Origin of the sequence: Halobacteriovorax sp. RZ-2, from assembly GCF_043196685.1 — a bacterium.
Classification (GTDB): domain Bacteria; phylum Bdellovibrionota; class Bacteriovoracia; order Bacteriovoracales; family Bacteriovoracaceae; genus Halobacteriovorax_A.
The window spans coordinates 1-57,671 of sequence record NZ_JBEBMR010000002.1 but is presented as its reverse complement, the minus strand read 5'-3'; the positions used below and the strand labels follow the sequence as shown (position 1 = coordinate 57,671).

The window sequence follows — 57,671 nt, the reverse complement described above, 5'->3', positions numbered from 1 at the left end:
TAGAGCTCGACATCTTAGCGCCTATTTCAGAGGGGGTTCAAAATGACCTACTTAAAGATCCATTTGCCAGTGTCAATCAGGATATTCTCGATATCGCCTCGTATAACGATGCTGATAAGTGGATAGAGCATATATTCAAGAATCAGACTCAAACTAAGAACTACGTTAAAAATAAACTTATTGATTCATTAACTTTTTTCTCCCTCGTGAGAAATCGCCTTAGGCCAGAAGAAGTTAAAGAACAGCTCGCATTTTATTTTAGAAATCTAGATGGTAATACGATCAAAAATGATCTTTATTACTTATGTGCAGAAGCTTCTGTTATCTCGGATGATATCTTTAGTTTTACAAAGAAGCATATTGAAGGCCTAAAAGGAACAGATCTCATCGATAACCTTGACCTTATTTTTTCAAAGAAGCCTTATGATGATGTTATCGATTATTATAAGTCCCTAATGGATGAAACACGTGCCTACTGTAAGAGTCTAGATCAAAAGAATATTTGGAATGATGAATTTGATATCGAATACGAAGGTTTTCATCAGTGGTATATCGATAAGACCAGAGCAGCAAAAACTTTTGAAACATTTCCAGAAAAGCACTACGAGAGTGATGCTCTCTCACAAGATTTTATAACGTATGAGAATGGAGACATTATTTGTCGCTCAATAAGTCATTGCTTAAGAAAATCTATTATCAATATTATTGAAACTTCTCGTGCAAGCTACTATGGTGATCTCTTCTGGAAGGCGAAGTTTTCACAAGCTTCAGCAGACTTATTTAATCCATACGCAGATCGTGTCTCTTGCAAGGTATATGATCCTTATTTTAAGACAAAGCAAGTCATGACTCAATTTGTGTCAGATATTGGCCAGGGACTGATGAGTTTCTTCACACCAGGTGTTCTATATACAAGAGTGAGCCTAACACCTGGCTACGTCACTTCTTTTAATAAGATGATTAAAGATGGCCAAATTGAATTTAATAAAGACTATGAAAAATCAAAAGTTAACGTTGAACTAATTACTGAATTTGGGCCATTAATTGGAGTTCCTTGTGCCCTCTCAATTACAGGTAGTACTAAGAGTCCAACGAATTTATATCATTTCAGAGGCATCTCTGTTGGTGCTTGCTTTGATCGTAGCGGTGGTGACGTCATTGCCAATAGTGGCTCAGATGTGTCTTCACAAGACCCAACACGTAGAGCGGCATGTGCTGCTTGTCGAATCAACTTTGAAGGTATTTCAAATACACTTACTTATTTTAATTCAAAACTTGGACCTTTCTTCTATGTAGCAAGAGCTTTATATAGCTTATACAAGGGCCTAACTGATTTTGATAATATCCCTAGAAGATGGGAGCTAGACTTAGAAAAACTTAAAACTACATATCAACGCTTTGGTGAGATTCCTAAGAGGTGCCGTTCGACTCTTTTAAATGGAAACCACTGTTTAAGTAATCAAGATGAGAAACTAGCTGTAGAGGCAGTTCTTGAGAAAAACTTAACAATATTCGCCTCAAAGAGAGTTGTTAATGGTTACAAATTTAAAGTCAGAGAATGTAAAAATGATTTAACTGTTAGGGTGGAGCAAAATTTTGCGAGGTTATTTTCATCATGCGAGCAATAATACTATTATTTTTCTTACCAGTTATTAGTGCTTATGCATTAAGTGTTAATATTATTTGGACACAAGATTTTACAAAAGAGCTACACCTAGAGTGTTCTAATATTGGTTGTCTTGATGGCCAAAGCTCAGACGTTATTGAAGAAGCTATTTGTGATGAATGTTTTTCTGACTCAGTTAATTCTACATTTATATTCAATAATATAACAACCTATCTTCATCCAAATGAATTGATAACTCTTGATGAGTTTATCACTTACCTTTACACAGCAGATTTTATCTCAATCAACTACAACTCTCCCTATGATCTTGTCTCAAGTCGCTCCATGGAAATTAAGAAATTACTTTATAAAGATTTGTGCCCGAATAAGCACGATGCAATTATTTTTTTTAGAAGAGGATATGCTGATACATTTTCCTCTCCAGAGCTTATTTACTGCGGAGAGGAAATATATACTGCACAATTATTTTAGATCGTACCAGTTAACACCAAATGCAGGATCGACTTTTAGTGGAACTTTTAATTCGACGACGTTTTCCATGCCTTCTTTGACAAGAGTCTTCATTTCATCAAGCTCTGACTCAAGAACATCAAAGATAAGCTCATCGTGTACCTGAAGAATCATTTTAGACTTTAGTCCACGCTTCTTCATTTCTGCATCGATATTAATCATTGCACACTTGATGATATCAGCCGCAGTCCCTTGAATTGGCGAGTTAATTGCCATTCGCTCAGCATTTGCTTTGACTGTGCGATTATTAGAATGAATATCTGGAAGGAACCTCTTTCTTCCATACATTGTAATTGAATAACCTGTTTTCTCAGCATCTTCCTTAAGTCCATCTAAGAAGCCTTTGATCTTTGAAAATCTCTCAAAGTATTTTTCAATATAGGCCTTAGCATCTTTTCTTGAAATTTTAAGGGCCGAAGCTAAACCGAATGAAGACTGTCCATACATAAGACCAAAGTTTACGGCCTTTGCCTTTGAACGCTCATCACTTGTAACTTCCTCAAGAGCAATGCCATTAATTTCACTTGCCGTTTGTGCGTGAATATCCTTGTCCTCATTGAATGCCTTAATCATTGTTGGATCTTCACTGTAGTGAGCAAGGATTCTAAGTTCTACTTGGGAATAATCGGCAGCTAAAAGTAAGTTACCAGGTGTTGCTATAAATGCCTTTCTCACAAGTCGTCCTGTTTCAGAACGAATTGGAATATTCTGTAGGTTCGGATTCACACTTGAAAGTCGACCAGTTTGAGCAACGTGCTGATTAAAGCTTGTATGAACCTTTCCTGTTTTAGGATTTACGATTTCAGGAAGGGCCTTCACGTATGTCGAAAGAATCTTTCCTAATTCACGATACTGAAGAATTAAACCTGGGACCTCATTAATATTTTTTGAATCAAGCTCTTCTAGTACAGAAGAATCCGTTGAGTAACCTGTTTTCGTTTTCTTAACAACAGGGAATGATAACTCATTAAATAAGAACTCCCCTACTTGTTTTGGAGAATTCAAATTAATAGTGTCATTCATTGAATATGAATCAACTTTCTTTTGAATTTTATCTAAAGACTCTTGCAGATCTTTTGCCATTTCATAAAGGTATTCTTTATTTAAGTGCACACCTTCGAACTCCATTTCAGCTAAGATTGGAATAAGCTTATTGTCGATATCTTCATAAACACTAACGAGTTCTTTTTCCTTAAGCTCTTCTTTTAAATGATTTGCAAGCCTAAAGACTGCAATTGATCTTAGGCCCGAATAAGATGCCTTATCTTCACTCGTTTCAAGAGAGGTAATAAAAGGAGTCTTCTTATCAAGAGTCGTTACCTTTACATTTACATTAGATGCGATAACTTCAAGATTATGTCTCGTACTTGGGCTTACATTATAGTGGGCCAAAGTAACATCAAAATTCTTGGCCTTAAACTCTAGTCCACGTCGAAGTAAGTGAGAGTAGTCACGTTTTGAGTGTTCACTATATACTTCTCTCGACTCAATACCCCAGATTAACTCTAGTAATTCTTTTTCATTAGAATCATTAACTTCGACAAAGTAAGAATTATTATCATCAAATGAAATACTTAATCCTACAAGATTACGAGCATGAATATCTTCACTATCAAACTCTGTTTGAACTGCAAGTGCCATTTGATCTTTAATAATCGTCTTAAATTCCTCAAGAGTCGTAACCTTATGTTCAAATGGAGATGCCAGCTCTTCACCTTCCCCTTCCTCACCATTAGCAATAGAAAGTTGGTATTTAAGATCTTCCATTCTCTTAATCATTGAATTCATACCAAGGTCTTTTAGAAAAGTTAGAAGTTCCTCTGAAGGATAGAACTTAATCTCAGAATCTTCTGCCTTACATTCTAAATCAATATCTGTAACAATTTTAATTAGTTCTTTTGAGAGCTTTGCATCCTCAACATGTTCAGTGAAAGCAGTTGTTAATTTCTTACCTTTAAATGTATCTGAAACTTCAAAACACTTCTCAAGAGTTCCATGCTCTGCAAGTAACTTTGCAGCTCCCTTTGCACCAATACCACGCATTCCAGGAATATTATCCGACGTGTCCCCCACCATTGATAAGTAATCAACGATTTGATCTGGGCGTACCCCCATCTTTTCAAAGACACCTTTTTCGTCGTAAGTAACATCCTTCATCGTATCGAGCATCTTAATATTGTCACCAACAAATTGCATAAGGTCCTTATCACCTGAGGCAATTAGGATTTCATCAAAGTCATTTTTCCATTGAACAACAGTTGAGCCAATAATATCGTCGGCCTCATATGTTTCATTTGCAACATTGAGAAGACCCATCTTGTCGATAAGTTCTTTAATGAGTGCAAACTGAGGGACAAGTTCTTCAGGTGGCTCAGAACGATTGGCCTTATACTGATCATAAAGTTCATTTCTAAAAGATCCGCCCGAAGTATCGCGAGCAAGAAGCATATGAGTTGGCCTATAATTGGCCATGATTTTCAATAGCATTGAAAGCACACCATAAGTGGCGTTAACAGGTGTTCCGTCTGGCGCATTCATTGAACGAATTGCAAAAAATGCACGGAATATAAAGTTACTGACGTCGACGACGATTAATCTTTTCTTTGACATATAATCTCCAATTTATGCTATAAATCTAGCCAATTATGTTGAATCTGTTAATGATTAATGTGGAGAATCGATTATGGACAATGCACAAAAGATCGAAATTTATACTAGAGTAAAGCGAGATATCTTTGCTATTTGTGAAGGCGAAAGTAGCACAATTGCAAAAATGGCCACAATCTCTTGTGTTTTGAAACAGGCATTTCCCCATTATTACTGGTGCGGGTTCTACATGGTTGACCCAAATAAAGAACAAGAGCTTGTCGTTGGCCCATACCAAGGAACTCTTGGCTGTCTTCGCATCCCTTTTGGTAAGGGGGTTTGCGGAACTGCTGCTCAACTTCTTGAAACACAAATCGTTGAAGATGTTCATGCAATTGCCAACCACATCACTTGTGACCCAAAGAGTCAGTCAGAGATTGTTATTCCGGTTTTTGAAAATAAAAAATTAATTGCAGTTCTTGATGTTGATAGCGATTCACTTGCAAGCTTCAATGAAATTGATAAATCTAATTTAGAAGAGATTATCAATACTGTTTTTGCCTAGGCCTGAGTCCCCTGGTCTTCAAACCAATTTGTTTTACGCTTCTTAATTGCAAGCATTGTATCATCATTTGCCATAACAGTAGTGTCGGCCATAACATCACCTAAGCGATGCCCCGAATCAAGCTTATAGAGAAGATATAACTCTATCCCCACAATTGGAATTCCTACAATGACGGCCATAAACCAACCTGCTACAGGAATGATGGCAAATACTAATGGAATAATAAAAGGGAGATTTCTAATAAAGCTTTGCTTAAGTGAACAAGGTGTTCCATCAACTAAAGAAATTACTCTAAAGCCGATAAACTTCTTACCAACAGACTGTCCATTTTGAATTGAGTCAGCAAAAGTTAGATAGACGATAGAAAGAAGAATACCAATTGGATATAAGAATAGAGACAAGACTACGACAATAAAAAGGTCAATTGCCTTAGCGAGTATGCGTGAATAACGTGCAACCTTAATGGCCGACTTTAAAAGGTACTTTCTATCCATATAACTATCTTATCCTATGAATTTTATTAGAAAACAAGGCATTTTTTGCACCTAGTCCAAACAATAGATATTAACTAAAGAAATGCTTAACTTCTCTATCAGTCAATAGACTTTGATTAATAGCCAAAAATAGGATTTTAATATATAACTTTAGACTGAGACTAAATAGAGCACATACGCTCTGGAGGATAATTATATGAGTACTGTTGGTAAAACTGACGTAACAAATTTTGAATCTGATGTACTAAAAAGCGCGAAGCCAGTTCTAGTAGACTTCTGGGCAGAGTGGTGTGGACCTTGTAAAACACTTGGACCAGTACTTGACGAAGTAGCATCAGAAATTGGTGAAACTGCAACAATCTTAAAAGTGAACGTTGATGACAACGGAGAACTTGCTCAACAATACGGAATTAGAGGGATCCCAACAATGATCTTCTTTAAAGACGGTCAAGCAACGAAGACTCTAGTTGGTGTTCAAACAAAAGAAGAAATTAAGAAGTCTTTAGAAGAACTTATGTAATAAAAGCCTCTACGATAGAGGCTTTTCTTTTTTGAGAAGGAATTTATGTCTAATTTTATTTCCCACGCATTTAATCACGCACAAGAAACTCTAACAAAATTTATCGCTAACGAAGAAAACTTCGCCACTATGGAGAAAGCGATTAATGAAATGGTTACGGCCATAAAAGGTGGAGGACGTGTTATTAGTTGTGGAAATGGTGGTTCAATGTGCGATGCTATGCACTTCGCAGAAGAACTAACAGGACGTTTTCGTAAAGATCGCCCAGCAATGCCAGCTATTGCTATCGCCGACTCTTCTCATATCACATGTGTGGCCAACGACTATGGTTTTGAATATATCTTTTCAAAATATGTTGAGGCCCATGGACACAAAGGAGATGTCCTTCTTGCCATCTCAACTTCAGGTAATTCACCAAATTGTCTTGAGGCCGTAAAATCAGCTCATGAAAAAGGGATGAAAGTTGTCGGTCTTCTTGGAAAAGGCGGTGGAAAAATGAAGGATCTTGTGGACTTCCCTATCGTTATTGAAGCAGATCTTTCTGATCGTATTCAAGAAATGCATATTAAAATTATTCACACTTTTATAGAGGGAATTGAGCGCCAAGTTTTCCCTCAAAATTACTAAAGAATTACGAGAAAGAATCGGCAGTTTATTCCAAGTCTTTAAAATCAAGTGCTTGACGCGAATATGAGTTAAAATATTCTTAAGTTAGTACATAATTTTAAGGAGCTATAAATGGAAGGCACAGCTGTATCATCGGTAAACACGATCGCTGCTTTTTTTCAAAACGGTGGAATCTTCATGTGGATCATTCTCTTTATCTGGGCAGTAGGTCTAGCTATTGGATTAGAAAGATTCTTTAAACTAAGCTTTAAATTTGATGTTGATGGGGCTTCATTTATGAATGAACTTCGTCGCTATATTATGGCAAATGATGTTGAGGGTGCCTCACGTGTATGTTCAGGATCAAGCGCTGCCCTACCAAAGGTATTAAGAAGTGGACTTGAAAGAGCTTCTGCTAAACCAGAGCAAATTCAAAATGCAATCGATGCAACAGCTTTAGAAGTCATTCCAAAAGTAGAGCTAAGACTTAACTACCTACAGCTAATTGCAAATATCTCAACACTATTTGGACTACTGGGAACGATCCAAGGTCTAATCGCTTCATTTGCGGCCGTTGCTGCTGCAGACCCTACGCAAAAAGCAGAGCTTCTTGCAAAAGGTATTTCACAAGCGATGAACACAACATTCCTAGGTCTACTAGTTGCTATCACAATCATGATCATTCACGCTTTCCTAAGTTCAAAGTCAGAGAAGATCATCAATGAGATCGATGAGTATTCAGTTAAATTAATGGACATCTTAAATACAGAAGAAAGTAAGTAATTATGTATAGAAAGCCGAGTCGAAAATATAAGAATAAGAAAGTTGAGAGACTGAATCTAATTCCAATTTTAGATTCGGTCTTCATCTTTATCTTCTTTCTTTTAATGTCTGCAAACTTTGTGAGAATTTATGAGATTGGTTCTGATGTTCCTATCATTTCAAACTCAACTCCACCAAAGAAGCAAAAAGAAAGATTAGACCTAACTCTAAAGATTAACACGAGTAATATCACTCTTCACTCCGGGCCAAATGAGAGACGTATTTTCACGGCCGGTAAAACAGCTGATGGTGAGTACGATCTATTCAAACTAAGAGAAAAGTTAATTGATCTTAAGAAGAGATATGTGGATGAAAAGGAAGTTATTTTCATCCCTAATGCAAATATCTCTTACGAAGAATTAATTAAGATTATGGATGCTGTTCGCGATATCAAGAAAACAGACCCAGAAGTTTGGACAAAGAGAGATGGACAGGACGTAAAAGTTCTTGAGCTATTTAACAATATTATTTTTGGCGATACGCAGTCGTAGAAATAAAGAATCAGGTTTATTATGAGAAATCGTTCAATTAGAAATAGAGGAATTAGAAGAAAGAAGGAACCATTTGATATTGATATCACTTCCCTTCTCGACATTCTTGTTATTCTTCTTGTATTCCTAATTCGAAGCTATGATACAACAGGTGTAATTCTTAATATTCCAAAAGATATTACAATCCCACACTCTGCTTCAAAGTCTATCAATGAGCAAGGTGTTGTTGTTCAGGTTTCGACAAAGATCGTTTGGGTTGATGATAAAGAAGTCCTTAATACTGAGACTTTCAAAGGACAACTCTACTCTCAAGGTGGGAAGCTTATTGTTCCACTTTATAACGAGCTCGTTGCTAAGAAGAAAGAAATTGATGACCTTACAAAAATGACACCTAATGCGAAAAAGTTCTCGGGTATTGTGAATCTCGTCATTGATAAGTCGTTGAAGTATAACTATGTTAAGAAGCTTATGCACACTGCTGCTGAGGCAGGGTTTCAACAGTATAAATTCGTTGTTCTTGGACAAGAGTAACATCGTGCGATCAAAGGTTGCCCGACGGCAAGCTTTGGCGCACAGATGAATGTGATACGAGAAAGCTAGCCGCAGGCGCGGCTTTCGGTTATATTAGCTCTAAAAGAATCTCGTTAATGTAACGCCAAACTCATCATCCCCATCAAGGACGTACAGTCCGCGATTATCAGCTTTTGCATCATCTCCGATAGTCACTCCACGGAAATTTAACTTCATCTTCCAAGCATTGTTTAGGCGACGCTCATAACTTAAGTAGTATAGAGTCTCCCCCGCTCTTTCAAGGTCAATATAAAGACCTAGCATAAACTCATTAGAGTACGCGTCGTTTAGAGCTAGGCGATGACCAATAAAAAGATCATTTTGAAAGATTTGAGCTTGGCTTCTCTTATCCTTACCAACACCTAGAACACGCTGGTATTCAGTATAGAACCCTGAACTCCAATTATTATCGTAATTATAAGTATACTCATGGCCAATAGAAGCTAGTTGATAATTAAAGATCTCTCTTTGACCACCAGTATAATCAATAATTGATACCGAATCATTTACGTTAAAGTCTGAATAAAGGTATTCAAATTTAAATGTTTGCTCACCCCAAAAATAAGTAGCAGCGGTACCATAATCAGCAACATCAAGATAATACGCATTGATATTTCCTGCTAAAAGATCCGGTACTGATGCAGCTGCAAAGATAGGTCTAGTACGATCGATATGATCCATTGCAAAGACAGTTAAGTCTAGATCACCAAACTGATGAGCATAGTAAACTGCGAATTGATCAAATTGATTATCTTCGTCTGAGTCCGTTATCTTATTACCTTTAACAACATTTTGTTTTTGAGGACTAAGGCCATCAAAGATTCTCATTTTAGAATCAGGATAGAAACCTTCTTTAAAATATGGCATATAGATAAACTTCATCGTCCCAATACTTGTGTAGTGACTTAGAACAACAGAAGTTTCACCAAGTTTTTCAAATCTCTCAATATTACCGTCGTTGATACGAGAATTGATAACATCCACAACGTGATATGCTTCAAGACGTGACCACATAAACATATGCTGACCAACTGATGCCTGCCAATTCCCAAAACTACGGCCAATATTAAACTCATTGAAGTCAACATAGCTATTGTCTTGGTACTTCTCATCAGCACGGCCGATAAGAGAAAGATTATACTCCCATCCGCTCCAGTCACCTCTATCTTCTAGAGCAACTTTAACAAAGGCCAGTTCATTTGGTTGATCCTCTCCTAAAAGAGTTTGAGCATCATCAACATAACCTCTAAAGTTTAATGAAACCTCTCCTCTACCATCAGCTAGAGAGCTAAGACTTGATAGAGTAAGTGCACCTGTGATTAATCCGTATATTAGTGTTTTCAATTTACTTTAACTTCCTCTTAGTAAGATCATTCTCATTAACGGCCTTACCAATAACTCTATTCTTCCACTTAAAAATCGACTGCTTCTTATTGTTAAGATTTAGCATAAGAATTTTATTAGCACGCCACATCTTTCTCTTACCAACAGTGTAAGATTTGAAGTCATCCATTGTAGAAGTTTTTATATGTTCATTTCTTTTGTTGTAATACTCTGACTTAACTGGTGCTAAGTACTTTTGAGAAACATAAAGAACTACCTTAGAGTAAGAACTCTTTGCCTTTGCAACTCTTTCAAGTACCCAAACTTTTTGTCCTGCAACCTTGTCATCTTTTAGATATTTATAATTGTATTTTTCAATTGTTTGACCACCGATATCCTCAAACGAGAATTCAGAACCCATGAATGAGCTCCCCTTTGAGCGTGAATTGATTTTCTTAACTCTCTTTAAAGACGGAAGATAAAGCCATTGGTCATCATCTTTTTCATTTTTCCATGTCCAAGTAAGTAGCTTAGTTCCCTTAACATCTAATGGTTTTTTAAACTCCATTAAGCTCTTATCAACACCATCAAATTCCCCTGATGCCCCTAGCATTTCGCGGATAATTTCAACACCACTTGAATCAACTAGGACAAGCTCCATCGTTGACGTGTCACCAATATAACCCTTATTCGCTTGATCCATTTTCCTAGCAATCTCTAGGCCTTTATCATTAGCAAATACAGAAAGTGTTAATAACATTAATAAAAGTTTAACTATCTTCATTAGAAACCTCGTGTTTTTTCGGTATGTTTTCCCATCAGATAGTAGCATTCACAACACAATGATTGAACATTTACTCGTGATAATGACAATGGATTCATTAAATTATTGAAAATATGCCCCTTATTTTACAACAAGGGGCGTTAGTGTTTTTTGATGAATTTAGTAAGCGCTTGAATTTAAGTTAAGTGGTACGTGAACACCAACTTCGGCCCCACCTTTTGGTCGTGGGAATTGAATCGTTTTTAAGTGATTTACAACACAATTTTTAACACTTGGCGGAACACCGCGATCAGCTTTGGCAACACTTGCTTTTGTCACGTTCCCTGAGGCACCGATAACAAACTCCATTCCAAGAACTCCTGAGATACCTTTTTGTTGTACATCAAGTTCTTTTTGGTAGCAGTATCTAAACTGTGGAACGTTTTCCATAAGAATTCTCATGATATCATTTCGATCCATAGAACCTAAAATTACCTCACGATATGGTACACCTGCAATATAAACTTGTTTCTTCTGAACAAGTCCATCTGTTCCAAACGATGATGAAAGTTTTCCACTCGTCTTACTACTTAGTGATCCAACCTCTGCCTTAACATCTGCTTTTTGAACTTGTGCAGAATCTCCAGTTGATAATGCAGAGTTATCATCTGCAAAACTTTCACTTGCACCAGAGCCAGCTTTAAAAGAATTTAGAGCACCACCTTTGGCCATAAGAGAGTTCATTGAAGATGTAAAAGATGTTGATTTGTAGACATCAACTTTCCCGCGACTTTTTCTATTTGTCGCCAATTTCTTCACTGTTGTTTTCTTATTTGTTGTACGTGCAGGCTTAGATGCTTTCTTTTTCTTTTGCCTAACAACTTGTTTATCATTTGGCTTCCCTTGTCTTGCCTTCCCTTTTTTAGGAGTGGACGTAGACTTTTGTCTTGGATCACCCTTGCTCTTTGTCACCTTCTTTGGCTTCTCAACATTAGAGACGGCCTGCTTAATTGGTGCTTTCTTTTCAACTTTCTTTTTAACTTCATTTTTAACAACATTCTTCTTCTTAGTGACACGAAGCTGTTTTGGTCGATAAAGAATTTTTGCGATTCTTTCAGGAACCTTCTCTTTTTCGATTTCTTTATCAACTTTAAAATTTAGCATTCCAGCTGCAAAAACGATAAAGAAAAGAAGACAGAAAATAAGATATTTTCTTAATTCTTTATCACGTCTAAAGATCGGAGCCGTTTTAACGATTGGAGGAGCTTCAGTTCCTCTAATGAAAACCTTTAAGTTATCCTTTTCAAAAATATGGATATCATCACGACGAAGTGAGCTTTTAGCGTTTTTATTATTTAAGAATGTACGATGTTCAAATCCAGGAATAGTTCCAACTGCAACATCATTCTTTCTAATATCTAGAAGTTCAACTTTATCCTTCTTGCCTAGGTATGGGAATTCGATATCATTCCCACGAGCATTTGAACCAACTAAAAAAAACTTCCCATCTTTGTGAGGGATATAATCTAGTGAAACGATTTTCCCATTAAATAGAATAATGACTTCAGCTGCTTCCTTATCAATACTATATTTAAAGATAGGATAAATCTCATCTGGTTCTTCAAATATATACTCAGAGAATTTCACATTATCATCAATACTTAGAGGATAATTTACTTGATACTCTTCATCTTTTTTTATTCTCTCATCATTAAACTTAGGTTGCTTTGGTAAGTTCTTCACAACCTCTTGTGGGTGAATTAGTTGTTGTGGTGGGAGTTGAGCAGTCGAATCAAAAGTGAATGAGTAATTACCAATTGTAATAGACTCCCCACCCTTAAGTTCAGTTGTAACAATTTCTTCACCATTAACTAATACTGGTTTTGAAGAAGACATACTATAGATTGATACCTTGTCAGCAAATTCAATTAGACAATGAATATCATCAATCCCAGCACCTCTCATACGCACATCACAAGAGTCACTTGCTCCTAAAATAATACGATTCTTCTGAGGTAGACGAATATCTTTTTTACCTTTTAAATAAAACGATCTTCCTTGATCCACTTCTACTCCCTAGCGTATACGATCCAAACCTTTCATCATTTCGAGATGAAAATTTGGTTTTGAAGGTAATTTATTTTTAAATTGACGAAGGTAGCGACTCGACACAGTGATCTCGCCTGGCGCTCCAAGTTCTCCATCAACACTAATCTCTTCAAGATTAAATTGTTCAAACTTCTTATATTTATAAACTACTTTTTCCTTAACAGACTTTTGTCCATAAGCATGAGTAGCAAATAGTAATAAAATGGCAGACATTAATACTTTCATCATTACATCTTCCTAACTTGTTGATAGAAGGCCTTATCCTTAGCATTCATATCAGTACTATCTAAATCACTTTGTATTGTAATTGCATGTGCACTCTTTAATTGCTTCAAAGAGTAGTAAAGAGCAATTTTAAGACTTGGAATATCAATATAATCCGAATTCATTTCCTTAAGAATTGTATAAGCATACTTTGGTTTAGCATCAAATAAATATGAATATACTAACGAGTTAATAACATCACGATCATTCTTATTCACTGAGTATAGACGCTTAAGTAGTGAGATCGACTTTGAATACAGTCCATATCTAATGTAGATATTGGCAAGATTAAACATTGCCGTCTTATTATTCTTTTTTAGAATAAGAACTTGCTTAAAGGCTGCAATGGCCTTGGCATCCTTATCTTCATCTACATAGACGACACCAATATTATTAATTGCTGGAATATACTTATCATCTAAAGCAACCGCTTTATTAAAGTACACTTTTGCAAGTCTCTTATTGCCAGACTTATAAGAACAGATACCTTGTTGATTCCAATAAGATGGATTGGCCTTGTACTTCTCGTACATTTGATCAAGTTGAGCTAGTCCTTCTTTCGTATTTCCCATATAACAAAGACCAACTAGTCCCGTTTTCTTAGAATCGATTTTTTCTAGTTTATCTAACTTAACCTTGTCCAGAGACTCATCTTCTAGAACATCATCAACTAGGTCATTAATTAAATGATAATCAGCTTCTGCATTATAGCGAATTTGACTCTTTGGTTTAAAATCAGCATTTGTTAGGTTTTCGATCTGCTCACCATCTTCTAGTTGCTGAGTTGTCCCCTTCTTCGAAGAAGCACAAGAAACCATTAGTAGCATTGAAAGAATAGCTAAATACTTCATTAACGATTCCCCCTCTTATCCATTAAGACAGGCCCTGTCATCGTTGGAAGACCCAGACCTTGTCGCGACAACGTCCCAAAATTTTGTGTTAGAACGTCGTTCTTATTAATTAGGTTATCTAATTCTCTTTTTAACTGACGTGACTTAGTTGCGAGATTTGCTGAAACATTGGCCATACTTGCCTTAAAAGACTTCACATATTCAGCAGACTTACCTGTAGGTGAAAAAGTACCAACATCAGATGAGAATTGATCAAAAGAGTTAATTAAAAGAGAGTAACTCTTAACCATTGCCTCACCAGATCCCATTGCTACGATTCCTGCGACCTTTCCTTGAATACGATCTAAGCGATTAAACTTTAACTTCATCGTGTTATTAAACTTACTCTCTGGAAAACTAAGTGAGATAGAATTAAAGTTATTAACTTCATTTTCTAGCTTATCAACTTCCATCAGTGCGACTTCATCAATTGTTTCAATTGCTAGACTCTTCTTCTTTTTCACTTTACGGTAGATATAGCTAAGCTCTCCTGCATAACGTGAGTTATTCTTCTGTGATCTCGAAAGCTTCGAAAGTTTCCCTACATACTCCGACTTCTTATATAGACTCTTTGTATAAGCACTTAAACGTTGGCGATATATCGTATCGGCCTTACTAAGTAATTTAAAATCAATATAGTAATCAAAGATTTGCTCATATGATGCTAACAAAGTTGAATTCTTGAATCGACACTTAGATTGTTCATCAACAAAGCTAACAGCAGCACTATCTTTTCGAGTAGCAAGTCCCATGACGATGTAGTTCTTAAGCAGGCCTTCTTTATTCTTATCTCTAATCGAACATGTTTTCGATAATAATTTCTGAGTTAGGCCCATACCAGCATCAACTCTTTGTCTTAAAAACAATTCACTAATAATACTATTAAATGATTCGTAGAACTTCGTAATTTCAGAAACAAGCATTTCATCAATTGCACGATCTAACCATTTAGACATAAGATCCACATTACCTGATTCATAGAATAAAACCGCAATATTATAAGCAGCATTTCTTTTGGCCTCGGCAGTACTTTCTTTATCTTTATAGATAAACAAGTAACCTTTTAATGCCGTTACCTTATCACCCTTTTGGTTAGCCTTTTGAATATCTGAGAATTGGGCAACAAGAATAATTTTATTTAAATGAGTAATAAAGCCTCTTCTAAGAGGGATCCCTGTTGACTTTAATTCACCAACAAAGCCCATAAGCTCTGATTTATTCTTTTGAGACTTATGTAGGTCAACAATTCGGCCAATCATTGCCTCATTCTTTGAAATTGCTCTTGGATTTTCCTTGGCATAAACAAAGAATAAGTTCTGCGCCTTCTTCGCGTCTTTTTGTTCATCGACATAATAAGAGAATAGTTTTTCAACGGCCTTATTCTTTTTTACCTTTGAGTCTTCATGCTTAATATATATTGAAAAAACTTTTTCAAAGTACTTTGATCTAATTGATGCAGATGTTTTCTTATCATTTAGTACGACAATCATACCTGCCAGAGAACGTTTAAAGTATACATTATCCGTCTTATCCGAAGAAATAACCTTGTCATACATAAAGAGTGCTTGCTTATACTCAGCTGCTGCATAGTAAGACTCACCTGCGTAGAAGAGTGCTCTCTCACTTAAGCTAGGGTCAACTTCCTGAGAAATGAAGTAGAGTTCTGCTGCAATACGCCCTTTAAACCTCATAACTTTTGGACGTTTTTTATTGTGTGACATCCCTAATTCTTTTTGAAGATGAGCTGCCCTCTTTGTTACATAAAAAAGTGCTTCTTTTCTTTGTTCGGGATTCAGTTTTGTTTTAGTAATTGTTCGAGCGAAAACAAGAAAGTTCTTGTTATTATTATACTTATCGTAAATTTGTAGAAGTTGAACTAAAGACTTCGCCTTATATTCTTCATTCTTTCCATTAAAGGCAGACTTAAACATGCCAGCGGCTTGTGAGTACTTTTGTTTATCAAGAAGAAACATTCCCATATCATAGAAGTTTTTCTCAGGTGTGCCTTTCTCATTCTGATAAAACTGAAGAGCTCTTTTTGTGTCGCCTTTATCAGCATAGAAATAACCTACATCACGTCCGGCCATATCTTTCTTATCAATATACTTTGGACTCTTAGATAGGCTGTGAACTTCTTTCATCTGCTTAATCGCAGTATTCTTCTTTCCTACTCTAAAGTTTGACCAAGCTAGGTTGTATAAGTACTTTGTATACCATTTATCATCTTTAATTTTATAGATGACAGTATCGTAGTATCTCTTAGACTTATTAAAGTCCCCTTCTCGATAGTAGATATCACCTAGTGCAAGACGTGATTTTACACCAATTAGGTCATTCTTTGGCGCCGACTTAACGGACTTAACAAATAATGACTTTGCACGATCCATTTGAACATTCTCAAGTTCATTATAGGCAAGGATATAGTAGATATGTGAGCGGGCCTTTGCATTTGGTCTCTTTTTTAAGATTGCAAGACCAATTTGTTGCGCGCGATTATAGTATGAGCTAGATTCAGCAAAGAACTTCTTGCGATCAATACGCTTCTTATCCTTAATGTCTAAATTAAAGAAGTTTTCATTCTCTTGTTCACGAATGATACGCCCTTTTTCTAAGTTTAGCTCGGCCATACGTAAATCGAGCATTGTATCATTTTTTGAATATCGTTTCATACGTACAAGCTCTTTAAGCTCCATATCGATTACTGAAACAATACGATCTCTTTTGGTATTAAGTTTGATACCAAAAGAATTAAAACTTATAAGAGTTGCAAATAATAAAACCTTAATCATTTCTGACACTCCGATCGAAGAGCAAATACATAATCACCTAATTCATCGGCCCAAAACTCACCATTGAATGACCAAAAGTATTGTTTTGAGTTTCTCTTAAGGTACTTAATGTCACCCCTTGCACCCGTATCTGTAATTCCACTATATAAACGCGCTTTTCTTGCATTTAAAGCTTCGAGTCTTAAGTAACTCAAACCAACAAATGACTTTTCTAACTGAGCAGAAGTTAACTTAAAAACCTTCTTTACATATGACCCGATAAGCTTCTGCTGTAAAAACAGTGAATCTTTTAGGTTGATTGCAAGAATCTTTCTCAGTCTTCTATTTCTAACTTTTTTAATTGATTTAATTTCTCTAAGCCCATCTTTATAACTCTTATAAAGCTGGATGAATGCTGGATCTTTTCTTACGTTCTCAAGAAGTTTATTCGTTAATGAATCGTAATACTTCTTTCCATCAACATAACTATTGATAAATTTGAAGTACCACTCAAGTGAGTTTTTCCTAGCAAGCATCCTATCAATAACTTGCTTAGACTTATCAAATTCTTTGTAGTGATCATCAATGATATTGGACATATCATCATAAAGACATAATTTATAATAACTAAGCGCTTTTAAAACATTAATCTCAGGATTTACAACATAACTAAGAACAGGAGCTTTGTATGTTACAAGCTTACCAAGAGTCCTGTTATAGTCTCCCTTGTAATAACTATTCCAAGCCTCTTCAATTAGTAATTCAGGCCATATATATGATCTTTTATCAATATCAATAAAGGCAAGTTCTGAAGCTTCTAGATTTCTTTGCTCATACTTTACTCGAGCAATACCGGCCAAGCAGTAGTCTTGATTAATTTGTAGTTGCCTTGCGCGAACTTCATCATTACTACTTGTTGATTGATCAATACAATTTTCAAATGCACCGACTGCTGCTTTAAAACTTCTTAGCATCGTAAACGCTACACCTTCAAGGTGTAAGGCAAATGGTTTAACCGGGTGTGCCGATGGGATTGTTCCATTTAATGTTTGTAATGCTTCTTTATACTTTCTTCTCTTAAGTTGTTTTTTTGCAAGTAAGTACTTTAGTGTTGGAGAATCAATATTCTTAAGATAGCTCTCCGGTAACAGGATAAACTGTCTATCCCCTACCTTTGATACAACTTGCTCAAAAAGATATTCGAAATTCTTATTCGTTCTTCCTTTGTATGTGACCAAGTACTCTTTCACATAAGGTACTGCTGTGTGATACATCTCTTTATCAATTAATTGCTTAATGATATTTGGATAACGAGTAATACGATTCTTTGATTTCGTTAAATCAGTCCATATTGACTCAAGAGCGTAAGCCTGACCCAATATTAGAAATGTTATAAGCGCTTTCTTAAACACAATAGCTTCCTTTATAAGTCAAACTGAACAGCGAAAGTAAGATCAATATTTGAATATAATTGATCACTCTCTGAACCAGATTCCCTCGCAGGTGCTGCTTGATATAGGATTCCGTTTATATCTGCTCTAATACTCCAAGATTGATTAATATAGAACTTAGTTGAAACATCCCACATTAGTCCTGTGTGAGACTCGTCAATCGTTAGACCAGGGTTTGGAGATCCGGCCCTAACCTCTGGACCGTTATTTGTTTCGTTAAGTTTTGCGAAACCTAGACCAAAGATCCAATCGACATATAAAATAGTGTTGAATGTATTAATTTTAGAATAGAAAGGTGCCCAAGTTGCCATAACACCAATATAGTCATTTACAATTCTTCTAAATGGAATGGAACCACTTCCTCCACCGTTACTATTTCTAACTGAAGCGGCCGTATCATTTTCTTCACCTGAATTTGAAGAATAGATAAATTCGGCACCAAGTTCTTCACTAAAAAAATAACCAGCTCTTAACTGCATTGATGTTGAGTCAACGAATGCACCAGAAAGGGTCTTACCAAAGCCCCCACTCACAAAGAAGCGTTGCTGTTTTTTGAATTTACGATTTTGAAGTACGTAAATTTCTTTATCTTTATCTAGCCATGAAAAATTGTAGAGATCACTTTCTGCTGCGAAAGTTTTAATCGTCATAAAAGTTAAAAATAATACAAAGATCATCCTAATCATTTTAGCGTCCTGCCTTTCAAATAGTTGGATTTACAGAGATTATTTTAACATAAGATGTTAACTACAATTTAAGTCGCTTATTGGTGGCATAAATTTCCATACGTGCATGATGAACAGTGTGGAATCCTTTTTCCGACTAAGTCAGTAAGGTTTCGCCATGTCGCAAATAAGTCAACTTCAAGGCCGGCCACTGAAACTTCTTCCTCGATCACACGTTTTTGATCGAGAGCGAGAACCTTTAACTTAATTTTTTCAGTAACTTGCTCACCAACTAATACCAGACCAAGCGCATATGTCTTTAACTGGAAGAAGTATGATCGTAACTTATCATCATCAATTAAACCTGACTTAAAGTCCCAAATTTCTATTACCTGACCATTTTGATAAAGGAGTCCATCAATAATTCCAGTGATCATCTGGCCAAAGAAAGAAAATTTAATTTGGTGTTCACTTAAAATTTTATCGTGGGATGATTTTTTAATCTCATCACCTACCCAACCGACAATTTCAACCTCATCAGTATTATTAAATTTTAAATCACGCCCTTTAATTAAATTTTCAACAAGAAAGTGAAGTCGATTTCCACGATCAACATCTGAAATACCTTGAATATGTGGTAGCTCAATTTCTTTTTCTTTTGCAAACTCTTTGAGATCATCCTCTAATTTTAAAACCTGATTTAAGTAGAATTTTCTAGAGCAAAGAGCTAGTTCTGATAATTTCGTAACTGAAAGCTCAGAAATTAGACCGATATCCACTTTGTTTTCAATATTCTTAACTCCTAAAGGATCCATAAAGTAAATTGGTGGTCGCGTTGCTTCAGCAACTTTATACTCTAACTCAAAGCTATCAAGAGAAACTGCCTTCATTTGATAATTTCTAAGTGGGACAATCCAACTATTATCCGAATGCTTAACATCATCACCATTAATACTAATATCGAAATATTCAATATTTTCGACGGCCCTTGTACAGGCAACGTAGAAGAGTCTTTTCGATTCAGAGAACTCTTTTTGCTTCTTTATTAACTTCTCTAAAATCAGATTAGGTGATGAATTCAACTTTTTACTATTGATATCAGCACTCCAAGACAATGCTCCAGGTAGTGCACCAAACTTTGATTTATCCACAACAGTACGTCCATTTGTGTGAATACCACCTAAGATGATCGTATCGAACTCTAATCCCTTAGAAGCGTGAGTCGTCATAATTCTCACTTTCGGTTGAGAAAGATAAGAAAAGCTCGCACTGTAAGAGTCCTTTTCTAAAGATTTAAGAATTTTATATATTTGATCAATATCACCCTTGGCTCCTCCAATAATTCCATTTATTTTTTCGGAATTATTCTTGTAAGCAGAACTTGATAGACCTAGATCAAATACAAATGACCAAAATGCATATTCAATATTACTATTGAGATAAGTATCTTTCATCTTTATTAAATTTGGTACATCTACACTTTGGTATGATTCATAGTAGTGGCTACAAACACCTTCAATAATAAAATTATAGTATCGAGCTATTGCCTGAAGCCTCTTTTCGTCAGCACCTTCTTTAACACCTTCAATTAAGAAATTCACAAAGGCCTTAAAAATAATAACAAGAGGGTCTTCACCATATGGAATTTTAACTTGGGCCACGAATGGGATTGAAGCCGACATAAGATTAGAGATCAGCTGTTTTGAGGGTGCAAGAGTACGATACAAAATACATATCTCTTCACTAGGGTTTTCACTCTGCTTTCGTTTAATTAGCTCACAAATTGCTGCAGCTTCAATATTGTCATATACAGTGGAAGACTTCTTTTCTAATTCAAGCTCTAAATTTACCTTGTGACCTTTTACAGTTCCAAGCCCTGCTTCTTTTACATCTGGAAAGTTTTGATAATCCACTTTTACACTATACTGATCATGACCTTGATACTTTTCCCCTAGGCAAAAAATCGTTTCAAAGAACTGGTTATTAAAATTTACAACAGCTTCTTCAGATCGATAGTTATTAGACATATAAAGATTTTGAGGAATAACTTTTTCCGTTTGATTAAAAACAGCAATTTCCCCACCTCTAAATCCATAGATGGCCTGTTTTCTATCTCCAACACACATTAAGCGATTAAAATTTTCACCAATAACATGTTTAATAATTTGATACTGGCCTGGAGAGGTATCCTGATACTCGTCGACAATAATATAATCAAAGTTTTCTTGGCATAGCCTACGTGACTCTTCGCTCTCTTCTAATGACTTAAGTGTTAAGTATTCAATATCCGAAAAATCAAAACCAGGATAATTATAATAATGCTCTTCAATATAATTAAATAACTCTTTATATAGAGTTAGCCACTCACGATATATTTCTTTATTTTCAAAGAAAGCATCGTAGTTTTCAGATTCCTTATCATAGAACTTCAATAGAGAGTTACATTGATCAATAAGCTCTCCAACCTCTAAAGGTATTCCCTTCGATTTTCGAGGTTTGTTAGACTTATAGATTTCACAAAAACGTTTTATATTTTCCCAGCTATAATTTTTAGACAAGAAAAAAGATTCAGACGCACTAAGGTGTTTCCACCAAGCTTTCTTGCTATGCTCATCAGAGTATGTATCGCTTGAATAGTGATTATTGAAGACTTCGTTACAACCAAGTAAACCTAATATATTATCGAAATACTCACTTTCATTGAACGAGACATCATTTACATCGATACTAGACCATTCATACCTTAGCTCAGGACTAGCGAAAACAAATTGCATCGAACTGATTAGGGCATCGATATTCTTTAAGAAAATCTCAATCTTTTGTTCTTTCAAATTACGAGCGAACCACTGTTTGGTTAGCTCTTCAATTTTCACATTGATTTTGAAACGATCAACAATATCAAGGTTTGCAGGTGCACCAAAAATATAACCACGTTTAATTAACTTTAGACAAAAACTGTGAATAGTTGAAATCCCAAGTGACTCAAGTGCTTCATCAATTATTTTCTTCTTTGTGATATCATCTACATTTGAAAAACGATCAAACATACGAGACTGTAACTCTCCGGCCGCTTCTTTTGTAAACGTCATCACCACTATTTTAGAAAGGTATGACTTAAGTTGTCCTAAAATATCAGTATTGCCTGCTTCAAAAAGAGCATCATATTTCTTCTCAATTAAATAAGCTAAGTGTTCAATAATAACTCTAGTCTTTCCCGATCCTGCTCCAGCATTAAGAAGTACACCACCATTATGCATGACTGCTTTTTCTTGTTCTGAATTTAATTGAATGGCCATTACTTATCTCCACCTTTTGCACAAATTGGATTTGCAACACAGAAGGTACATATACTAGAGTTTTGAGGAGTTGCCGGCCATGACTCCGCCCCTCTCATTGAAACCATTGTTTCACTCATAAACTCGTTGAACTCTTCTTTCTTATAATTCTCTATTCTATTTGTTCTTGAATGAAACTCATTAAAAAACTTTTCTTCACCTACAAATATTGAATCCTTTAAATTTTCCAGACAGAGGTAACCTCCACCTTTCAAATGGTGTTCCACTCCCCATGCTTCAAAATAGGCAAGAAGCTGAATCTTTCTGAATTCATTAATATCTGTTTTTGATGGAACCGCTCCACCTGATGTCTTGAAGTCATAAATATAATAATCACTTCCATCTTTAATCACTAAGTCGATGGACCCCTTATAGCTTTCGTTTACTTTTGAGATATCTCTTTCAAAGAAGAACTCTACATTTGTCTCATTTTTAATTTCTAGTAGTTTATAAATAATTCCACTGCAGTAAGATTCAACAGAGAGCTTTAAGCTTTCAATATCAATTTTTTCAGGAAGTAGTGACTTCTCATCAATAAATCGTTTAAAGGTATTAGAAATTAACTCCTTAAGTATTCCTCGATCATAATGACTGTGTAGTTCTAGATATGACTCGATAACACTGTGATTAATTGTCCCAATGTAGCGACGATCAATAAAAGCTGACGAAGAGACATCGAGATCAACACGTTGTGCGTACTTTAGATGCCACTTTTTTGGACAATCAATATATGTCTGAATAAAAGATGGTGATAGTTTTTCAGGGATAGTAGCTTTTTTGCCATAGATCGTTTCAAAACTCTTTCTTTCACTTCCGTCCATATGTTCCGGGTTTAATGCAACACCCTCAAATAAGTTTTCCGCTATCGAGCTCCCATGAGTTAAGCCTTCTTCTAATATTAGATTTCCACCACTATTGATAAATCGTCTAAGCTGATTTCTTAAAATTACAATATCAAGGTTCTTACTTTGTAGTGGGCCAAACGCACTAAAAATAACAAGAACGTCATTTGAAAATCTTTGAGAAGAACTTAAGGCACCTAAGTCATCTTTAGAAATATAAAGGTATTGTTGCTCAGCATTCTCAAAAGTTAATAAATTGTCCCTTGTTCCGATTGTACCGGTATCAGTCATTGAAATATTAACGACAGATGTTCTTGGAAGATTTAAGCCTAGAACTTCTTTTAAAAGCTTCAAGTCAGCGTTATAAATATTTTCATTCACTGTCGCCTTCTCGCTAAAGCTAATCACTTCTTTCTTGAAAGCTAGAATCGTTTTAAAGAGCATAAAGCCCTTTTCATTCATATGAGAAAGAGCAAGCTTATCTAGGAAAGTAATTAGTTCCTCTGCCCTTAGATGACCTTTGTTTAGATTAAGCTGTTCTTGAACTTTTGAAGTAAGTTGATCAACACTAGTAAAGAATAGTGCAAAGTCAGTTTTAAACCTTTTTTGCGCAAGAAGAATTGAGTTCACTTGAGTTAAGTCTAAACCATTAGAAAAACTTAAAATTTGTTTTTCACCTGAGATTAAATCACTTAAATATTCAGCACTTCTTCCGGAAGGGATTGAAATATAATCACAAGATATCCCCTCTAACTCTTCTACCTCTTTTGTTTGTTCAAGCTCAATCCAATTTGGCCAAAAGATTTTATTATCACATTGGTTAAAAACAGATTTTTCAAATGGGACAAAAACATTGGCCACTTTCCCCATCCCTTTTAACATATCAATCTGATTTGCATTAAGGTGGTCAAAACCAATAAATATATAACCCACATCCTCTTGCGGCCTAAAGCTTTCACTCACTAATTGATAAGACTTTTGTTCATCAACAATATGAAATGTTTCAAGGTATGTATGAAATCTCATTAAACCTGAAATACAATCTTTTTCAAGTGTGGCCAACTGGCTCAACTCTTCGATAAGAGCGCCACTTAAGTCAAATGAGCGAACTTCGGTGAATAGCTCAAAACAAAAGTGAAACTTCTCATAATCATCATTGACGGCAGATTTCCAAAATGTCCAAAGATCAACCATGAGTTCAGACTTTGAGAGTTTAGTTTGTTCATCAGTTAAACTAATATGATCCGATAGAAACTTAGCAACTGTGATGGTTTCACTATTCTTTGCATGTCCTTTACGAATAAGATAATCGCGATACAAGTCTGAACGCTGTGGCGAAGGACAAATAATTTGCCAGTTAGCAATATTTTCATTTTCTACAAATAACTCATCAAAATGATTTTTATATAAATAGAGGTTTAACACGTAACATTACCCTTTTTAAATGACACTTTAAGCAAAAAACGATATATACAAAAGCGCCTACAAGGAGAATTTTACTGTGATTAAAGAAAGCCGTCTATTCAACTTCATTAATAAAGAGAAAACCTTCGCAATTTCTTTTCTAGAAGGTCAAAAAGTTATCCATGATCTAGCACTTATTCACAGTGTCAACAATCAGGGTTTTGGATTCTTTAGAGATTGTACTCTTTCAATTCTTCCTATAATTAATTTTTTAAAGCCTCAAGAAAATATGGGAATCTTCATTGATTCAGAGAATCCTTACTTTCGCTTTAAACTAGAGATGAATCAGGCCGGTTTTTTTAGAACGCTAATTCTTCCAGAAGATCTTCCGGCCGTGCCAGAAAAAATTAGTGGCAAGCTTAGAACAGCAAAACAATTCCCATATAGCAAGACTCCATATTCGAGTATTATCAATGTTGATAATCGCTCTATCAAAGAGCTTATGAATGACTTCTTTGATAAATCTTATCAGATGAAGTCTCAAGTTATTATCAGTGATGACAGTGACCAGGTTATGCTTGTCACAAAGCTTCCTGAAGTAAATGTTGATAAAGAAGAGGTCGTTGAGTCTGTAAGCTTAAAAGATTATATCAAGCAAAACAAAGAGAACTTCGATAATATTTTCAAACAAGCTCTAAATGAAGATAATGAAATTCAAAAAGCTTTTGAAGCACTCGATTTTGATTTCCTGAAATCAACAGAAATTAAATTTAAATGTAACTGCTCAAGAGACCGCATGGTCACAGGAGTAGCAGGAGTTGTACGCTCTAGTGGTTTTGCTGATGTATTTCATAATGATGCTTCAATTGAAACGAAGTGTGATTACTGTAAAACAGCATACCTGATCACAAAAGAAGAAGTATCTAGTATTTTAAATCTACACTAAAACGGAAGAGTCGTTTCTTCTGATCTCCAGAAGAAGCGGCCGTTTAAGTCCGACTCAAGATAGATCCCACAAAAATTTTCAGCAAGTGCACCATCGGCCCAAACAGGAGACATCAGTTGTGATTTCTTATTTGAAGCAATTGGAATCGACTTCCACTTCTTATTAACCCTGCGCCAATCAATAGCTTTTGGAGATACTGAGCTTACAACAATCAAGTAGTCATTTGTTGCACTAACCTTCTTTCTTACCTGAACTAAGAAGTTATTTAGGTATGACATATATTTCGCAAATTCTTTTGCATCCTGTCTTTTTAAAATTTCATAAAGATCGTAATCAACAATATTTACAAAGCGACGATTTGAATCACTCATTGAATCAAAGATATGTTCAAAGAGATTCATCGTATTTGAGAAACACTTATTACCGCGACAAGATTGGTCTTTGTAAATTTCACCAACCTTGTAATCTCCTGACTTTTGAAAGTGAAAAGACTTTGCTTCATTTACAGTTTTTGCTCCAGAAATGAATAAACGAGTATTTTGATAAAAGTTTGCATTACACTTATTTATCTTTCCTAAGTTCGGCGCCTTCCCTCGGTAGATGACCGAGTTACTATATCCAGAATTAACAAACACATCCCAAAGGCTCTTTCTTTGGTATTTATCACATGTTTGGTTAGCCAAACCGTAACCATTAACTTGGGCCAGCAGTTGGTCCTCAACACTTGGAGTAATTGTCATCATATTATATGACCACATTTTTCCAAAGCACGCGAAATTTTCTAACTCAGTCTTGGCCGTATAATTTAGGTTTTTAAAATGCAAATAACCCATGTGCTCTTCGCTTAAACCGGGTATTTGAATAAAAATTAGATTTTGTGGATAGTTATTAAACGAATGTTTCTTTAAGTTAATCGTATTAACTCTTGAACATGAAAAAAATATTCCGAGAAGTAATAAAAATATTAAGTTTTTTTTATCGTACATCATAATTTCCGACTCATTAAATAGGGATTCTTATGATATATTATCATATATATAAGATTGAAATTATTAAAATTAATATTCACGTTTAAAAAGTAAGCGAGGGAAGAAATGAATCAAACTCTTGATGCTGCCACGCGAGAAATATTTTGGAATATTCCATTCTCGTTTAAGGTTGTCATGTACATCCTATTTTTTGCAGCAGTCTTTGTTATGTTCAAAGGCCTGTATCAAAAAATTCAATTTATCACTGGAAAGAAAGGTGTTGATGCCATCAAAGGCCTAAAAGACCTTCTACCAGAGAAACTAAACTGGGGAGCATTCTTTAAGACAATGCTTCTAACAGGTAAAGTTCCACGTTTTAGAAATGTTGCAATTTTTCACGGCCTAATCTTTTGGGGATTTGTTATCCTTTGGATTGCCACGGACCTAGTTGCCATTCACGCTGATACTCCTTTTAAAATTTATAAAGGACCTGTTTATATCGTTATCTCTTTCCTAGCTGATATGGCAGGACTTATGGTTCTTGCAGGTATCGGACTTGCATACAAAAGAAGATATATTGATAAGCCTGATTACCTACAAGCAACGAGACCAAAGCAAGAATTATTTATGTACGCTATGCTAATCTGTCTTGTTGTTCTTGGATACCTAATTGAAGGTGTTAGAATTATGGGAACAGGAATGCCAGTTGGTGAAGCAACATGGTCTCCAGTTGGTTGGTTCCTTGCGACAATTTTTTCAGCAATCCCACTTTCAGAACAAACTTGGGCATACACTTACCGTGGAATGTGGATGGTTCACATGGCAAATACAATGTTATTTGTTGCTGCATGTGGAACAACAAAATTCTCACATATCTTCGTACTTCCGTTTGCTGCACTAGTTACTCCACCAAGACGTGGTGCAGTTCTTGAGCCAATGAATTTTGAAGATGAGACAGCTGAAACTTTTGGACTTGGTAAAATCTCAGAGCTTACTCTTAAGAACAAACTAGACCTTCTTGCATGTGTTGAGTGTGGACGTTGTACACAAGTATGTCCTGCAAATCTTGCGGAGAGACCTCTAGATCCTAAGAAGATCATTACAAAAGCTCGTGACCTTGCTTTTAAAACAGCGGCCAAGGGTGAAACTGACGCAGACTTCTGGGAAAATACAACTTACTCTTCAATCGAGCTGGACTCATGTACGACATGTGGTGCTTGTATGGAAGAGTGTCCTGCAAATATTGAGCACGTTGATATCATTATGGGTGCTAAGAGATACAAGACTCTTACTCTTGGTGAAATTCCAGCGGATGCAGCAACAGCAGTTCAAAAAGTTCAAATTAACGGAAACCCTTGGGGTATCTCTCAAGATGATCGTTTCAAATGGGCAGACGGCCTTGATGTTCCTGTAATTGAAGCAGGCAAGAAAGTTGATTACCTTTACTACGTTGGTTGTGCAGGTTCATACGATGCTTCTAACCAGAAAGTTGTTCAAGATACGGTTAAGCTTCTAAAGAAAGCAGGTGTTTCATTTGCTGTTATGGGGAAAACTGAAAAATGTAATGGTGACCCAATCAGACGTTTTGGAGATGAGTACTCATTCTTTGAAATTGCGATTGAGAATATTGCTAATATGAGACAATACGACTTTGATAAAGTTGTAACACACTGTCCACACTGTCTTCATACAATTGGTAAGGAATACGCTAAATTTGATGATGGTGACTTTACAACAGTTCACCACACTGAACTTCTTGCAGACCTACTACGTTCTGGAAAATTAAAGCCAGAAAAGAAAGTCGAAGAAAATCTTACTTTCCACGATCCATGTTACCTAGGTCGTCACCACGGTGAATACAATGCTCCTAGAGAAATTCTTCAGGCAGCAGGTGTTGAGATCAAAGAAATGGATAAGAAAGAAGATACTGCCCTATGCTGCGGAATGGGCGGTGGAAATATGTGGTACGAAGTTGAAGCTGGTACTGATTTAGCTGCTGGACGCCTTGAGCATGTAGGTGAAAAGAAAGTTGATAAATTAGCTACGGCCTGCTCTTTCTGTATGATAAACTTTAAGGGTGGAATTAGCGAAAAAACAGGTACAGAAAACCTTGAGATTGAAGACGTTGCTTCAATCCTTGCAAAAACTATCGATTAAATCAATTATACTAGGCTCAGTTCTAGCTGGGCCTAGCTTTTTTCAAAATCAAATACTCGCCCAAACTACTCAAGAAAATCAAACCAGTCTATTAGAAACATTTGAAGAAAAGTTAAATTCTTTTCAAAATGAAGTGAATGAGAAAATCCTCAATCCACCAAGTGACAAGGTAACTTTTAGACAAAATTTTAAAGATGAAGAAAGCATTGAGTTATCAAAGAGGCAATTAAATGCAATCATTCTTTATAGTGAACAAGACTATACTGAATTATTTCATGTGAATAAGTGCTCAATATATACCCTGTTAAAAAATCGACTTATTCGAATCAATAATCGACCTCTTTTAAATGTTGAAACAACGATTACATCAGGAAGCTCGACTTCAACGGCCCTCGTTCCAATTGATGCCTTCTTAGCACATTATTATAAGAGCAATTGTCGACTCTCATTTAAGCAGTCTCGCCTATTTGAAAAAGGACTCTTGAAAGATACATTCAAAAAACTAACTCCTAAATTTCCGAGGAATCAAACTCAGTGTCTTGATCAATATAAGGATTTAAAGAGCAATATCAATCTTGATCATATCTGTAGTGCCCCCTACACAATTGAGTTAGCAGACAATCTCTCACAAAAGCTAAGAGATAATTCCCTTAGTATTTCAGAGCGAAGCTATATCAACTCCCTAAGACGACAATCTAAGACCTATACTGATGAGATTAACGACAGAGACATTTTATACTTTAAGAATTTTTGCAGTAACTTAAGTCGTGAAGAGTTATTTTGTAAAAACTATTCTAAGCAAGATTTTTGGTCACTAATTATAAATAAACAAAAGTCTCCTGATTACATTGAAGTCCGCTGCCGTAATATTCTAGCAAAGAGTTCTGAAGAAGATAATTTGAAGGACCTAGATTATCTAAAATGTATTTCACTTTTACGAAAAGAACCAAATCGTTGTATGACTCAGGGGCCAGCAACAGGATCAGTACTTTACCCTATGCCTAGCTGTCATGAGATTTCTGAAACATTAAAAATCTCAAGACTAAAGAACAACTTCAATGACTGCCCAAGAAATATTGGTAATTATGCTATCGTAAACGGTTCACGAGTGATTAAGCATTTTGCAACTAATGACATTAAGAGCAAAGATTGCGTATTCCCATCTTATGAGAAGATCTATGGCCTATACCTAGAGTCAGATGAAGAAGATAAGTGGCCACTTCGTATTTGTTATAGTTCTAACAATGGGAAAAAGTGCTTACCTTTTATTCCTGGAAATTCAAAAGAGAATTACAATGCTTTAAATATGGTTGTAGCAAATGCGCTATTCCAAACTAAAATTGTCTCAACCCGAATCAAGTGTGAACAAGTTTCTAAAAAACAATTTAATCCACTTCGATTAAAATATAAGGCAGGGTGCTGGATAGTTCCTCAAGAGCTGGCCTGTCGATCAGAGAGTTGTAAATACAATGTGATGATTGATAACCGTAAGGCACTTGAGATCTGGAGTGAGGGCTCTCTTGCCTTTGACTACTTCAAGACAAAGTACAACTCTTCTGATGCTGATATTCACAGCAGAATTCTTTCTGTTTTGAATATTAAAGAACAAGAAATTAATTCACTGACTTCTTTAAAATTCTTTTTAGATAACAAAAAGAATGGAATTATTCACGGCCAAGGATGTGCAGAGGATATCTACCCTTCTCATTACCAACTAAGAAAGATCGGAATTTGTACACCAATGCCATTTATTATTGATGGATATAAAGAGATTAATAACAATACTTATTTAAGCTTTAGAAGTGCCATGGATGATATTAATTCTCCTCGTTCCGTATTGTGGGCGAATGCCTTTACAGCTCTTTCTAGGTACTCAACATTGAGCCCTTTGAAGAATTGGGAGTTATATGGCCTTTACTAAATTTACAAAGATCATTATTTCATCTCTTCTTGCGACAAGCGTGCTTTCAAAATCAGCACTACTTGAATTATCCACGAGACAAAATGTTCACAATCTAAAATATGACGATTTAAATGGGATTACTTTCTACTTAAAAGGAAAGAATGCAATAGCCTACTCAGCAAAGAATCGCGCCAACACAGTTTTAGAAAAGAAGACTGATAGCGAATTTGATGTCATCAAGGTATCTGATGATCTCTATATTATTAGCGTTAAAGGTGGACACTACAAAGACTTTTCATACATCTCTGAATCAGAAATATATTTTTATCATATCAAAAAGAATCAATTAGACTTCGTTGGAAAAGGTAGCTACCCCAAATTCCATCATAAAAGTAATTATATCTCTTACACAAAAGAAGACGAAAGTAAGCTATTTCTTCAGGTCGTAAATATAAAGAACAATCTCGATCGCTTCTCAATTCCACTAGTAACAAAAGACATACTTCACCAGAGTGAAGTAGAAATTTTTGATGATAGTCTCATCTATTACACAGATAAGAGTCTAGAATTCAAAATCAATCTTAATATCTTTAATAATCGTTCTAAGAAGAAATATCTTCTTCATCAGTTTGATAAGGCGAATAAGGTTGTCAGCCTCGCCAGTTCCGACAAGAAAGTATTTATCCTTGAGTCATCTGGTGGTCAAAATCCATATATGGATTTAACAGAGTTAGAAAAAGGAAGGGTTGATTTTACGAAAAGAACTCCACTCATTAACACGCAATCTGGACCGGCCTTTAATTTAAATATTTTAAATAATGAGCTATTTTTTATTCTGACGTTAAAAAGTGAGAACTCTAACCTCTTTAATCAAAGAGAGATTGTCTCTTTCAACCTAGAAGATAAGAAGCTCTACCAAAGAACTGATTTGAACTATATTTCAAATATTGTTCTTCATAATAAATCAATCTTAGTTCCTTATAAGGACAAGATCTACTTATTAAAGAATAAAGAAGGGAAATTTAGTATCAATAAAGAGATTAAGTCAAAACTATGAGATTACTAATCATATTACTTATCACATTCAAAATTTTTGCATCTGAACCAACACAACAAGAGCTAAAGTTTTCACCAAGCCTTAGTCCGATGCTTAAGAATTTAGTAACAGAGCTTTATCTCAATAGTAAGATAAACCAAGAATATATTATAGGCCTTAGTAAGAATCTGACCTCACCACTTGATAATGATTTTATCGAGCTAATGATTTTAAATTCCATCTTAAATACAAAGTTAAATAAGCAGTATGAACACGTAAATATCTCTCAAGCACTCTACAACGAGCTTGATCAGAATATTAAATCCATCGAAGTTAATCTACCATTTTCAAAAACAATATCTGCGAAGATTTTAAAAGATATTGGTGAGTTATTAACAAATAGAAATTTAAGAGAGTACAACGCCTATATTAAGAATAGAGATTTAAAAGTTTCACCAGAGTTAAAGGCCTTCATGAACCGAATCAGCTATCTACAATATTGGATTGATACGCTAAGAAAGCCAAACTCTGTTCGTAATGTAACACTATTAAAGACAAACCTAGAAATTCTCAACTCGCTAAATCGTAATTTAAGCATTACGGCCGCGACTTACAAAAAAGATAATGATATCTCTTATATCTCGATAAATGACATTGATCTGATCAAGGCCAGAAGACAAGTTGATAAGCTTCTCTTTAATAACGCGCCCGACAAAGACCCTGATTACAAGGCCCCTCAAGAGCTGCCAGAGCCCGTCGAAAACTGGGAGTAAGGTTAAAGGTGGCGTGTACTTTTTGGGGATTTCAACTATTTACCCATCTATTTTTAAAAGAAATAACGTGTATCCTATGATATATAATTTCAATTAGTTAAATCGAAAAAAGGAAGAAATTGTGACAAAAAATTTCGATGAGCTACCTAAAACATATAGCTCTAATGATGTAGAAAAGAAGTGGTACCAGAAATGGGAAAATGAAAAGTATTTTACTCCTAAAGCAGGAAAGACTGGTGAGTCTTTTTGCGTCATCATGCCACCTCCAAACGTCACAGGAATTCTTCACGCAGGTCACGCACTTGATATCACAACTCAAGATGCCCTTATTCGTTTTAAAAGAATGAAAGGTTATGAAACCTTATTCCTTCCAGGAATGGATCACGCAGGTATTGCAACTCAATCAAAAGTTGAAGAGCTAATTTGGAATGAAGAAAAGAAAACTAAGCACGACTACTCTCGTGAAGATTTTCTAAAGAAGATCTGGGAGTGGAAAGAACAATATGGTGGTGTCATCGCTAACCAACAAAGAGTAATGGGTGCAAGTTGTGATTGGGATTACTCAATGTTCACGATGGATCCTGAAGCAAACGAGGCCGTTCGACGCGCTTTCGTAACTCTTTATAATGAAGGTCTAATTTACCAATCGGACTATATTGTTAACTGGGACCCAAAACTTCAATCGGCAATCTCAGATGCAGAAGTTGATCACAAAGAAGTTAATGGTGCCTTCTACCATATCCTCTACTCTGTTAAAGATAGTGATATTAAATTAGAAGTTGCAACAACTAGACCTGAGACACTTCTTGGTGATACGGCCGTTGCAGTTAATCCAAACGATGAAAGATTTGCTCACCTAATTGGTAAGAAAGCAATCGTTCCACTTTGTAACCGTGAAGTTCCAATTGTTGGTGACGAACACGTTGATATTGAAAAAGGAACTGGTTGCCTAAAAGTTACTCCAGGTCACGACTTCAATGACTTTGAAATTGGAAAGAGACATAATCTTGAAATCATCAATATCCTTAATCTAGATGGAACTCTAAATGAGCACGGTCTTGAGTGGCAAGGCCTACCTTGCAAGAAAGCTCGTAAGGGTGTTATTGAAAAGCTTAAAGAGCTTGAACTATTCGTTAAAGAAGAAAAGCACGTGCACCAAGTTGGTCACGGTGAGAGATCAGGTGTTGTTATTGAACCAATGATCTCAAAGCAATGGTTTGTAAATGTTCACGATATGGCAGCTGAAGCTGTTGCAAAAGTGGAAGATGATACAACTCGTTTCTATCCAAAAGGATGGGAGAATACTTACTTTGCTTGGCTTCGCGAGCCAAAGAACTGGTGTGTTTCTCGTCAACTTTTATGGGGACACAGAATTCCAGTATTCACATGTACTTCATGTGAACACCAATGGGCCGATGAAGCTCTTGAGCCTGAATCATGTCCAAAGTGTAGTGCAAAAGATTACACACAAGATCCAGACGTTCTTGATACATGGTTCTCTTCAGGTCTATGGCCAATGTCGACACTTGGTTGGCCAAATGAGCAAAGAATGGAAGAGCGCGGTTTTGATAAGTTCTATCCAACTTCAGTTTTAATCACTGGTTTTGATATTATCTTCTTCTGGGTTGCTAGAATGATGATGATGGGAACTAAGTTTTCTAACCAAGTTCCATTCGATAAGGTTTATATCCACGCAATCGTTAGAGATAAACTAGGTCGCAAAATGAGTAAATCTCTAGGTAACGGAATTGATCCACTTGAGATGGTTGAGCAATACGGAGCAGATGCTTTCCGCTTTACTCTTGCTGCTGGTTCTGGTTACAACCGTGCCATCAACCTCGACCCAGAAAGAATTGCAGGTTACAGAAACTTCATTAATAAGATTTGGAACGCTTTCCGTTTCATCTCTCCATTCTTAGATCTTGCTCAAAAAGAACTTCCAACTAACCTTGATGATCAAGAGAAATGGATTCTATCGGAGCTTAACGATGCAACAAAAGTTGTCAATGAGTCCCTCGATGCTTTCCGCTACGATGATGCTTGTTCTGAAGTTTACTCTTTTGTTTACGATAAGTTCTGTTCTTGGTTTATCGAACTTTCAAAGAATACTCTTAACGGTGAAGACGAAGCATCTAAAGTACAAAGAGCAACAGTTCTTAAATATTGTTTTAGAAAAATCACGGCCCTTCTCCACCCAATAACTCCTTTCATTACAGAAGAGCTTTGGGGTTACTTAAAAGAAGATAGTGAAGACCTATTAATCTCAGCAGACTACCCTGAGTATGATGCTGCTCTTAACTACCCAAGTGAGCAAGTTAAGATGAATAAATTTATTGAAGTTGTTTCAGGAATTCGCTTCCTAAGGCAATCAGTAAATATCAAACCTAAGGATGAAGTTGAGGTAGTTCTTCTAACTGACGATGAAGAAGCATCTTCTTACTTTGCGGATAATATGGCAGGTATGCAAGATCTAGCTCGTGCAAAAGATGTAGCAATTGCAGCAAAGTCTAGTGAGAACCCTAAGAAGTGTATCATGAAGGCAACGACTCACACTGATATCTTCTTAAAACTTGATGGCGTGATTGATCTTGATGCACAAATTAAGCGCTTAGAGAAAGACTTTGATAAAACTCAAAGAGAGTTTGATAAGATTGGAAAAAAACTTAATAACGAAAAATTCATGGCAAACGCGCCTGAAGAAGTTGTTGTTGAAGTAAGACAAAAAGCAAGTGACTTTGAAGAAAAACTAAACTCACTTAAAGAACAAATCGAACAATTCAAATCATAAAAAAAGTAAGGCCCTTTCAACAAGGGCCTTTTTTATATCTCAAAATAAAAATATTCTTCTTGATAGATTTCTCCATTAAACTCAAATGGAGATTCTTTTAACACTCTTCCTCCATTTTTAGTAAAGAATCCTTTTGAAGGATTATCCTTAAAAGTACAAAGATAAAAACAATCATATCCTCGATTTTTAAAGTCTTTAATTGCTGCTTCAAATAGCTTTTGTCCCATACCGGACTTCTGATACTTTTTTAAAATATAAAAATCGTAGATTTCACCAGGTATACCGTGCTCATGTTCACGAGCTGGCCCATAATCGATAAAGCCAACCACATCACCATCTGGTGCGTGAAAGACGAGAGTTCCACCTTCAGTGGGCCTGCGAGGAATTTTTCTTTCCCATCCATGTTGTACATCTGAATACTTCAATGAGTAGAGATAATCTTTAGAGAGAATGCCTTTGTAATTTTCCCAAAAGCAATCAACATAGATCCTGGCCAATGACTTGATATCGTCCACTTCCACTGGAACGATTTCAAAAGGTGCAAATGTGAGATCTTTTGCGGCCACCATAGAAATATTTTAGCAATATTATGCCGGCCTCGCAAACAAGTCTTTTTTAGAGCTATGGAACGAGTCTAAGTGACTGATAATTAACTATATAGTCTTCTAAATCTGGAAAAGTTTTTAGCTGAATTAACTCGCTAATTCCGTATGCTAAAAGCGTTTCTCCACTAAAACAAAGACGACCAATTGTCTCAGGCATATGCTTCCATTCAGGAATAGTCAGCTCTTCATCACCTACTAAGAAGACGACCTGGCCACGGTTACGGCCCATTTGTGCGGTTGCTAGCGACTTTGTTATAACAACATCAAACTCATCAATACGACGACGGAGAATATTTGAAGATTCACTAAATAAACTTATTCTTTTACTTACCTTTACCCCATCATAACTCTCTACTGCTTCACTTGGAATATAACCATGAAGTTTCAAAGTCGGTAAACATTCCGCTAGAAAGTTCATCCTTTCTACAAATTCAACATCATACTTATGTGGATAATTGATAAATATATTTGAGATTTTCTTATGAGTGAAGGCATGGTCAATATTCGCATATTTGAAGTTCCCTTCCACTGCCTTTAAAGCACTAACTTTCTTTTCATCTAAGTACTCTCCACTATACTCTGGTAAAGATACTTGATAAAAGAAACTTTTTGGTCCACCTTGTAAACCGATCTTCACATTTGCTCTAAAAGCTAGCCCAAGAACTGCGGAATACATATCATTCACATAATCAATATAGTAATCAGTATTAAAAACTTCGTGTAGGTTTGCTGCAAACTTATGTGCCGCAAACATTGACTCCGTTTCTTTCTTTGAAATCGAATAGGCCCAACATCTTTCAGGTAACCAAAAGTCATCAATTCGAGTTGCATCGGTATAAACAATTGCAACCTGATTGTCCTCATGCTCTTTAAGAATGGCATTTACTACGGGTAGGATTGAAGCGATTTCAGCTTCATCACCTTTAACCCTGAGTAGGAACTTCTTCACTTGGAGCCCTTTCCTTAACTCTTAATTCACAATAAATTACTGTAAAGAAAACAACAGCAAGTGGAAGAAAGAATAGATTTAGTAAAGGTATTGAAATAAGAATCATAAAAGCAACTCCCCCTAGTAAATAAGGAAGAAAGCCTGATTTTACATCCCCTACACATTCTGAAAAAGTTAGGTTATTTCTTGACCAAGAATAATCAATAAATGAAATCGCAAGAATTAGTCCACCTAGAACAAATGTAATAGGCGGGAAGAAAAACCCAATACCAATATTGATAATTGATAGAACAACAATCACACCAATCTTTTTAAGTTCATTCATGAGGATACTTGGTAGCCTCTTTAATGTCTGGGCAAGTGTATCACTTGTTTCTTTTTGTAATTTGTAAATCATCTCAACTCGTGAACTAAGCATATCATTAAAAGGAGAGGCAATAACTGAGACCACAATAAAAAATGTCCAGTTGATAATGACTCCTAGAAGAATAATTAAAACTCCAGAAAAGACAGTGCTAACCCACCCCTGATCTGGATACTTCTCATTGATATAACCATGTCCCCATGTTGAGACTTCACTAAAGGCATAGTGTCCTAATGAGTAATAAAGAATAAAACCAATTAAAACCGGACAAAGAGCGATTAAGATAATTTTCTTATCTGACTTAAGAATATTCATTGAACGAAAAAAGAAATATGGAAGTTTTCCAATCATTTTGACTCCATTAATTTTGAACTGGGAATTTAAAAGTTTTTAATTTTGAAAAGTCTCTTAAAGTCGGTTTTGCCGGAATGGACTTCACAATACTTTTCAAATTCTGCCAGTCTAAGTATCTATCCATTATATCCGACTCCACATGATTTTTTTCAATGAAGTCAATTTTACCTTTGGCCTTATTGACCATCCCACTCGCTCCATTAAGATTGTCATCTTCATGGTGGTAAAGAGCAGTTGCCAGTTGAATCACAACCCAATACACATAACGCGCATTGTCTCCTATGGCATCCATCCAAAGGTCCTCAACGACCTCATGACACATCCAGTAATGACCTGTATTAAATAAGTTAAGCCCCTCTTGGATGAGTTCAAGATGCTCAGTAGTAAATTGTCCAAAGTGATAATCATTCATAATAGTGTAAGTCTAATTCATCTCATTCTCATAGACATGATGCAACGACCAAAACTATTCAATCGGCCTTAAAAACGATAGAATTTCTCAAATTTAATTTAACTAAAATATGAAACAGGAAGAGTGATGCATCATAAAGATCTCGTACCAGAATACTTAAAAAATCTACAAGTTTACCAAGCAGGTAAACCAATCGATGAAGTCGTTAGAGAAAAGGGACTAACAAGAGTTTCTAAACTAGCTTCGAATGAAAACCCACTTGGGCCATCTCCATATGCTATTCGTGAAATGACTCGTGGACTTTGGGATCTCCACCGCTATCCAGATATGCATGCCTATGCACTAAAATCAAAACTAGCAAAGATGTATGACCTACAACTAGATAATATTATTCTTGGAAATGGTTCAGAAGGAATCATGGCCTATATTGCTCGCGCCTTCCTTAAGCCAGATGATGAAGTTCTAACTTGTGACAATACTTTCATTGGCTTCTATATTCTTGCCAGAAGTGTTGGAGCAAAACTTAATAAAGTTCCACTAACAGAAGACTACCGTTTCGATGTAAAAGCACTTGCAGAAAATATTTCTGATAAAACTAAGATCATTTATATTGCGAATCCTAATAATCCAACGGGAACTTATATTACAAAAGAAGAGTTCGATTACCTTATGAAGTTCGTACCTCCTCATGTTCTTGTCATTCTAGATGAAGCTTATTTTGAATTTGCTCAAGAGTTTGATGATTACCCAGATTCGATGAATTACCGCTATGACAATGTTCTTACGCTTAGAACATTCTCTAAGGCCTATGGGCTTTCAGGAATCCGTGTCGGCTATGGCTTTGGTCACACTGAATTAATCGGCTACCTTACAAGAGTAAAGCTACCTTTTGAACCAAATCTAATTGGACAACTAGGAGCTGTAGGTGCACTTGAAGATAGGCCACACCTTGAGCGTACACTTAGAAATAATCGTAAGCGCTATGATGAGCTTATGGAGTATTTAACAGCGAGACATTTTGCTCCAATAAAATCAGTGACAAATTTCGTTACAATTAAAACAGGTAGCAGTGAAGCAAGTGACTTCATGTTTGAAGAGCTTCTTAATGAAGGTGTCATTATTAGAAAACTTGTTGCTAACGAGATGCCAGAATTTGTTCGTATCAGTATTGGAACGAAGGATGAAATGTATCACTTCTATGAAGCATTCGATCGCATCCTACCAGCATATAACAAAAGATTTAGAAAGGAACTTGCATGAAAATTTGCCAATATGTAAATCATGGAACTCATCGCCCAGAGCCTCGTCTAGGTATCTTATTAGATAATGGACTCGTAATTGACCCTAATAATGTTTGGGCATGTGATTATGAAAGAGAAGGATATTTCAACTTTTGGCAAAGAGCAAACCACACTTGCCCTCCATCTCTTTTAGAAATTTTACAAACGAAAGATGATCCTATCGACTTCCTAGGTGAATGTTATGGCCTTTACCTATTTTTAGAAAAAGTTGGTGACCTTACTCTTAGAGATGGAACACCAATCGCATTTAAATCTGATGAGATTAATCTAAAAGCACCAATTGATAAAATCCCAAACTACCGCGACTTCTACGCACATGAAAAACATGTCGCTGCTGGTTTCAAAAAAAGAAATGAGCCAATTCCGGAAGCTTGGTATGAAATCCCGGCTTACTACAAAGGGCCAACTCATGGATTCATTGGACATAACCAAGAAGTTCTATGGCCACACTACACAAATATCCTCGATTACGAGCTAGAGTTAGGAATGGTTATTGCAAAAGATGGAATTAATATCCGCGAAGAAGATGCAAAAGATCATATCTTTGGATTTACAATCCTAAATGATATTTCTGCTCGCGATATTCAAAAGAAAGAAATGGCCGTCCGTCTAGGCCCTGCAAAAGGGAAAGATTTTTGTTCAGTGATTGGACCAGTTATTACAACTTTTGATGAATTCGATTTTAGAGAGCCAAATCTAAAAATGACGGCAACAGTAAACGGTGAAAAGTGGTCAGAAGGATTCTCTGGTGACTCTCACTATAGCTGGGCCCAAATGATTGCTCACGTCTCTCAAGATGAATGGGTCTTATCTGGAGACCTTTTTGGTTCAGGAACTGTTGGCACAGGCTGTGGTCTTGAGATTGATAGATGGTTAAAGCCTGGAGACGAAATCACTCTTGAAGTAGAAGGCATCGGAAAGCTAACAAATAAAATAGGGCCACAAAGAGGGACTAAATAATGGCAACAGATAATAAAATGGAAAGCTTTAAAGCAAGTGGTGTTTATACAAAGCAAGCTCACGTTGATATCCCAGAAGGTCTATACGAAGAAGAACATGGACGCAATGGTTTCTTCGGTCGTGTAAGCCAACTCTATCATACACAGCCACCGGTTAACTGGACTAATATTTCGGGAGATTTAAAACCAAAAAACCTTCCATCACTTTTTAGTCATAAAGACTTACAAGATGACTTCCGTACAATCTTAACGAATAATGATTGTGAACTTAGTCTTGGTACATTAACAAAGTCACTAGATTATTTTTTAAGAAATGCTGACTTTGATGAGCTCTATTTTGTTCATGAAGGTAGTGGTACTTTTGAAACAATCTATGGCCATGTACCATTTGTAAAAGGTGACTACATCCTGATACCTCGTGGAACAACTTATACAGTGAAGATTTCACAAGCTTCAAAGTTCTTTCAAGTCGAATCGAACTCTGAATTTGAAGAACCTTCACGTGGGCTTCTTGGACCTAACGCTCTTTATGATCAAACAGCAAAGTTCACACCTGAAGCAGCTCTTGGCAGTGATCAAGACTGGCAACAGTATGACGTAAGAGTAAAAAGACTTGGAGAAATCACAACAATCACCTATCCATTTAATCCTCTAACAGCTAAAGGCTGGAAAGGCTCTGTCTATCCATGGAAGATTTCAATTTATGATATCTGTCCAATCATGAGCCACCGTTATCATATTCCTCCATCAGGACACACAACTTTTGTAGCAAGAAACTTCGTTGTTTGTTCTTTTGTTGAAAGACCTCTTGAGGATAAGAAGCACAAGGTTTTAAAAGTTCCTTTCTACCATTCAAATATTGATTTTGATGAGGTTCTTTTCTATCACCAAGGAAATTTCTTCTCTCGTGATAATATCGATGCAGGAGCTTTAACTTTTCACCCTCAAGGTGTTCACCATGGGCCACACCCAAAAGCCTTTGAAGCAGGTGAAGACAAATTATACACGGATGAGTACGCTGTCATGGTTGATACTCGCTATCCTTTAAAACCAACTAAATGGTTTGAAGAAAATGAAAACAAAGACTACTGGAAAAGCTGGATGTAATTATGGCAATTTTTGATACAACAAAACAAGATTTTAAAGACAATTATAAATTATTAATCGGATCAGTTGTTCCAAGACCAATCGCAGTTGTTTCAACTGTTAATGAAGATGGTACAAGTAATATTGCACCTTTCTCATTTTTTACTGTGGTAAGTGCAAACCCAATGATCATCGGCTTCACTCCAATGATTCGTTCAAGCGATGGGGAACAAAAAGACACTCTTAAAAATATTCTTCGTCAAAAAGAATTCGTCGTAAACTTTGTAACTCAACACAACTACGAAAAAGTTAACCTCTGCTCAACAGAGCTTCCTCATGGTGAATCGGAGTTCGACTTTGCTAAGCTTACTGAATTAGATTCTGAAGTTGTAACACCAAAGAGAATGAAAGAGTCACCAATCCACTTTGAGTGTAAGCTTAGAGATACATTAAGCTATGGTGATGTTCCTGGAACAGGTACTTTTGTGACAGGTGAAGTTGTTCGTGTTCACGTGGAAGACGAACTGCTTGATAGCGGTAGAATCGATCAAGATAAGTATGCCCCTATTGGAAGAGGCGCAGGAAATGACTGGATTGTCTGTGATCACAGGGTTCAAATCGAGCGTCTCATGAAGGCACAAATTCAAAAATAATTAATAATTTCAAGCCCTTAGGGGCTTGAATACTATCTATACACCCCTAGTAAATTTTCCATTTTTGCCCATCTCACGGCCATTTTTCGCTAATATTTCCTCGAACACACATTAATAAAGAAGAGGAATATTTATGAAAAGACTACTGATAACAGCTATGATCCTAACAGGTGCTACGGCCCAAGCAGATCTATTTGATAACCTAACGGCAAATTTAAACCTTTCACCTTCTCAGTCTAACAACTTAAGAAATGGACTTTCTTCAATCCTAAGTGGCAGTGGAAGTCCCTCAGTGAGAGAAGCTGAAAAACTAAGCTTTAATAAATGTTTTGAAATGTTAAGAGAAGCAAAAAAAGAACAGATTAGAAGTGACAAAGACTTTATCAAATCTGGATATGCGACTGGAAATTTTTATTCAAATGTTATTGAAGGTGACTATCAACAATTCCATAACAAAAATGAAGATATTAGTAAGTTTGGGCGTACTCTTATGAGAGGGATTACGAATCTAGATAGTATTAGATTTAATAGCACAACTTCTGCAAAAGATGCTCCTCATCTTGATTACTATTGCTCAAGCTACATGGATATTGAGAATGTATCAAAAGTAATAGTTGGAAATAAAGAATGTCGTAAAGTAGATCTGGCCCTAAATGCAATTGATGCAAATACAAAGAAGAAATATAAAGCAACGGCATCCAACCTCTTCTGCGAAGGAGAGAATATTGTAAAGACAGACTTTACAGGCAAAAGATTTGAAGTAATTTACGAAATGAATGAAATTTAAAAATAAAAAAGCCGCTTCAAGCGGCTTTTTCTTTATCTAAAACATATAACCTAAACTTAGCCCATAAGTGAAATCATCAGAGTTCTTATCATCATAAGAAGAATTCAAAAATGAATAACCTGTCTCCATCTGAATATATACCCCATCAAAATCAAACCTTACACCAGGAAGCACTAAAAAAACCTCTGGTGACTGTTGTCCATCATAAGATACAGTTGCACCATCTTTAAGAACACCATCAACTTTATATTCCATAAAAACAGTATTTAAATAGAATAGAGTCGAAGGACTTACACGATAACCAACATTAAGCGAAGCTCCTAGGGACTTAGCTTTTAGATCTGTTGTATATACAGTCGAATCAGTATTCAGTGAGCCATCTTCGTGATAGCCAAAGCCGAACTCACCCTGAAGAGACATCTTGAGACCAACTGTCTTTCTATCACCACCAATAAATTGATACTTAATTTTTAAAAGGTCAGAAGTATCCGGATATGTTTGAAGCCCAATATCAAGTCTTGGAAGTAGCCCTAGATCACCTTTAAATGTTAAAAGAGGCTCAGGCCCACTAACAGACTCCTCTGTTGTTGTACCACTAATAATAAAGTCATACCCTTCAGCAAGATCGACATCATAGCCGCTTGCAACACCTATTGCGACATCGACCTTACCTAAACCACCCGTTGTTTCAGGACTATCCATACGAGCAGTAGGAATATTGTAATCAAGCTGAGCGCAACTTACGAATGTAACTAATACTAATAAGAAACTAAGAAATCTCATGAACTCTCCAATAATTAATTTATTAAATTATATTGGAGTTTAAGATAATTTAAAGAAGGAAAAAAAAAGGCCCGCAGAAAGCGGGCCCTTAGTATTATTTAATTTTTAATTCTGAGTGAAGTTTTGCAAAAGTTTTTTCTTCACGGATTGCATACATAAGGTTTGCTTTCATACGCTCATCTTTTGTGTAGAATTCTTTTACTTGGTCAGCAGTTAGACCCGAAAGGCTTGCGCTTTCTTCGATTTTTGCATCAAAGTCTGCATCAGTTGATTCAACTTCGTACTTATTTGCAAGGTGGTCTAGAATTAGTCCTGACTTAACTTGGAAAAGAGCTTTTTCATCTAAGTCACCTGCCCACTTCTCAAAGTACTCACCTAGCATATCTTCAGTGAAACCTTGTTGCTTAAGGTTGTTTGCAAGATCGTTCTTTAAGTGCTCTTTTTGTTGAGCAATCATAGTTGATGGAACGTCAAAGCTATTTTCAGAGATTAGTTTTTCAAGAATTTCTTGATTTAACTTTTCAGCTGCTTGTCTTTCGTTTTGCTTAGTTAGGTTCTCTTGAGTTTTTGCTTTGAAATCTTCTACTGATTCAAAACCTAGCTCTTTTGCTACTTCATCAGTAAAGTCTGGAAGCTTTCTTTCTTTGATTTCAAGAAGTTCAACGTGGAACTTAACTTTTGCTTCTTTAAGTTCTTCTACGTGATACTCAGATGGGAAAGTAACTTCTAAAGTCTTCTTTTCACCTGCTTTCATACCAATCATTTGCTCTTCGAATCCTGGGATAAATTGACCAGAACCGATTTCTAGTAGGTATTCTTCACCTTTCATATTTTCAGGTTTTTCACCATCAGCTTTTTCACCTTCGAAGTTCATAACAGCGAATAGTCCGTTAGCAAGTGCTGTACCTTCAGCAGCTTCAACCATTTCAGCTCTTGGAGCAAGGTAGTTCTTACGTACTTTTTCAACATCTTCTTCAGTTACTTCAACTGTATCTTTTGTGAAAGATAGTTTTGAGAAATCTTTAAGTTCTACAGTTGGGAAGATTTCAACAACAGCATCAAATGATACAGACTTTCCATCTTTGTAATCCATATTTTCAAAGTTAGGGTAACCAACTACTTTAAGATCTTCTTTATTGATTGCTTCAAAAAGTTCCTTTTGAACGAAACGATTTAGAGCATCACCTTCAACTTGTGGACGGTATAGTTTTTCAACCATAGCGATTGGCGCTTTACCTTTTCTGAAACCTTTGATTGAAACTGATTTTTGTTTCTCTTTAAGAGCAACAGTAATTTGCTCAGATAGATCTAGGTTATCGAATGAAAAAGATAATTTTTTTGTGCAGTCATTAACTTGTTCTACTTTATAAGTCATGAATAAATCCTCACTTCGCTATGCGACAATATTAACATTATGAATAGCCGAAATTAGCTAGAATATGGCAAAAAGTCAATGAATATAAGGGGTTTCAATTGGCCTAATACTCAACCTTAACCAAAAATAGGCCCTGCGGTGGTGCTGTCGGAGCAACCTTTTCAGCACTTGGATTGGTCAACTGCCCCACAATAACTTCTCTTGAAATCTTTCCTTGAGCACACGACCAGATACTCGAAACAATTAAGCGAACCATCTGCTTCAAGAAGCCATTACCAGTGATTTCCATGATAAAGACACTTTCTTTAAGCCCTGGCCCGTAACTCATCTCACTCTCAAAGACATTGCAGCTTGTTATTTTTCGAATTGTCGACTTAACAGGTGTTCCCTTGGTAGAAAACCCCTCAAAGTCATGCTCGCCGATAAATAGCTGACATGCTTCATTTAGCTTGCCCAAATCTAAATCCTTGCCCAGGTAAGTCACATAATTTCTCAAGAATGGATTAGGCTGTTTTTTTTCTGAAAATACGTAACGATAAGTTTTACTCTTTGCATTAAAGACCGGTTGAAAATCATCAGGAGCATATTCGGAGTCCACAACCTTTATTGCATCTGGTAATTGACTATTAAGTGCACGCATAAGTGCTTTTGGATTAATATCAATGGGAAGAGTTATTCGAGTGACCTGAAAAATTGCATGAACACCTGTATCAGTTCTTCCGCAACCTACAACTTGTATCTCTTCAGATTTAGATAATTGTTTTAAAACTTTTTCAATTTCACCCTGAATACTTTGCTGGCCTATTTGCTTCTGCCATCCAAAGTAATTCGTTCCATCGTACGAAAAAGTAACTTTATAGATACTCAAAGTTAAAGCCTATACCAAAAGACATTCCGCTTACGCTAAAGTCATCTCTTTTAAATCCTGAAATATCCATTGTCTTGGCCATGAGACTAATGCTCATTTCGCTAATGTCACTGAACTTTTTTAGGTCCATTCCGAAATTTGGAAAGATATTATAAATCGAAAAATCAATCGAAGCTGAAGCATTATAACCGTAACCTACTTGGCGAATATCCTTATCGTCATCACCTTGTTCACGATCATCTCTATTTTGCCAAATAGGAGCGATTACTGGCCCACCTTGAGCAGTAATCGAAACTTTCTTTCCAAGGTTTAACTTCGCACCAAGGTTTAAATCAATTGGAAATAACCATAGATTAAATGTTGTTCGTGAAATTGTTCCGTTCCCAAACTTTCCTTTTCCTGAGTTAAATGAAACACCAAGATTTCCCTGAAAGAATGTCGAGACAATATTTCTTTGAAAATAACTTCTATAATTGAACGTAAGATAACCTGCTTGAATCGAGTCAGCTTCAGAGTTATCGTTTTGAAATGTTGATTCGAAAGTCCCCGTACTATCTGAATAATCATAAGTATCGTAGATATAAGTAAAACCAATTTGAGTATTTGCTTTCTGATACGTATTTTTTAATAAATCTTCAGTCTTATACTCAACATATGAATTTGGACTTGGATCTCTTAAGATTGAATCTTCATCAGTGGCCGTTTTCAACCACTCCTTATCTTGTGAACTCATTACAGCATTTTTAAGTTCTTCATCTGTATATTGCTGAGGTATTGAACCAAAGATATCAGGAATCGAATTCTTATCCTCCTCTTCACTAGAACCTTGATCATTTTCATACGGAGAATCTTTTGAATCTAACTCTCCAGGCAGAGGCTGATTAAAGTCTATAGAAAAAACATTTGTACTTGAAATTAATAGCGTACAAATTAAGAGGTTTTTAAGATTCGCTTTCTTCATCTTTATCTTCCCAGTCGAATAGTTCAACTTTAGTATCCTTACTAAAAATATTATACACTAAACATCCAACAACATAGGCCGTAATCAGCACAAAAATCATCAGTTGCTCGTAAATAAGGATTAATACTAGAATGAGAAGAATCATTGCAAGAACCTTGCGGCGATTTTTTCTTACATAATCCGAGTTTTTAAAAGAATTAAACGGAATATTTGAGATCATTAGTAGGGAATAGAAAATCACATATGCGGCGGCATAGTAACTCTGATAGTCACCAAAGTTAAACTCCAGTGTCACCATAATAAAGCCAATAATTGCCAACGCTCCACCAGGAATTGGTAGGCCTTGGAAGTAATTAGATGGAACTTTATTTATATTCGCATTAAATCTTGCAAGTCTTAGAGCACCACATAGTAAGTACAAGAATGAAATAACCATTCCAGGTCTTCCTAGACCCTGAAAGAACTTAAAGTAGACAATTAAAGCTGGGGCCATTCCAAAAGAGATAACATCACTAATAGAGTCAAATTGTTCACCAAATTGAGACTGTGTCCCTGTCAAACGTGCAACTCTTCCATCAACACTATCAAAAATTGCACCCAGTAGTAGAATCATACATGCAGGATAAAACATACCCTTCATGGCCATGATAATTGAAGCAAATCCACACCCCATATTTAACGCTGTAAAAACATTCGGTAAGAAAAAAGTTAGCTTATGTGGTTGTCCGTCATATCTTGTCATTTGAATTTCCTTCTTATTCTTCTATATAGCGACCTACGATTGTTTCCCCGCCCCTAACCTTTTCATTCATGGCCACAAGGAGTTCAGAGTTTTCGACTTGCATTTTTACAGTAGCACCTAATGGATAGAAACCAATATCAACTTGTCTTCTTCCAAGGTCCCCTGGTAATACAATTAGTTCTGGGTCACGTTTAAAAAATGAATTTATAAAAAATAGTCTAATCTTTCTATCGTTAGAGTCTTCTAAAGTAACTTTTGTTCCAAAGTCCTTGTCATTAAAAATAACGTTATTTACTCTCGCCGAAATTGGTAAATATATCCCATATCCGCTCAATAGTCCCATTCTAATTGATAGCTCAGAAACGTTATTCGATATTTTATTAATACCAACAACTTTCCCTGTTACAGGAGCATAAATCGATCCACGAGTTGTTACTTGATCTTCTTTGAATGAACTCAACTTCCTTCTAAATAGGAATAGAAATATACCTACGATAACAAAGTAGATTGAAAATAAATAAAAGCCGAATAATAGTAATAATAGAAATGCTACTACTATAATAAAGTTGATTGTGGACTTAGATAGATAAAATATTTTCACTTTAATAATTTATCAATATTCAACTGACATGTCATACTAAGACTTTTTAAATTCGACGTGAAGTGGACGGAAATAATAAGGCCTCTGTCTCATTCTTTCACTTACAACCTTACTAAAAACCGGTGCGGGGTTCTTACGTAGCACCTCTCGAGTATCCCCTTCACAATGCTCTGAAAGCTCATTTACACCATGAGTATATAATTGTGACTTATCCACAATACCCGAGCAAAATGCTTCAAATTCAGCTTGTGTTAGGAGCTTCTCCTCATCATTTGTACGAATATAATACTCTTTCTTAAATGCCGGAAACATCCAGTGAGTCGAGTCTTGTCCAAGAATACTTGGAATATCAGAGCTATAAAATGAGAAAACTTCAATATCATCTAACTCAAAAACTTGAGCAAGGCCTTCTCCTACTCTCATGCCAGTGTAAGAACCTGGGCCAGCAATTGAGATAAGACCTTTAATATTACTCACATCAAGGCCATGCTTTGAAAGTAAAGCGTGTATATTTTCATGAAGAACTTCAGAAGTCTTCTTTGTTTCAACAACAACATCTTCAACCCAAGAGAAGTTTTCGTCTAAAATTCCAAAGTGTAGAAGATGTGATGTATCAATAAATAAGTAAATCATTAGAAGAATCGCGTAAAATCGTTAAACAACGCCCCAATCATTAGTAGTAATAGAATAGAAAGACCAAATTGCTGGGCAATCTCTAACTTTCTTCTTGATAGTGGCCCACCGTTAATTGCTTCTAAAATTAGAAAAACAATATGCCCACCATCTAATACAGGAATTGGGAATAAGTTAATAACACCAAGGTTGATAGAAATTAACGCCATCAACTGGAAGAAATATGAAATTGAAGTATTGAAAGAATCGGAAGCAACTTTTCCAATCGTAAGTGGCCCACCAATATTCTTTAATGAAACTTCCGCTGTAATTAGTTTTTTAAAGCCTTCAAATGTTTTAACAACTCCATCCCATGTACGATATAAACTTCTTGGAATTGCTTTGAAAAAATTCATTGGCTCAGTTGTGACATACTTACCAGCGGCATAAATACCATGGCTGTAAACCCCAATTAACTTAACTGTTTTACCATTTTCAGTTCTAACGTCAGGAGTAATATTAAACTCTTTACTCTCACCCTTTCTAATAACTTTCAGTGAAGCCTGACCTTCATTTTCTTGGATTTCACCTCTAAGCTCGTCAAATGAATTAACTTCTTTTCCATTAACTGAAGTAATAATATCACCGGCCAACAGTCCTGCTTTATCCGCAGGAGACTTCATCTGAACACTCTTAACAACTAGATCCATAGGAAAGTAGTTATTTGTAAAAAGAGCGTGTTTAAGACCATTCGTTACATCGAGATGAGCAACGGCCTTAGCTTCCTTATCAAATATCGGCTGACTCGTTTCACTATCAATAGACTTAACAGGAAAAAGATCGAGATGTCCTGCCTCAATGGCAAGCTCTTCTAAACTATAGTCAGTATTTGGTTTATTACCTTTAGAAACAATGAATAGATTTCCATCTGCAGATTTAACAATTGGCAGTAGTAAGAAAGGTGGATACTTTACCATTTCTTCAAAGAATTGCTCAGGCTTCATATCAACCTTCACAACTTCTTTTCGACCTAGACGCTCAACAGTTAAAGAATTAATGTGGCCATCACTCTCCAAAACAATATCACTTGGAGAAGTTACCAGGTGCTCATTAACTTTATTAACAATATCTCCACTTCTAAAGCCTAGCTTATAAAAGCGCGTTTCTTTGGCAACACTACCAATTTTTATTTCTGGAACTTTTTCACCTGTTAAGAAAAGTGCAAAGAAGATAAAGAAGGCAAGAATAAAGTTAGCAAGTGGACCTCCAAAAACAATCCAAAATCTTTGCCACTTTTTCTTATGAATAAAAGAAAATTTCTTTTCTTCTTCAGAAATACCATCTTTGTTAAATGGATCATCTCCAAACATCTTCACATATCCACCAAGTGGAATTAAAGAGATGGCGTATTCCGTGTCACCTTTTTTCCATCTAAATAGTTTTGGACCAAAACCAATTGAAAAAACTTCAACTCTTACACCAAAGAGTCTTGCAAATAGGAAATGCCCTAGCTCATGAAAAAATACAAGTGGACCTAAAAATAAAATAAATATAACAATTTTCTCTAACATACTAACCCTTATAAAATCTTATAACTCAACAATAGTGTGTAAAACGGTATAACAAAGAGAAGACTATCGATTCGATCGTAAACCCCACCATGCCCAGGAATTAAGTTCGAGCTATCCTTTACACCTATTTGTCTTTTCAACTTAGACTGAATCAAGTCACCGACTTGACTCAAAATACCTAAAATAAAAAAGATCAGTATATATTTTACCGCAAAATCACCTATTAAATAATACCATACTAAAGTTCCCAATAGACCAGATGTTGCGGCCCCGCCAATTAAACCTTCAACAGTCTTATTAGGACTTACAGTGGCCCATAATTTAGTCTTTCCAAAATTCTTTCCAAAGAACCAAGCCCCAGTATCCATACCGAAGTTAAATACAAGTAGAATAATTACAAGAGCTTGCCAATTAGCATGATTAAGAAGTGAATGAAGATTAAGAAATGGAATCAAAAATATCACCATACTTAAAATTGTTACTCGCTTTAAAAAATTAACAAAATTCATCGACTCCATTGGAGAAATGAACAAGTAACCTATTAGAACAAGATTTAATAAACAACCAATTGAAGGAATAAGAAGTCCATCAAATACATGATTATTGTTCATTGCCCAAAACTGAATTCCAAGTAAAAGAACAAAGTTAATGAGTGTGAAAATACCTGTTACTTTGAGAGAGAGAAAATTCTTCGCGAATTCATAAAAGCAGGCAGCACTAACAACGATAAGGAGTGCTTCAATACCGACAACGCCAATAGAATATGCTAATGCGACGATACCTATCATTACAATGGCAGATAGGACTCTTTTTTGAGTATTTGTCATTTTAATTCCGTTTAATTTATTAATCTAATATTCTTTCTAATCTTATTTTTTGAAGCGGCCAGTGATTCAGTTTCACAAACTTGTCCAAAACGTCTTTCGCGTTTTTCGACTTCATAAATAATATTTTCAAATTCTTTACATGTGAAATTTGGCCACATCGTTTCAGTGAAATATAATTCACCGTATGCAATTTGCCATAATAGAAAGTTTGAGATTCTTTGATCTCCCCCAGTTCTAATCATTAGGTCAACATCACCTAACTCAGGGGCGTGAAGGGCCTGAGAAATATTCTCCTCAGTAACTTCAATATCTTCAGCAATTAGTTTGTTTACAGCACTAATAATTTCAGCGCGTCCACCATAACCAAATGCAAAAGTAAGCTTTAAACCAGTATTATCTTTCGACTCGTCTTTTAGTCGATTAATAATTTCAATTGTATCTTTTGGAAGTTTTGAAATATCACCAATAATATTAAACTTAATATTATTTTTTAAAACCCTCGTTCTCTCTTTGATAAGAAATTTCTTTAAAAGAAGAAAAAGAGTTCTAATTTCAGAAGGTGGGCGGCCCCAGTTCTCAGTAGAGAACGCATAAAGAGTCAGGGCCTTAATTCCCATGTCGTCAGCTTTTTCAACAACATCACTAACAACAGAACTTCCACGCACATGTCCCCATACACGACGATGAGCGCGGTTCTGTGCCCAGCGCCCATTGCCATCCATTATAATTGCAACATGTTTTAATTTAGACGTTTGAAAGTTCATCATTTATTCAAGTAAAGATTAAAGAGTTAGAAGCTCTTTCTCTTTTGCTGCAATGATCTCGTCTACTTGTTTTGTATACTTATCTGTTACAGTCTGAATTTCAGTTTGAAACTTCTTTGAATCATCTTCAGAAATCTCTTTAGCTTTTTCAGCTTTTTTCACAAGTTCATTTCCGTCACGACGAGCGTTACGAATTGCGATTTTGCTATCTTCACCAATCTTTTTAATTTCTTTTACCTGCTCTTTTCTTGTTTGCTCAGTAAGTGCAGGGAATGCAATTCTAATTAGGTTACCGTCATTTGATGGGTTAAGTCCTAAGTTTGCATTGATGATTGATTTTTCAATTTCACTGATAAGAGTTTTATCAAATGGTTGAATTTGAAGAAGTCTCGCTTCTGGAGTTGAAACCTGTCCAACTTGGTTAACAGGAGTTGGAGAACCATAGTAGTCTACAGTAACACCATCTAATACAGAAGCTGATGCACGACCAGTTCTGATTTTTGTTAATTGATGCTTTAGAGAATCAATTGACTTTGACATACCAGTTTCTAATGATGATTTAATTTCATTAATCATAATATACCTCTTATAAATTATTTAAGTACTTTAGTTCCAATGCTCTCGCCTGCTACGGCCTTAGCAATATTACCTTTTTCAAACATATTAAATACCACAATTTCCATCTCATTATCCATACAAAGTGAGATAGCAGCAGAATCCATTACCTTGATTCCTTTATTTAATACGTCGATATATTTTAATTGATCAAACTTGACTGCGTCATCATATTTCATAGGATCTTTATCATAGATTCCGTCAACTTTTGTCGCTTTAAAAATTACCTGTGCGTCAATTTCATTTGCTCTTAGGGCAGCTGCCGTATCTGTCGTAAAGTAAGGGTTTCCTGTACCTGCTGCGAAGATAACAACACGCTTCTTTTCAAGGTGTCTCTCAGCACGACGTCTAATATATGGCTCACATACCTCTTGCATATTAATAGCCGACATTACTCTCGTAAATACACCTTTTTGCTCAAGTGAATCTTGCATTGCAAGTGCATTTATGACAGTCGCCAACATTCCCATATGGTCTGAAGAAGTACGATCCATACCTCTTGTCGCTCCCGCTACACCACGGTGGATATTTCCACCACCAACAACGATAGCAACTTCTACACCCATTGCTACCAGTTCTTTAACCTCTTCAGAAATTTGGTTAAGAACATCGTGAGTTACACCATAACCAGCTTCACCAGCTAAGGCCTCACCAGAAAGTTTTAATAGAATTCTTTTATATTTCATATGTCCCCAATAACACTACAATCAAATTGCAAAAAAAAAGGGCTTAAAAAAGCCCTTTCTTATATTTAGTAATTAATTTTACTGTTGAGTCATCTTAGCAACTTCTTCAGCTAAGTTGTCTTCTTTCTTCTCAATCCCTTCACCAAGGTTGATTTTGTGGAAAGCTTTAACAGTAATATCACCACCAACTTTACCAGCTACGTCAGCAACAAGCTTCTTGATAGTAAAGTCTGGGTTCTTAATGAATACTTGCTCAACAAGACATACTTCTTTAGCAAGTTTTCCAAGTTTACCTTTAACGATCTGATCGATCATGTTTTCAGGTTTACCTTCTTCTTTAAGTTGTGCACGGTAAACTTCTTCTTCTCTCTTTTTGTAGTCTTCATCAATATCATCTGAAGTTAAGAAAGATGGGTTAGCCGCTGCAACGTGCATTGCGATATCTTTTGCAAGTTCCGCAACTTCTGGAGCATCAGTCTTATCAGTTCCTAGTTCAACTAGAACACCGATTTTTCCACCGTGGTTATATGAACCAAGAACACCTGTTGTTTCAACTGCAGCAAATCTTCTTAGGTCGATTTTCTCACCACATTTCATAGTAAGTTCAGTTGTTTCAGCATTCTTAGCATCTTTAAGTTCTTCAATAGAAGCTGGCTTATTTGAAAGAGTCCAAGCAGCAACATTACTTGCGAAACCTTGGAAATCGTCACCTTTAGCAACAAAGTCAGTTTCACAGTTAACTTCAAGAATAACACCCTTGTTACCTTCTACTACAGATACAACTGTACCTTCAGCAGCAACACGGCTTGCTTTCTTAGCAGCTTTTGCTAGACCTTTAGTTCTTAGGAAATCTACTGCTGCCTCTAGGTCACCATTAGTTTCTGTAAGAGCTTTCTTACAGTCCATCATACCTGCACCAGTTTTTTCTCTTAATTCTTTAACAGCACTTGCCGTAATAGCCATTTTTTACCTCGCTAATTAATTATTAATTATTCTTCTTCACCAGCTAAATCGATGTCCTTCTCATACTTAGATAGAATTTCTTCTTCTAGAGCTTTATCAGTAACTTGGTTACCAGCTGCTTTAGCTTTGCTTGCACTACCTGCGATAGCACCTGCGAAGTAATCAGAGAAAAGAGTGATCGACTTGATTGCATCGTCGTTACCTGGAACAACGTAGTCAACACCTTCTGGGTCACAGTTAGTATCAACGATTGCAACAACAGGAATACCTAGCTTGTTAGCTTCTTTTACAGCAATTCTTTCATTGTTTGGATCAACAACTACGATTGCACCTGGAAGCTTTCTCATATCCTTGATACCACCAAGGTTTTTCTCTAGCTTTTCAACTTCTTTACCAACTTTGATTCTTTCTTTCTTAGTTAGTAACTCGAAGTCACCTGTTTCTTTCATTTTTTCAACTTTTCTTAGTTTATCGATTGAAAGGTTGATTGTTTTGTAGTTTGTAAGCATCCCACCTAGCCATCTGTTAGTTACATAATATGCACCACATGACTTAGCAGCAGTCTTAACAGTTTCAGAAGCTTGTCTTTTTGTAGCTACGAAAAGAATTGGCTTACCTTCAGAAGAAGTCTTCTTTAGGAAGTCATAAGCTTTTTTTGCTAAAGGAATAGTTTTAGCAAGGTCAACAATATAGATCCCGTTTCTTTCACCAAATACATATGGCTTCATTTTTGGATTCCACTTGTGAGTCTGGTGACCAAAGTGTGCACCTGCTTTTAAAAGATCATTAATGTTTAATTCTGACATACGAACTCCGCAGTTGGTTAAATACACTAACTCGAACCGAATGGACCAACCCTTCGAGTAGCTGTTTATTTCGCGATATTGCGATGGTGCATTTTTAACACGATGACTCTGCGGATTCAATATTTTTTTGTAATATTTTTAGAGGAATTATTGGCCCTAACTTACCGAAAGAAAGGGCCTTTTAATTATAGAGTTGGTGAGTTTCCATCAACGAGAACGCGACGCGGCTTAGCACCCTGAGCAGGACCTACGACTCCACGTTTTTCAAGCTCCTCAATAAGATTTGCTGCTCTGTTGTAACCAATTCTTAATCTTCTCTGTAGCATAGACGCTGACGCTGAGCGAGATTCCATGACAACTTTTACGGCTTCATCATAAAGAGCATCACCTGAGTTTGATGAAGCTGCTGGCGTGATATGTGAACCATATGAGTATTCATCTGTTTCTACTTCTCCACCATTCTCAAGAAATTCCATTGCTTTCTCATCGAAACCTGACTCTAGGGCCTCTAATTTCTGCGTTAGGGCCTCGATTTCTACTTCATCAACATATGAAGAGTGAACACGTTGTGTGTTAATACCATGTTTATAAAGCATATCCCCTTTACCAAGTAGTCTTTCAGCACCGATTTTATCAAGAATCGTACTCGAGTCGGTACGTGAAGATACCCTGAAGGCAACACGTGTTGGGAAGTTTGACTTAATAACACCTGTAATAACATCAACAGAAGGTCTTTGTGTTGCAAGAACAAGGTGGATACCGGCAGCACGGGCCTTAGCTGCAATACGAGCAATATTATTTTCAATTTCTTTTCCGGCCTTAGTAAGAACAAGGTCAGCAAACTCATCGACAATGATTACAATATATGGAAGTTCGTAGTCTTCAGCTGTTGTGTCTTCATAATGGTGGTGAATCTTAGCAAGCATTTCAGGAGTCGCTCTCTTAAGCTTCTCATTGAAACCAGAAATATTACGAACACCAAAGTCAGCAAGAATTCCATAACGACGATCCATTTCCTGACAGGCCCAAAGAAGTGCAATTGATGCAGTTTTTGCATCAGTTACAACAGGCATTAGTAGGTGTGGAAGTTTTGCATAAAGGGCCATCTCAAGTTGCTTAGGGTCAATAAGAATTAATTTCATTTTCTTTGGTGACTTCTTAACAAGTAGTGAAACTAGAAGTGAGTTAATAAATACCGACTTACCAGCACCAGTTGCACCAGCAACAAGCATGTGTGGACACGTAGCTAAATCAATAACAAAAGATTCACCAAAAGCATTCTTCCCCATAGCAATTGGAAGTGAGTACTTAGCATTCTGAAACTCTTTAGAGCTCAATACTTCATCTAAATATATAATATCACGTGGGTTTCTTGGAACTTCAACACCAACAGTATCTTTACCCATCATTGCAGGAACAACACGAATTGGAGCACCATAAAGCGCTAAAGATAAGTCATCAGCAAGACCTGCAATCTTAGAAACCTTAACACCAGCTCCAGGTCTAAATTCGAAAGTATCAACGACTGGACCTTTTAATACGTTTACAATTTCACCCTCAATCTTAAATTCTGTAAGTTTTGATTCTAAGAGAGTAATAATTTGTTCAAAGTATGCTTTATCAGGTTCATTTGAAACCTTTTCAATTGTAGCCTCAGTAGCTGTATCAACAATATTAAAATATTGATTATCGGTAGATGTATCGGCCATACGATTAAGAGGAGCGGTAACAAGAATCTTTTTAACTTGTGGCCCTCTTTCTGCGCCTTCTTCAGATTGATCGCTACTCTCATCATTGGCTTTAGAAGCTTCAATGCTTTCTTGTGTACTACGAACGATTGTATTTGATTCATCAAAAGCAGGACGTGTAATCTGTGGTTTAATTACGGCCTCTTCAATTTCTTCGTCTTTATCTTCTTCAACTACTGCCCTTTCTTCAACAGTAGTCTTTGCTTTTAAAATATTCTGAGGCTTAATTTTATTAAGTGAGGCAAATAATGAACTCTCTTTCTTATCTTCCTCTTCTTTCTTGTCATCTTTAAGGATACTATCCATTCTTTTACGAAGGCTATTATCATGTTCAATCTGAGCAACAGGCTTTTTCTTCTCAAATGGAGCAGCAAGCGCTTGCTTTGCTTGTATAGCTTTAGATGGAACGGCCTTAGTAAAATTAAAAGCCTTAACAATACTTTCCTTAAATCCACCTCTAAATGTTCCAAACAAAAATAGTCCAAAAGCTACACTTGTATAGATGCCTAACCAAAGTGATGTGAAAGCATTCTGTAAAATATATTGAAGACCAATTCCTAGTGCATCTTGAAAAAAGAAAAATGATACGGCCCCAGAAAAAAAGACTAGAGGAAAAAAGTTTAAGACATCAACCATATACTCACGTTTGTCGTAAATAAAAGTATGGCAAAGCGAAAAAACAAAAAATGGAATCAAAATCCAAGGGCCACTGAAATAAGAACCAAACTTAACCATTGAGAAGAAATAATAGCTTAAAATATTACCCGAGTTATCAGATGTAATCGTAAAGTAATTATCCGGTAAATCATTTCCAAAATAGAAAGAGATAAAAGAGAATAATGTTAAGATAAATAGGATAACTAGTTGAGTTTTAAGGATATTTTTCTTCATACATCTATTGTATATGAAATGTAAGTAAAGGCAAAAGAAAAGGCCGAAAACCCTTCTAGAGGCAAGATAAAAACAAATAGACTATTAAAAATAGAAATTTTATGGCCACAAACAAAAAAAGCCAGATCATAAGATCTGGCTTTTTATATAGAAGGTGCATCTTCCTAGTCTCACACCAAGTTACCCTGGCACTACCTTCGGCGCAAGCGGGC

The 57,671-nt window shown here is 36.0% G+C and carries 51 protein-coding genes (1 of these 51 running past the window's edge); 19 read left to right on the top strand and 32 right to left on the bottom strand.

Annotation, left to right across the window (positions count from 1 at the left end; genetic code table 11):
- Together ABMA78_RS06315 and ABMA78_RS06310 are read left to right on the top strand one after the other, a co-directional pair.
- Window positions 1–1,628: the 3' portion of a hypothetical protein gene (locus ABMA78_RS06315; RefSeq protein WP_392858117.1), read on the top strand. 1,003 nt of this gene lie to the left of the window's left edge; only the last 1,628 of its 2,631 coding nucleotides appear in the window; its start codon lies beyond the left edge, outside the window; the stop codon is at window positions 1,626–1,628.
- Complete coding sequence (locus ABMA78_RS06310) at window positions 1,616–2,098, top strand: hypothetical protein (RefSeq protein WP_392858115.1); 483 nt, start codon at window positions 1,616–1,618, stop codon at window positions 2,096–2,098. The genes ABMA78_RS06315 and ABMA78_RS06310 overlap by 13 nt, the downstream gene beginning before the upstream one ends.
- Here the strand turns inward: ABMA78_RS06310 and polA are convergent.
- Entirely contained in the window at window positions 2,090–4,747 is a 2,658-nt protein-coding gene (polA, locus tag ABMA78_RS06305; protein ID WP_392858113.1) for a DNA polymerase I, read from the bottom strand. The two genes, ABMA78_RS06310 and polA, sit on opposite strands and share 9 nt — an antisense overlap.
- A gap of 73 nt (window positions 4,748–4,820) precedes the next feature.
- Between polA and ABMA78_RS06300 the strand changes: the two genes are divergently transcribed.
- Complete coding sequence (locus ABMA78_RS06300; protein WP_392858111.1) at window positions 4,821–5,288, top strand: GAF domain-containing protein; 468 nt, start codon at window positions 4,821–4,823, stop codon at window positions 5,286–5,288.
- On the opposite strand, the gene ABMA78_RS06295 is transcribed toward ABMA78_RS06300, so the two are convergent.
- Window positions 5,285–5,782, bottom strand: coding sequence for an RDD family protein (locus tag ABMA78_RS06295; RefSeq protein WP_392858109.1), 498 nt, complete (start codon window positions 5,780–5,782; stop codon window positions 5,285–5,287). The two genes, ABMA78_RS06300 and ABMA78_RS06295, sit on opposite strands and share 4 nt — an antisense overlap.
- Window positions 5,783–5,978: 196 nt before the next feature.
- Between ABMA78_RS06295 and trxA the strand changes: the two genes are divergently transcribed.
- The 5 genes from trxA (at window position 5,979) to ABMA78_RS06270 (ending at window position 8,752) form a co-directional block, all read left to right on the top strand.
- The gene (trxA, locus tag ABMA78_RS06290; protein ID WP_103217620.1) at window positions 5,979–6,302 is read left to right on the top strand and encodes a thioredoxin; all 324 of its coding nucleotides are present in this window, start codon (window positions 5,979–5,981) and stop codon (window positions 6,300–6,302) included.
- Between the two features lie 45 nt (window positions 6,303–6,347).
- Entirely contained in the window at window positions 6,348–6,929 is a 582-nt protein-coding gene (gene gmhA / locus ABMA78_RS06285; protein WP_392858107.1) for a D-sedoheptulose 7-phosphate isomerase, read from the top strand.
- 111 nt (window positions 6,930–7,040) lie between these two features.
- Complete coding sequence (locus tag ABMA78_RS06280; protein WP_021268125.1) at window positions 7,041–7,691, top strand: MotA/TolQ/ExbB proton channel family protein; 651 nt, start codon at window positions 7,041–7,043, stop codon at window positions 7,689–7,691.
- Window positions 7,692–7,693: 2 nt separating this feature from the next.
- Window positions 7,694–8,221: an ExbD/TolR family protein gene (locus tag ABMA78_RS06275; RefSeq protein ID WP_392858104.1), complete on the top strand. Its 528-nt coding sequence runs from the start codon at window positions 7,694–7,696 to the stop codon at window positions 8,219–8,221.
- 21 nt (window positions 8,222–8,242) lie between these two features.
- Window positions 8,243–8,752: a biopolymer transporter ExbD gene (locus tag ABMA78_RS06270; RefSeq protein WP_392858103.1), complete on the top strand. Its 510-nt coding sequence runs from the start codon at window positions 8,243–8,245 to the stop codon at window positions 8,750–8,752.
- A gap of 99 nt (window positions 8,753–8,851) precedes the next feature.
- On the opposite strand, the gene ABMA78_RS06265 is transcribed toward ABMA78_RS06270, so the two are convergent.
- The 10 genes from ABMA78_RS06265 to ABMA78_RS06220 all read right to left on the bottom strand — a co-directional run bounded on the left by ABMA78_RS06265 (window position 8,852) and on the right by ABMA78_RS06220 (window position 24,626).
- A complete protein-coding gene (locus tag ABMA78_RS06265; RefSeq protein ID WP_392858102.1) occupies window positions 8,852–10,135 on the bottom strand; it encodes a hypothetical protein in 1,284 nt (427 codons plus the stop codon).
- A 1-nt stretch (window position 10,136) separates the two neighbouring features.
- On the bottom strand, window positions 10,137–10,898 hold the full coding sequence (locus ABMA78_RS06260) for an outer membrane lipoprotein-sorting protein (RefSeq protein WP_392858100.1): 762 nt from the start codon (window positions 10,896–10,898) through the stop codon (window positions 10,137–10,139).
- Between the two features lie 159 nt (window positions 10,899–11,057).
- Window positions 11,058–12,944 carry an AgmX/PglI C-terminal domain-containing protein gene (locus ABMA78_RS06255; RefSeq protein ID WP_392858097.1) on the bottom strand — a complete coding sequence of 629 codons (1,887 nt, stop codon included), beginning with the start codon at window positions 12,942–12,944 and terminating at the stop codon, window positions 11,058–11,060.
- A gap of 9 nt (window positions 12,945–12,953) precedes the next feature.
- Window positions 12,954–13,214: a hypothetical protein gene (locus tag ABMA78_RS06250; protein ID WP_392858094.1), complete on the bottom strand. Its 261-nt coding sequence runs from the start codon at window positions 13,212–13,214 to the stop codon at window positions 12,954–12,956.
- The gene (locus tag ABMA78_RS06245; RefSeq protein ID WP_392858092.1) at window positions 13,214–14,101 is read right to left on the bottom strand and encodes a tetratricopeptide repeat protein; all 888 of its coding nucleotides are present in this window, start codon (window positions 14,099–14,101) and stop codon (window positions 13,214–13,216) included. Before ABMA78_RS06245 ends, ABMA78_RS06250 begins: the two co-directional genes overlap by 1 nt.
- On the bottom strand, window positions 14,101–16,929 hold the full coding sequence (locus tag ABMA78_RS06240) for a hypothetical protein (RefSeq protein ID WP_392858091.1): 2,829 nt from the start codon (window positions 16,927–16,929) through the stop codon (window positions 14,101–14,103). The genes ABMA78_RS06245 and ABMA78_RS06240 overlap by 1 nt, the downstream gene beginning before the upstream one ends.
- On the bottom strand, window positions 16,926–18,320 hold the full coding sequence (locus tag ABMA78_RS06235) for a hypothetical protein (protein ID WP_392858090.1): 1,395 nt from the start codon (window positions 18,318–18,320) through the stop codon (window positions 16,926–16,928). The genes ABMA78_RS06240 and ABMA78_RS06235 overlap by 4 nt, the downstream gene beginning before the upstream one ends.
- Before the next feature lie 11 nt (window positions 18,321–18,331).
- On the bottom strand, window positions 18,332–19,045 hold the full coding sequence (locus ABMA78_RS06230; RefSeq protein WP_392858087.1) for an outer membrane beta-barrel domain-containing protein: 714 nt from the start codon (window positions 19,043–19,045) through the stop codon (window positions 18,332–18,334).
- Between the two features lie 77 nt (window positions 19,046–19,122).
- Window positions 19,123–22,320 (bottom strand): UvrD-helicase domain-containing protein, encoded by a 3,198-nt coding sequence (locus ABMA78_RS06225; RefSeq protein ID WP_392858084.1) that lies wholly within the window; start codon window positions 22,318–22,320, stop codon window positions 19,123–19,125.
- Entirely contained in the window at window positions 22,320–24,626 is a 2,307-nt protein-coding gene (locus ABMA78_RS06220) for a PD-(D/E)XK nuclease family protein (protein ID WP_392858081.1), read from the bottom strand. Before ABMA78_RS06220 ends, ABMA78_RS06225 begins: the two co-directional genes overlap by 1 nt.
- 76 nt (window positions 24,627–24,702) lie before the next feature.
- Here ABMA78_RS06220 and ABMA78_RS06215 point away from each other — a divergent pair, with 76 nt between their 5' ends.
- Window positions 24,703–25,551: an Hsp33 family molecular chaperone HslO gene (locus ABMA78_RS06215; RefSeq protein WP_392858079.1), complete on the top strand. Its 849-nt coding sequence runs from the start codon at window positions 24,703–24,705 to the stop codon at window positions 25,549–25,551.
- On the opposite strand, the gene ABMA78_RS06210 is transcribed toward ABMA78_RS06215, so the two are convergent.
- A complete protein-coding gene (locus ABMA78_RS06210) occupies window positions 25,548–26,384 on the bottom strand; it encodes a hypothetical protein (RefSeq protein WP_392858077.1) in 837 nt (278 codons plus the stop codon). The two genes, ABMA78_RS06215 and ABMA78_RS06210, sit on opposite strands and share 4 nt — an antisense overlap.
- A gap of 261 nt (window positions 26,385–26,645) precedes the next feature.
- On the opposite strand from ABMA78_RS06210, the gene ABMA78_RS06205 reads away from it, so the two are divergent.
- The 5 genes from ABMA78_RS06205 to ABMA78_RS06185 all read left to right on the top strand — a co-directional run bounded on the left by ABMA78_RS06205 (window position 26,646) and on the right by ABMA78_RS06185 (window position 35,176).
- Window positions 26,646–28,676: a (Fe-S)-binding protein gene (locus ABMA78_RS06205; protein WP_392858076.1), complete on the top strand. Its 2,031-nt coding sequence runs from the start codon at window positions 26,646–26,648 to the stop codon at window positions 28,674–28,676.
- 133 nt (window positions 28,677–28,809) lie between these two features.
- Window positions 28,810–30,597 (top strand): hypothetical protein, encoded by a 1,788-nt coding sequence (locus ABMA78_RS06200; protein WP_392858074.1) that lies wholly within the window; start codon window positions 28,810–28,812, stop codon window positions 30,595–30,597.
- Window positions 30,584–31,636 (top strand): hypothetical protein, encoded by a 1,053-nt coding sequence (locus ABMA78_RS06195; RefSeq protein WP_392858073.1) that lies wholly within the window; start codon window positions 30,584–30,586, stop codon window positions 31,634–31,636. Before ABMA78_RS06200 ends, ABMA78_RS06195 begins: the two co-directional genes overlap by 14 nt.
- Entirely contained in the window at window positions 31,633–32,388 is a 756-nt protein-coding gene (locus ABMA78_RS06190; protein ID WP_392858071.1) for a hypothetical protein, read from the top strand. Before ABMA78_RS06195 ends, ABMA78_RS06190 begins: the two co-directional genes overlap by 4 nt.
- A 121-nt stretch (window positions 32,389–32,509) precedes the next feature.
- Complete coding sequence (locus ABMA78_RS06185) at window positions 32,510–35,176, top strand: valine--tRNA ligase (protein WP_392858070.1); 2,667 nt, start codon at window positions 32,510–32,512, stop codon at window positions 35,174–35,176.
- Between the two features lie 32 nt (window positions 35,177–35,208).
- Here ABMA78_RS06185 and ABMA78_RS06180 read toward each other — a convergent pair whose 3' ends face one another.
- From ABMA78_RS06180 to ABMA78_RS06165, 4 genes are read right to left on the bottom strand one after another with little or no spacing between them, the layout of a single operon-like run.
- Window positions 35,209–35,745: a GNAT family N-acetyltransferase gene (locus ABMA78_RS06180; RefSeq protein WP_392858067.1), complete on the bottom strand. Its 537-nt coding sequence runs from the start codon at window positions 35,743–35,745 to the stop codon at window positions 35,209–35,211.
- Between the two features lie 52 nt (window positions 35,746–35,797).
- The gene (locus ABMA78_RS06175) at window positions 35,798–36,730 is read right to left on the bottom strand and encodes a hypothetical protein (RefSeq protein ID WP_392858066.1); all 933 of its coding nucleotides are present in this window, start codon (window positions 36,728–36,730) and stop codon (window positions 35,798–35,800) included.
- Window positions 36,705–37,445 carry an EI24 domain-containing protein gene (locus tag ABMA78_RS06170; protein WP_392858064.1) on the bottom strand — a complete coding sequence of 247 codons (741 nt, stop codon included), beginning with the start codon at window positions 37,443–37,445 and terminating at the stop codon, window positions 36,705–36,707. Before ABMA78_RS06170 ends, ABMA78_RS06175 begins: the two co-directional genes overlap by 26 nt.
- Before the next feature lie 10 nt (window positions 37,446–37,455).
- A complete protein-coding gene (locus ABMA78_RS06165; RefSeq protein WP_392858063.1) occupies window positions 37,456–37,860 on the bottom strand; it encodes a DUF309 domain-containing protein in 405 nt (134 codons plus the stop codon).
- A 126-nt stretch (window positions 37,861–37,986) separates the two neighbouring features.
- On the opposite strand from ABMA78_RS06165, the gene hisC reads away from it, so the two are divergent.
- The 5 genes from hisC (at window position 37,987) to ABMA78_RS06140 (ending at window position 42,646) form a co-directional block, all read left to right on the top strand.
- The gene (gene hisC / locus ABMA78_RS06160) at window positions 37,987–39,120 is read left to right on the top strand and encodes a histidinol-phosphate transaminase (protein ID WP_392858060.1); all 1,134 of its coding nucleotides are present in this window, start codon (window positions 37,987–37,989) and stop codon (window positions 39,118–39,120) included.
- Window positions 39,117–40,121 (top strand): fumarylacetoacetate hydrolase family protein, encoded by a 1,005-nt coding sequence (locus ABMA78_RS06155; RefSeq protein WP_392858057.1) that lies wholly within the window; start codon window positions 39,117–39,119, stop codon window positions 40,119–40,121. The genes hisC and ABMA78_RS06155 overlap by 4 nt, the downstream gene beginning before the upstream one ends.
- The gene (locus ABMA78_RS06150) at window positions 40,121–41,227 is read left to right on the top strand and encodes a homogentisate 1,2-dioxygenase (RefSeq protein WP_392858055.1); all 1,107 of its coding nucleotides are present in this window, start codon (window positions 40,121–40,123) and stop codon (window positions 41,225–41,227) included. Before ABMA78_RS06155 ends, ABMA78_RS06150 begins: the two co-directional genes overlap by 1 nt.
- 2 nt (window positions 41,228–41,229) lie before the next feature.
- Window positions 41,230–41,859, top strand: a complete 630-nt coding sequence (locus ABMA78_RS06145) for a flavin reductase family protein (protein WP_392858054.1) — start codon at window positions 41,230–41,232, stop codon at window positions 41,857–41,859.
- Window positions 41,860–41,992: 133 nt separating this feature from the next.
- Window positions 41,993–42,646, top strand: a complete 654-nt coding sequence (locus ABMA78_RS06140) for a hypothetical protein (RefSeq protein WP_392858052.1) — start codon at window positions 41,993–41,995, stop codon at window positions 42,644–42,646.
- Window positions 42,647–42,682: 36 nt separating this feature from the next.
- Here ABMA78_RS06140 and ABMA78_RS06135 read toward each other — a convergent pair whose 3' ends face one another.
- From ABMA78_RS06135 to ABMA78_RS06065, 15 genes are all read right to left on the bottom strand, one after another.
- Window positions 42,683–43,429, bottom strand: a complete 747-nt coding sequence (locus tag ABMA78_RS06135; protein WP_392858051.1) for a hypothetical protein — start codon at window positions 43,427–43,429, stop codon at window positions 42,683–42,685.
- A gap of 94 nt (window positions 43,430–43,523) precedes the next feature.
- Window positions 43,524–44,804 carry a trigger factor gene (tig, locus tag ABMA78_RS06130; protein WP_392858048.1) on the bottom strand — a complete coding sequence of 427 codons (1,281 nt, stop codon included), beginning with the start codon at window positions 44,802–44,804 and terminating at the stop codon, window positions 43,524–43,526.
- Window positions 44,805–44,907: 103 nt separating this feature from the next.
- Window positions 44,908–45,672: a tRNA pseudouridine(38-40) synthase TruA gene (truA, locus tag ABMA78_RS06125; protein ID WP_392858046.1), complete on the bottom strand. Its 765-nt coding sequence runs from the start codon at window positions 45,670–45,672 to the stop codon at window positions 44,908–44,910.
- Entirely contained in the window at window positions 45,659–46,633 is a 975-nt protein-coding gene (locus ABMA78_RS06120; RefSeq protein ID WP_392858045.1) for a hypothetical protein, read from the bottom strand. Before ABMA78_RS06120 ends, truA begins: the two co-directional genes overlap by 14 nt.
- Complete coding sequence (pssA, locus tag ABMA78_RS06115) at window positions 46,614–47,375, bottom strand: CDP-diacylglycerol--serine O-phosphatidyltransferase (RefSeq protein ID WP_392858043.1); 762 nt, start codon at window positions 47,373–47,375, stop codon at window positions 46,614–46,616. The genes ABMA78_RS06120 and pssA overlap by 20 nt, the downstream gene beginning before the upstream one ends.
- A gap of 13 nt (window positions 47,376–47,388) precedes the next feature.
- Entirely contained in the window at window positions 47,389–47,835 is a 447-nt protein-coding gene (locus ABMA78_RS06110; RefSeq protein WP_392858041.1) for a hypothetical protein, read from the bottom strand.
- Between the two features lie 177 nt (window positions 47,836–48,012).
- A complete protein-coding gene (locus ABMA78_RS06105) occupies window positions 48,013–48,609 on the bottom strand; it encodes a hypothetical protein (protein WP_392858039.1) in 597 nt (198 codons plus the stop codon).
- Entirely contained in the window at window positions 48,609–50,159 is a 1,551-nt protein-coding gene (rseP, locus tag ABMA78_RS06100; protein ID WP_392858037.1) for an RIP metalloprotease RseP, read from the bottom strand. The genes ABMA78_RS06105 and rseP overlap by 1 nt, the downstream gene beginning before the upstream one ends.
- Before the next feature lie 8 nt (window positions 50,160–50,167).
- Entirely contained in the window at window positions 50,168–50,986 is an 819-nt protein-coding gene (locus ABMA78_RS06095) for a phosphatidate cytidylyltransferase (protein ID WP_392858034.1), read from the bottom strand.
- A gap of 11 nt (window positions 50,987–50,997) precedes the next feature.
- The gene (gene uppS, locus ABMA78_RS06090) at window positions 50,998–51,753 is read right to left on the bottom strand and encodes a polyprenyl diphosphate synthase (protein ID WP_392858033.1); all 756 of its coding nucleotides are present in this window, start codon (window positions 51,751–51,753) and stop codon (window positions 50,998–51,000) included.
- Window positions 51,754–51,768: 15 nt separating this feature from the next.
- Window positions 51,769–52,326 (bottom strand): ribosome recycling factor, encoded by a 558-nt coding sequence (gene frr, locus ABMA78_RS06085; protein WP_021268360.1) that lies wholly within the window; start codon window positions 52,324–52,326, stop codon window positions 51,769–51,771.
- A 17-nt stretch (window positions 52,327–52,343) separates the two neighbouring features.
- On the bottom strand, window positions 52,344–53,051 hold the full coding sequence (gene pyrH / locus ABMA78_RS06080) for a UMP kinase (protein WP_392858031.1): 708 nt from the start codon (window positions 53,049–53,051) through the stop codon (window positions 52,344–52,346).
- Window positions 53,052–53,129: 78 nt separating this feature from the next.
- On the bottom strand, window positions 53,130–54,014 hold the full coding sequence (tsf, locus tag ABMA78_RS06075; protein ID WP_392858030.1) for a translation elongation factor Ts: 885 nt from the start codon (window positions 54,012–54,014) through the stop codon (window positions 53,130–53,132).
- A gap of 26 nt (window positions 54,015–54,040) precedes the next feature.
- Window positions 54,041–54,820 carry a 30S ribosomal protein S2 gene (gene rpsB, locus ABMA78_RS06070; RefSeq protein WP_021268438.1) on the bottom strand — a complete coding sequence of 260 codons (780 nt, stop codon included), beginning with the start codon at window positions 54,818–54,820 and terminating at the stop codon, window positions 54,041–54,043.
- Between the two features lie 185 nt (window positions 54,821–55,005).
- Entirely contained in the window at window positions 55,006–57,459 is a 2,454-nt protein-coding gene (locus ABMA78_RS06065; protein ID WP_392858027.1) for a DNA translocase FtsK, read from the bottom strand.
- Between the last annotated feature and the right edge of the window lie 212 nt (window positions 57,460–57,671).

Excerpts from the sequence above, each read along its gene's own strand:
- ABMA78_RS06170 (WP_392858064.1), bottom strand. The coding sequence starts at position 37,445 with ATGATTGGAAAACTTCCATATTTCTTTTTTCGTTCAATGAATATTCTT.
- ABMA78_RS06065 (WP_392858027.1), bottom strand. The coding sequence starts at position 57,459 with ATGAAGAAAAATATCCTTAAAACTCAACTAGTTATCCTATTTATCTTA.
- ABMA78_RS06180 (WP_392858067.1), bottom strand. The coding sequence starts at position 35,745 with ATGGTGGCCGCAAAAGATCTCACATTTGCACCTTTTGAAATCGTTCCA.
- ABMA78_RS06225 (WP_392858084.1), bottom strand. The coding sequence starts at position 22,320 with ATGGCCATTCAATTAAATTCAGAACAAGAAAAAGCAGTCATGCATAAT.
- ABMA78_RS06260 (WP_392858100.1), bottom strand. The coding sequence starts at position 10,898 with ATGAAGATAGTTAAACTTTTATTAATGTTATTAACACTTTCTGTATTT.
- ABMA78_RS06300 (WP_392858111.1), top strand. The coding sequence starts at position 4,821 with ATGGACAATGCACAAAAGATCGAAATTTATACTAGAGTAAAGCGAGAT.
- ABMA78_RS06245 (WP_392858092.1), bottom strand. The coding sequence starts at position 14,101 with ATGAAGTATTTAGCTATTCTTTCAATGCTACTAATGGTTTCTTGTGCT.
- uppS (WP_392858033.1), bottom strand. The coding sequence starts at position 51,753 with ATGATGAACTTTCAAACGTCTAAATTAAAACATGTTGCAATTATAATG.
- ABMA78_RS06210 (WP_392858077.1), bottom strand. The coding sequence starts at position 26,384 with ATGGGTTATTTGCATTTTAAAAACCTAAATTATACGGCCAAGACTGAG.
- tig (WP_392858048.1), bottom strand. The coding sequence starts at position 44,804 with ATGACTTATAAAGTAGAACAAGTTAATGACTGCACAAAAAAATTATCT.
- polA (WP_392858113.1), bottom strand. The coding sequence starts at position 4,747 with ATGTCAAAGAAAAGATTAATCGTCGTCGACGTCAGTAACTTTATATTC.
- hisC (WP_392858060.1), top strand. The coding sequence starts at position 37,987 with ATGCATCATAAAGATCTCGTACCAGAATACTTAAAAAATCTACAAGTT.
- frr (WP_021268360.1), bottom strand. The coding sequence starts at position 52,326 with ATGATTAATGAAATTAAATCATCATTAGAAACTGGTATGTCAAAGTCA.
- ABMA78_RS06150 (WP_392858055.1), top strand. The coding sequence starts at position 40,121 with ATGGCAACAGATAATAAAATGGAAAGCTTTAAAGCAAGTGGTGTTTAT.
- ABMA78_RS06280 (WP_021268125.1), top strand. The coding sequence starts at position 7,041 with ATGGAAGGCACAGCTGTATCATCGGTAAACACGATCGCTGCTTTTTTT.
- ABMA78_RS06250 (WP_392858094.1), bottom strand. The coding sequence starts at position 13,214 with ATGATGAAAGTATTAATGTCTGCCATTTTATTACTATTTGCTACTCAT.
- ABMA78_RS06120 (WP_392858045.1), bottom strand. The coding sequence starts at position 46,633 with ATGAAGAAAGCGAATCTTAAAAACCTCTTAATTTGTACGCTATTAATT.
- ABMA78_RS06295 (WP_392858109.1), bottom strand. The coding sequence starts at position 5,782 with ATGGATAGAAAGTACCTTTTAAAGTCGGCCATTAAGGTTGCACGTTAT.
- ABMA78_RS06195 (WP_392858073.1), top strand. The coding sequence starts at position 30,584 with ATGGCCTTTACTAAATTTACAAAGATCATTATTTCATCTCTTCTTGCG.
- ABMA78_RS06240 (WP_392858091.1), bottom strand. The coding sequence starts at position 16,929 with ATGATTAAGGTTTTATTATTTGCAACTCTTATAAGTTTTAATTCTTTT.
- pyrH (WP_392858031.1), bottom strand. The coding sequence starts at position 53,051 with ATGAAATATAAAAGAATTCTATTAAAACTTTCTGGTGAGGCCTTAGCT.
- ABMA78_RS06165 (WP_392858063.1), bottom strand. The coding sequence starts at position 37,860 with ATGAATGATTATCACTTTGGACAATTTACTACTGAGCATCTTGAACTC.
- tsf (WP_392858030.1), bottom strand. The coding sequence starts at position 54,014 with ATGGCTATTACGGCAAGTGCTGTTAAAGAATTAAGAGAAAAAACTGGT.
- ABMA78_RS06205 (WP_392858076.1), top strand. The coding sequence starts at position 26,646 with ATGAATCAAACTCTTGATGCTGCCACGCGAGAAATATTTTGGAATATT.
- ABMA78_RS06095 (WP_392858034.1), bottom strand. The coding sequence starts at position 50,986 with ATGACAAATACTCAAAAAAGAGTCCTATCTGCCATTGTAATGATAGGT.
- ABMA78_RS06145 (WP_392858054.1), top strand. The coding sequence starts at position 41,230 with ATGGCAATTTTTGATACAACAAAACAAGATTTTAAAGACAATTATAAA.
- ABMA78_RS06155 (WP_392858057.1), top strand. The coding sequence starts at position 39,117 with ATGAAAATTTGCCAATATGTAAATCATGGAACTCATCGCCCAGAGCCT.
- gmhA (WP_392858107.1), top strand. The coding sequence starts at position 6,348 with ATGTCTAATTTTATTTCCCACGCATTTAATCACGCACAAGAAACTCTA.
- rpsB (WP_021268438.1), bottom strand. The coding sequence starts at position 54,820 with ATGTCAGAATTAAACATTAATGATCTTTTAAAAGCAGGTGCACACTTT.
- ABMA78_RS06230 (WP_392858087.1), bottom strand. The coding sequence starts at position 19,045 with ATGATTAGGATGATCTTTGTATTATTTTTAACTTTTATGACGATTAAA.
- rseP (WP_392858037.1), bottom strand. The coding sequence starts at position 50,159 with ATGTTAGAGAAAATTGTTATATTTATTTTATTTTTAGGTCCACTTGTA.
- ABMA78_RS06140 (WP_392858052.1), top strand. The coding sequence starts at position 41,993 with ATGAAAAGACTACTGATAACAGCTATGATCCTAACAGGTGCTACGGCC.
- ABMA78_RS06310 (WP_392858115.1), top strand. The coding sequence starts at position 1,616 with ATGCGAGCAATAATACTATTATTTTTCTTACCAGTTATTAGTGCTTAT.
- ABMA78_RS06270 (WP_392858103.1), top strand. The coding sequence starts at position 8,243 with ATGAGAAATCGTTCAATTAGAAATAGAGGAATTAGAAGAAAGAAGGAA.
- ABMA78_RS06190 (WP_392858071.1), top strand. The coding sequence starts at position 31,633 with ATGAGATTACTAATCATATTACTTATCACATTCAAAATTTTTGCATCT.
- ABMA78_RS06275 (WP_392858104.1), top strand. The coding sequence starts at position 7,694 with ATGTATAGAAAGCCGAGTCGAAAATATAAGAATAAGAAAGTTGAGAGA.
- ABMA78_RS06105 (WP_392858039.1), bottom strand. The coding sequence starts at position 48,609 with ATGATTTACTTATTTATTGATACATCACATCTTCTACACTTTGGAATT.
- ABMA78_RS06135 (WP_392858051.1), bottom strand. The coding sequence starts at position 43,429 with ATGAGATTTCTTAGTTTCTTATTAGTATTAGTTACATTCGTAAGTTGC.
- pssA (WP_392858043.1), bottom strand. The coding sequence starts at position 47,375 with ATGACAAGATATGACGGACAACCACATAAGCTAACTTTTTTCTTACCG.
- trxA (WP_103217620.1), top strand. The coding sequence starts at position 5,979 with ATGAGTACTGTTGGTAAAACTGACGTAACAAATTTTGAATCTGATGTA.